This window comes from Thioalkalivibrio sp. ALE10 (genome assembly GCF_000381385.1).
In the GTDB taxonomy this organism is placed as follows: Bacteria; Pseudomonadota; Gammaproteobacteria; order Ectothiorhodospirales; family Ectothiorhodospiraceae; genus Thioalkalivibrio.
On the sequence record NZ_KB906450.1, the window covers coordinates 139,867 to 195,342 of the forward strand.

The 55,476-nt window shown below is 68.0% G+C and carries 55 protein-coding genes and 1 riboswitch (2 of these 56 cut by a window edge); of the genes, 23 read left to right on the forward strand and 32 right to left on the reverse strand.

The features are described 5' to 3' along the window. From hslU to ubiB, 5 genes are all read left to right on the forward strand, one after another. Positions 1–667: the 3' portion of an ATP-dependent protease ATPase subunit HslU gene (hslU, locus tag F788_RS0100705; RefSeq protein ID WP_019022578.1), read on the forward strand. The gene continues 665 nt to the left of window position 1, outside the view; the window shows 667 of its 1,332 coding nt (coding positions 666–1,332); the start codon falls outside the window, past its left edge; the stop codon is at positions 665–667. A gap of 149 nt (positions 668–816) precedes the next feature. Beyond that, entirely contained in the window at positions 817–1,182 is a 366-nt protein-coding gene (locus F788_RS0100710) for a gamma-butyrobetaine hydroxylase-like domain-containing protein (RefSeq protein WP_018868852.1), read from the forward strand. Between the two features lie 13 nt (positions 1,183–1,195). Then, entirely contained in the window at positions 1,196–1,948 is a 753-nt protein-coding gene (ubiE, locus tag F788_RS0100715) for a bifunctional demethylmenaquinone methyltransferase/2-methoxy-6-polyprenyl-1,4-benzoquinol methylase UbiE (RefSeq protein WP_018868851.1), read from the forward strand. Between the two features lie 19 nt (positions 1,949–1,967). Beyond that, positions 1,968–2,567: an SCP2 domain-containing protein gene (locus F788_RS0100720; protein WP_019022580.1), complete on the forward strand. Its 600-nt coding sequence runs from the start codon at positions 1,968–1,970 to the stop codon at positions 2,565–2,567. 5 nt (positions 2,568–2,572) lie between these two features. Then, positions 2,573–4,249: a ubiquinone biosynthesis regulatory protein kinase UbiB gene (ubiB, locus tag F788_RS0100725; RefSeq protein ID WP_019022581.1), complete on the forward strand. Its 1,677-nt coding sequence runs from the start codon at positions 2,573–2,575 to the stop codon at positions 4,247–4,249. Positions 4,250–4,283: 34 nt separating this feature from the next. Here the strand turns inward: ubiB and F788_RS0100730 are convergent, their stop codons facing one another. Together F788_RS0100730 and F788_RS0100735 are read right to left on the reverse strand one after the other, a co-directional pair. Further along, on the reverse strand, positions 4,284–5,540 hold the full coding sequence (locus F788_RS0100730; protein ID WP_019588940.1) for an inorganic phosphate transporter: 1,257 nt from the start codon (positions 5,538–5,540) through the stop codon (positions 4,284–4,286). A 33-nt stretch (positions 5,541–5,573) separates the two neighbouring features. Beyond that, the gene (locus tag F788_RS0100735; RefSeq protein WP_019022583.1) at positions 5,574–6,254 is read right to left on the reverse strand and encodes a TIGR00153 family protein; all 681 of its coding nucleotides are present in this window, start codon (positions 6,252–6,254) and stop codon (positions 5,574–5,576) included. A gap of 82 nt (positions 6,255–6,336) precedes the next feature. Next, a riboswitch (TPP riboswitch) is annotated at positions 6,337–6,445 on the forward strand. A gap of 80 nt (positions 6,446–6,525) precedes the next feature. Here F788_RS0100735 and thiC point away from each other — a divergent pair. Then, positions 6,526–8,415 carry a phosphomethylpyrimidine synthase ThiC gene (gene thiC / locus F788_RS0100740; RefSeq protein ID WP_019588941.1) on the forward strand — a complete coding sequence of 630 codons (1,890 nt, stop codon included), beginning with the start codon at positions 6,526–6,528 and terminating at the stop codon, positions 8,413–8,415. Between the two features lie 9 nt (positions 8,416–8,424). Here the strand turns inward: thiC and F788_RS0100745 are convergent, their stop codons facing one another. Beyond that, positions 8,425–9,522: a diguanylate cyclase gene (locus F788_RS0100745; RefSeq protein ID WP_019588942.1), complete on the reverse strand. Its 1,098-nt coding sequence runs from the start codon at positions 9,520–9,522 to the stop codon at positions 8,425–8,427. 222 nt (positions 9,523–9,744) lie between these two features. Here F788_RS0100745 and F788_RS0100750 point away from each other — a divergent pair, with 222 nt between their 5' ends. Genes F788_RS0100750 through F788_RS0100760 form a run of 3 tightly spaced genes read left to right on the forward strand, consistent with a single transcriptional unit; the run spans position 9,745 to position 13,322 of the window. Next, complete coding sequence (locus F788_RS0100750) at positions 9,745–10,242, forward strand: SH3 domain-containing protein (RefSeq protein ID WP_231364934.1); 498 nt, start codon at positions 9,745–9,747, stop codon at positions 10,240–10,242. Beyond that, positions 10,242–11,147 carry a M48 family metalloprotease gene (locus F788_RS0100755; RefSeq protein ID WP_019588943.1) on the forward strand — a complete coding sequence of 302 codons (906 nt, stop codon included), beginning with the start codon at positions 10,242–10,244 and terminating at the stop codon, positions 11,145–11,147. Before F788_RS0100750 ends, F788_RS0100755 begins: the two co-directional genes overlap by 1 nt. Before the next feature lie 57 nt (positions 11,148–11,204). Continuing rightward, the gene (locus F788_RS0100760) at positions 11,205–13,322 is read left to right on the forward strand and encodes a CHASE2 domain-containing protein (protein WP_019588944.1); all 2,118 of its coding nucleotides are present in this window, start codon (positions 11,205–11,207) and stop codon (positions 13,320–13,322) included. 11 nt (positions 13,323–13,333) lie between these two features. Here the strand turns inward: F788_RS0100760 and F788_RS0100765 are convergent, their stop codons facing one another. Next, positions 13,334–14,020 (reverse strand): hypothetical protein, encoded by a 687-nt coding sequence (locus tag F788_RS0100765; RefSeq protein ID WP_019588945.1) that lies wholly within the window; start codon positions 14,018–14,020, stop codon positions 13,334–13,336. Positions 14,021–14,220: 200 nt separating this feature from the next. Between F788_RS0100765 and F788_RS0100770 the strand changes: the two genes are divergently transcribed. From F788_RS0100770 to F788_RS0100780, 3 genes are all read left to right on the forward strand, one after another. After that, entirely contained in the window at positions 14,221–14,592 is a 372-nt protein-coding gene (locus F788_RS0100770; RefSeq protein ID WP_018868833.1) for a DUF5362 family protein, read from the forward strand. A gap of 96 nt (positions 14,593–14,688) precedes the next feature. Continuing rightward, entirely contained in the window at positions 14,689–15,255 is a 567-nt protein-coding gene (locus tag F788_RS0100775; RefSeq protein ID WP_019588946.1) for a hypothetical protein, read from the forward strand. 60 nt (positions 15,256–15,315) lie between these two features. Continuing rightward, positions 15,316–16,755 carry a DUF945 family protein gene (locus tag F788_RS0100780; RefSeq protein WP_019588947.1) on the forward strand — a complete coding sequence of 480 codons (1,440 nt, stop codon included), beginning with the start codon at positions 15,316–15,318 and terminating at the stop codon, positions 16,753–16,755. A 3-nt stretch (positions 16,756–16,758) separates the two neighbouring features. On the opposite strand, the gene F788_RS0100785 is transcribed toward F788_RS0100780, so the two are convergent. Further along, positions 16,759–17,724 (reverse strand): sigma-54-dependent Fis family transcriptional regulator, encoded by a 966-nt coding sequence (locus F788_RS0100785; protein WP_019592824.1) that lies wholly within the window; start codon positions 17,722–17,724, stop codon positions 16,759–16,761. Positions 17,725–18,056: 332 nt separating this feature from the next. On the opposite strand from F788_RS0100785, the gene F788_RS0100790 reads away from it, so the two are divergent. The 4 genes from F788_RS0100790 to F788_RS0100805 all read left to right on the forward strand — a co-directional run bounded on the left by F788_RS0100790 (position 18,057) and on the right by F788_RS0100805 (position 22,940). Further along, complete coding sequence (locus F788_RS0100790; RefSeq protein WP_019588949.1) at positions 18,057–20,042, forward strand: TonB-dependent copper receptor; 1,986 nt, start codon at positions 18,057–18,059, stop codon at positions 20,040–20,042. Between the two features lie 26 nt (positions 20,043–20,068). Next, the gene (locus F788_RS0100795) at positions 20,069–20,617 is read left to right on the forward strand and encodes a copper chaperone PCu(A)C (protein ID WP_018868828.1); all 549 of its coding nucleotides are present in this window, start codon (positions 20,069–20,071) and stop codon (positions 20,615–20,617) included. A gap of 76 nt (positions 20,618–20,693) precedes the next feature. Then, a complete protein-coding gene (locus tag F788_RS0100800; RefSeq protein WP_018868827.1) occupies positions 20,694–21,236 on the forward strand; it encodes an FHA domain-containing protein in 543 nt (180 codons plus the stop codon). 3 nt (positions 21,237–21,239) lie between these two features. Continuing rightward, entirely contained in the window at positions 21,240–22,940 is a 1,701-nt protein-coding gene (locus F788_RS0100805; protein WP_019588950.1) for a serine/threonine-protein kinase, read from the forward strand. Between the two features lie 19 nt (positions 22,941–22,959). Here the strand turns inward: F788_RS0100805 and F788_RS0100810 are convergent, their stop codons facing one another. The 10 genes from F788_RS0100810 to F788_RS0100855 all read right to left on the reverse strand — a co-directional run bounded on the left by F788_RS0100810 (position 22,960) and on the right by F788_RS0100855 (position 32,013). Continuing rightward, the gene (locus F788_RS0100810) at positions 22,960–24,003 is read right to left on the reverse strand and encodes a LysM peptidoglycan-binding domain-containing protein (RefSeq protein WP_019588951.1); all 1,044 of its coding nucleotides are present in this window, start codon (positions 24,001–24,003) and stop codon (positions 22,960–22,962) included. 63 nt (positions 24,004–24,066) lie between these two features. Further along, positions 24,067–24,909, reverse strand: a complete 843-nt coding sequence (locus tag F788_RS0100815; protein WP_019588952.1) for a PP2C family serine/threonine-protein phosphatase — start codon at positions 24,907–24,909, stop codon at positions 24,067–24,069. Between the two features lie 147 nt (positions 24,910–25,056). Next, positions 25,057–25,617 (reverse strand): rhodanese-like domain-containing protein, encoded by a 561-nt coding sequence (locus tag F788_RS0100820; protein ID WP_019022597.1) that lies wholly within the window; start codon positions 25,615–25,617, stop codon positions 25,057–25,059. A gap of 99 nt (positions 25,618–25,716) precedes the next feature. Beyond that, entirely contained in the window at positions 25,717–26,667 is a 951-nt protein-coding gene (locus F788_RS0100825; RefSeq protein ID WP_018868822.1) for a PDC sensor domain-containing protein, read from the reverse strand. 115 nt (positions 26,668–26,782) lie between these two features. Further along, the gene (locus F788_RS0100830) at positions 26,783–27,001 is read right to left on the reverse strand and encodes a hypothetical protein (RefSeq protein ID WP_019588953.1); all 219 of its coding nucleotides are present in this window, start codon (positions 26,999–27,001) and stop codon (positions 26,783–26,785) included. Between the two features lie 58 nt (positions 27,002–27,059). Beyond that, complete coding sequence (hypE, locus tag F788_RS0100835; protein WP_019588954.1) at positions 27,060–28,064, reverse strand: hydrogenase expression/formation protein HypE; 1,005 nt, start codon at positions 28,062–28,064, stop codon at positions 27,060–27,062. Continuing rightward, positions 28,061–29,149 carry a hydrogenase formation protein HypD gene (hypD, locus tag F788_RS0100840; protein WP_019588955.1) on the reverse strand — a complete coding sequence of 363 codons (1,089 nt, stop codon included), beginning with the start codon at positions 29,147–29,149 and terminating at the stop codon, positions 28,061–28,063. Before hypD ends, hypE begins: the two co-directional genes overlap by 4 nt. Beyond that, positions 29,146–29,403 carry a HypC/HybG/HupF family hydrogenase formation chaperone gene (locus F788_RS0100845; protein WP_019588956.1) on the reverse strand — a complete coding sequence of 86 codons (258 nt, stop codon included), beginning with the start codon at positions 29,401–29,403 and terminating at the stop codon, positions 29,146–29,148. The genes hypD and F788_RS0100845 overlap by 4 nt, the downstream gene beginning before the upstream one ends. A gap of 4 nt (positions 29,404–29,407) precedes the next feature. Beyond that, positions 29,408–31,756: a carbamoyltransferase HypF gene (hypF, locus tag F788_RS0100850; protein ID WP_019588957.1), complete on the reverse strand. Its 2,349-nt coding sequence runs from the start codon at positions 31,754–31,756 to the stop codon at positions 29,408–29,410. Then, a complete protein-coding gene (locus F788_RS0100855) occupies positions 31,753–32,013 on the reverse strand; it encodes a hydrogenase maturation nickel metallochaperone HypA (protein WP_019588958.1) in 261 nt (86 codons plus the stop codon). The genes hypF and F788_RS0100855 overlap by 4 nt, the downstream gene beginning before the upstream one ends. Positions 32,014–32,086: 73 nt before the next feature. Between F788_RS0100855 and F788_RS14235 the strand changes: the two genes are divergently transcribed. The 5 genes from F788_RS14235 (at position 32,087) to F788_RS0100880 (ending at position 35,233) form a co-directional block, all read left to right on the forward strand. Beyond that, positions 32,087–32,209 carry a hypothetical protein gene (locus tag F788_RS14235; RefSeq protein WP_019588959.1) on the forward strand — a complete coding sequence of 41 codons (123 nt, stop codon included), beginning with the start codon at positions 32,087–32,089 and terminating at the stop codon, positions 32,207–32,209. Positions 32,210–32,225: 16 nt separating this feature from the next. After that, complete coding sequence (locus F788_RS0100865; RefSeq protein ID WP_018868813.1) at positions 32,226–32,543, forward strand: hypothetical protein; 318 nt, start codon at positions 32,226–32,228, stop codon at positions 32,541–32,543. Positions 32,544–32,631: 88 nt separating this feature from the next. Continuing rightward, complete coding sequence (locus F788_RS0100870; protein ID WP_019588960.1) at positions 32,632–34,008, forward strand: nicotinate phosphoribosyltransferase; 1,377 nt, start codon at positions 32,632–32,634, stop codon at positions 34,006–34,008. A 24-nt stretch (positions 34,009–34,032) separates the two neighbouring features. Next, positions 34,033–34,611 (forward strand): nicotinamidase, encoded by a 579-nt coding sequence (locus F788_RS0100875; RefSeq protein WP_019588961.1) that lies wholly within the window; start codon positions 34,033–34,035, stop codon positions 34,609–34,611. After that, positions 34,604–35,233, forward strand: coding sequence for a phosphoribosyltransferase (locus F788_RS0100880; protein ID WP_019588962.1), 630 nt, complete (start codon positions 34,604–34,606; stop codon positions 35,231–35,233). The genes F788_RS0100875 and F788_RS0100880 overlap by 8 nt, the downstream gene beginning before the upstream one ends. Before the next feature lie 36 nt (positions 35,234–35,269). Here F788_RS0100880 and F788_RS0100885 read toward each other — a convergent pair whose 3' ends face one another. The 17 genes from F788_RS0100885 to F788_RS0100965 form a co-directional block, all read right to left on the reverse strand. Continuing rightward, a complete protein-coding gene (locus F788_RS0100885) occupies positions 35,270–36,403 on the reverse strand; it encodes an acyl-CoA desaturase (RefSeq protein WP_019588963.1) in 1,134 nt (377 codons plus the stop codon). Between the two features lie 178 nt (positions 36,404–36,581). Next, positions 36,582–37,115, reverse strand: coding sequence for a DUF4411 family protein (locus F788_RS0100890; RefSeq protein ID WP_019588964.1), 534 nt, complete (start codon positions 37,113–37,115; stop codon positions 36,582–36,584). After that, positions 37,112–38,251 (reverse strand): ImmA/IrrE family metallo-endopeptidase, encoded by a 1,140-nt coding sequence (locus F788_RS0100895; protein ID WP_019588965.1) that lies wholly within the window; start codon positions 38,249–38,251, stop codon positions 37,112–37,114. Before F788_RS0100895 ends, F788_RS0100890 begins: the two co-directional genes overlap by 4 nt. A 205-nt stretch (positions 38,252–38,456) precedes the next feature. Continuing rightward, positions 38,457–39,938 (reverse strand): class I SAM-dependent DNA methyltransferase, encoded by a 1,482-nt coding sequence (locus F788_RS0100900; protein ID WP_019588966.1) that lies wholly within the window; start codon positions 39,936–39,938, stop codon positions 38,457–38,459. Further along, a complete protein-coding gene (locus tag F788_RS0100905; protein WP_019588967.1) occupies positions 39,935–40,675 on the reverse strand; it encodes a hypothetical protein in 741 nt (246 codons plus the stop codon). Before F788_RS0100905 ends, F788_RS0100900 begins: the two co-directional genes overlap by 4 nt. Positions 40,676–40,739: 64 nt before the next feature. After that, entirely contained in the window at positions 40,740–41,180 is a 441-nt protein-coding gene (locus F788_RS0100910) for a hypothetical protein (protein ID WP_019588968.1), read from the reverse strand. Beyond that, entirely contained in the window at positions 41,181–42,347 is a 1,167-nt protein-coding gene (locus tag F788_RS0100915) for an AAA family ATPase (protein ID WP_019588969.1), read from the reverse strand. A gap of 184 nt (positions 42,348–42,531) precedes the next feature. Beyond that, positions 42,532–43,992 (reverse strand): restriction endonuclease subunit S, encoded by a 1,461-nt coding sequence (locus F788_RS14025; RefSeq protein ID WP_232196737.1) that lies wholly within the window; start codon positions 43,990–43,992, stop codon positions 42,532–42,534. Between the two features lie 104 nt (positions 43,993–44,096). Beyond that, on the reverse strand, positions 44,097–46,880 hold the full coding sequence (locus F788_RS0100925) for a DEAD/DEAH box helicase family protein (protein WP_026332668.1): 2,784 nt from the start codon (positions 46,878–46,880) through the stop codon (positions 44,097–44,099). 131 nt (positions 46,881–47,011) lie between these two features. Then, on the reverse strand, positions 47,012–47,482 hold the full coding sequence (locus tag F788_RS0100930; RefSeq protein WP_019588973.1) for a hydrogenase maturation protease: 471 nt from the start codon (positions 47,480–47,482) through the stop codon (positions 47,012–47,014). A 210-nt stretch (positions 47,483–47,692) separates the two neighbouring features. Next, the gene (gene brnA / locus F788_RS0100935; RefSeq protein ID WP_019022609.1) at positions 47,693–47,902 is read right to left on the reverse strand and encodes a type II toxin-antitoxin system BrnA family antitoxin; all 210 of its coding nucleotides are present in this window, start codon (positions 47,900–47,902) and stop codon (positions 47,693–47,695) included. Between the two features lie 25 nt (positions 47,903–47,927). Continuing rightward, positions 47,928–48,200 (reverse strand): BrnT family toxin, encoded by a 273-nt coding sequence (locus F788_RS0100940; RefSeq protein WP_018878197.1) that lies wholly within the window; start codon positions 48,198–48,200, stop codon positions 47,928–47,930. 68 nt (positions 48,201–48,268) lie between these two features. Continuing rightward, positions 48,269–49,567, reverse strand: a complete 1,299-nt coding sequence (locus tag F788_RS0100945; RefSeq protein WP_019588974.1) for a Ni/Fe hydrogenase subunit alpha — start codon at positions 49,565–49,567, stop codon at positions 48,269–48,271. Beyond that, entirely contained in the window at positions 49,564–50,352 is a 789-nt protein-coding gene (locus F788_RS0100950; RefSeq protein WP_019588975.1) for an oxidoreductase, read from the reverse strand. The genes F788_RS0100945 and F788_RS0100950 overlap by 4 nt, the downstream gene beginning before the upstream one ends. Next, positions 50,349–51,224, reverse strand: coding sequence for an FAD/NAD(P)-binding protein (locus tag F788_RS0100955; RefSeq protein ID WP_019588976.1), 876 nt, complete (start codon positions 51,222–51,224; stop codon positions 50,349–50,351). The genes F788_RS0100950 and F788_RS0100955 overlap by 4 nt, the downstream gene beginning before the upstream one ends. Beyond that, on the reverse strand, positions 51,214–51,687 hold the full coding sequence (locus tag F788_RS0100960) for a cyclic nucleotide-binding domain-containing protein (RefSeq protein WP_019588977.1): 474 nt from the start codon (positions 51,685–51,687) through the stop codon (positions 51,214–51,216). Before F788_RS0100960 ends, F788_RS0100955 begins: the two co-directional genes overlap by 11 nt. After that, positions 51,684–52,796, reverse strand: coding sequence for a sulfite reductase subunit A (locus F788_RS0100965; protein WP_019588978.1), 1,113 nt, complete (start codon positions 52,794–52,796; stop codon positions 51,684–51,686). Before F788_RS0100965 ends, F788_RS0100960 begins: the two co-directional genes overlap by 4 nt. Before the next feature lie 157 nt (positions 52,797–52,953). Between F788_RS0100965 and F788_RS0100970 the strand changes: the two genes are divergently transcribed. Both F788_RS0100970 and F788_RS0100975 read left to right on the forward strand, forming a co-directional pair. Then, the gene (locus F788_RS0100970; protein WP_019588979.1) at positions 52,954–53,961 is read left to right on the forward strand and encodes a 2-hydroxyacid dehydrogenase; all 1,008 of its coding nucleotides are present in this window, start codon (positions 52,954–52,956) and stop codon (positions 53,959–53,961) included. 94 nt (positions 53,962–54,055) lie between these two features. Next, positions 54,056–55,476, forward strand: the 5' portion of a protein-coding gene (locus tag F788_RS0100975; RefSeq protein ID WP_019588980.1) for a CocE/NonD family hydrolase. 589 nt of this gene lie beyond the right edge of the window; 1,421 of the gene's 2,010 nt are visible here — the first part of the coding sequence; its start codon is at positions 54,056–54,058; its stop codon lies beyond the right edge, outside the window.

Here is a 55,476-nt window from a genome sequence, read left to right on the forward strand (position 1 = left end):
CCGGCGTCTGCTGGTGGACGAGGAGGCCGCGCGCCTGGTCAACGAGGAAGAACTCAAGGTCAAGGCGATCGAGCGGGTCGAGCAGAGCGGCATCGTGTTCCTCGACGAGATCGACAAGGTCGCCAAGGGCAGCGAGAAGAGCGGCTCGGATGTCTCCCGCGAGGGCGTGCAGCGCGACCTGCTGCCGCTGATCGAGGGCACCACCGTGTCCACCAAGCTGGGCATGGTGCGCACCGACCACATCCTGTTCATCGCCTCCGGCGCGTTCCACCTGAGCAAGCCGTCGGACATGGTCCCCGAGCTCCAGGGCCGGCTGCCGATCCGGGTGGAACTGGAACCGCTGTCGGTGGAGGCCTTCGTGCGCATCCTGACCGAGCCCACCGCGTCGCTGACCGAGCAGTACGTCGAGCTGATGAAGACCGAAGGCGTCAGCGTGGAATTCCGCGACGAGGGCGTGCAGCGCCTCGCCGAGATCGCCCACGACGTCAATGCGCGCACCGAGAACATCGGCGCGCGGCGGCTGCACACCGTGCTCGAACGCCTGCTGCAGGACGTCGCCTTCCGCGCCCCCGATATCCCGGAACCGGTCGTGATCGACCGCGCGTTCGTCGACGAACGCCTGAGCGACCTGGCCGAGGACGAGGACCTGTCGCGCTACATCCTGTAGCGCGCCAACCCCGGAGCCCGTGCCGGGGTATGCCCGCCGGGGCGCGCGGGCTGGTATCCTCGCCGGCGGCAGTGATTCCGGAACCGCCCTGGCGGTTCCGGGCGTTCCCATCGTCCCGGGCAATCCGGGCGCCGCACGTCGGAGGCCGCATGAGCAGTACGCAACGACCCACGGACATCCAGCTGCACCAGAAGTCGCGCATCCTCGAGCTGCGCTATGCCGACGGCTCGCATTTCGAGCTGCCCTGCGAGTTCCTGCGGGTGTATTCGCCGTCGGCCGAGGTGCGCGGACACGGCCCCGGACAGGAGGTCCTGCAGGTCGGCAAGGAGGACGTGAACATCACCGCGATCGAGCCGGTCGGCAACTACGCGGTCAAGCTGGTGTTCTCCGACGGCCACGATACGGGCATCTACGACTGGGATTACCTCTACAAGCTGGGTACGGAACAGGAGCGTCTGTGGCAGGATTACCTGGAACGGCTGCATCAGGCCGGTCACGAACGCCGAACCCACTGACGCAAGAAGACTCATGAACGACGACGACCCCGGCAAGACCCACTTCGGTTATCAGACCGTTTCCGAATCCGAGAAGACCGAGCGGGTCGGACAGGTGTTCCACTCCGTGGCTTCCCGCTACGACGTGATGAACGACCTGATGTCCATGGGCATCCACCGCGTGTGGAAGCGCTACACCGTGGAGCGCGCCGGGGTGCGCCCCGGCATGCGCATCCTCGACCTTGCTGGCGGGACCGGCGATCTGGCCAGTGCGTTCGCGCCGCGGGTCGGGCCGAAGGGGCAGGTCGTGGTCTGCGATATCAACGCCTCCATGCTGGAGGCCGGGCGCGACCGGCTGATCGACGAGGGTCGGGTTGGCAACATCGAATACGTGCAGGCGGATGCCGAAGTCCTGCCGTATCCCGACGAGTCATTCGACCGCATCACCATGGCCTTCGGCCTGCGCAACGTGACCCGCAAGGAAAACGCGCTGGCGGAGATGCGCCGGGTGCTCAAGCCCGGCGGTCGGGTGCTGATCCTGGAGTTTTCGCAGCCGGTGGCGCCATTGCGGCCGGCCTACGATGTCTATTCCTTCAAGCTCCTGCCGCTGATGGGCCGTCTGGTCGCCAATGATGCCGACTCCTATCGCTATCTGGCCGAATCCATCCGCATGCACCCGGATCAGGAGACCCTCGCCGGGCTGATGCGCGATGCCGGCCTGGAACGCGTCGAATACGACAACCTGACGGGCGGCATCGTCGCCCTGCACCGCGCTACCCGCCTGTAACAGCCGGAGAAGAATCGCGATGGCCGAGCCCGCCGCCCTGCCGAGCCCCGTCACCGCTCTGGTCGAGACCCTGCTGAACGAGCTCCTGGAGGCCGCCCCGCCCCACGCGCGCGAACGCCTGGCCGGACGCGCGGTGGCCATCGTGGTCGAGCCGCCCGGGGTCGCGTTCAGTCTGGTGGGTGCCGCTGACCGCCTGCAGGTGATCGGGGGCGTGGAAGAACCCGTGGATGCCCGCGTGGCCGGCTCGCCATTGTCGCTGGGGGCGGCCATGGCCCGCGACGACCGCAGCGGCCTGCAGATCGAGGGGGATGCCACCGCGCTGTCCGATCTGCAGCGCGCGCTGGGCGAGGCCGAGCATGACTGGGCGGCCCTGTTCGAACGGGTCGCCGGCGCCGGGTCCGCGGGTCCGCTGCAGGACCTGTTCCGGCGTGCGACCGGCGGCCTGCGTCATGCGGCCACGCGCTCCGCCGAGGACCTGGCCGATTATGCCCGCGACGAGGCGGGCTGGCTGCCGCCGTCCGGGGCCTTCGAGGCCTTCAGCGAGGACGTGGCCCGCCTGCGTGACGATACCGCCCGGCTGGAGGCGCGCCTGCGCCGTCTCGAATCCGGAGACGCCTGACCCCCATGCGACGCAGCTTCTACCAGGGTCTGCGGCTGTGGACCATCGCCCGGGTCCTGGTGCGCTACCGCCTGGACGTCATCCTGTTCACCCTCAAGCCGCTGCGCCCGCTGAGCTTCCTGCTCTATCTCGCGCCATGGAACTGGTTCCGCCGCACCCGGGGCACGCGGGGCGAACGCATCCGCCGCGCGCTGGAGGACCTGGGCCCGATCTTCATCAAGTTCGGGCAGATGCTGTCGACCCGCCGCGACCTCCTCCCGGACGACATCGCGGTGGAGCTGGCGCGCCTGCAGGATCGCGTCCCGCCGTTCCCCGCCGACCGAGCGCGCGCGGTGATCGAGGCCGAGCTGGAACGCCCGGTGGACATCGCCTTTGCCGAGTTTTCCGATACCCCGCTGGCCTCGGCCTCCATCGCCCAGGTGCACGAGGCGCGGCTGCAGGACGGCCGCGAGGTGGTGGTGAAGGTCGTGCGGCCCGGCATCCTGAAGACCATCCGTGCGGACCTCGAGGTGATGCATACCATCGCCGCGCTGGCGGATCGCTACTGGAGCGAGGCCCGCCGGCTGCGCCCGCGCGAGGTGGTGGACGAGTACGAAAAGACCGTCACCGATGAGCTGGACCTGATCCGCGAGGGCGCCAACGCGGCGGCCATCCATCGCAATTTCGCGGACAGCCACCTGCTCTACATCCCGGAGATCATCTGGGACTACACGCGCCAGAGCGTGCTGGTGATGGAACGCATCGAGGGCATTCCGGTGGCCGACGTGGCCGCCCTGCGTGAACGCGGGGTGGACCTGCGGCTGCTGGCGGAGCGCGGCGTGGAGATCTTCTTCACCCAGGTGTTCAAGCACAACTTCTTCCACGCCGACATGCACCCGGGCAATATCTTCGTCGATGCCACCCATCCGGACGACCCGACGTACCGCGCGGTCGATTTCGGCATCGTCGGCTCGCTGCTGGACTCCGATCAGCGCTACCTCGCGGAGAACTTCTACGCCTTCTTCAACCGTGACTACCGGCGCGTGGCCGAGTTGCACGTGGAGTCCGGCTGGGTGCCGAAGGACACCCGGGTCGACGAGTTCGAGGCGGCGATCCGGTCGGTGTGCGAGCCGATCTTTCAGAAGCCGCTGGACGAGATCTCCTTCGGCCAGGTGCTGATGCGGCTGTTCCAGACCGCGCGGCGCTTCGACATGGAGGTCCAGCCGCAGCTGGTGCTGCTGCAGAAGACCCTGCTGAACATCGAGGGCCTGGGGCGCCAGCTGTACCCGCAGCTGGACCTGTGGACGACGGCCAAGCCGTTCATCGAGCAGTGGATGCACGAGCGCATGGGGACGCGAGCCTTCTTCCGCAGCGCGCGCGAACACCTGCCGCGGCTGCTGGCCCATCTGCCGGAGCTGCCGCTGCATGTGGAGAAGGCGCTGACGGTGGAGGAGCAGCGGGCCGAACGCGATGCCGCGCTGCGCCAGCAGATCCGCGAGCTGGAGGACGGTCTCGGCCGGCAGGACCGGCGCCGGCGCGAGGGCCTGGCCGCGCTGGGGCTGCTGGTGGTGGCGGGCCTGACTTTCCAGCTCGACGTGCCGCAATGGCTGGGGATCGCCTGGCCGGCGTGGCCCGCCGGGGTCCTGGGCCTGGGTCTGCTGTTGTTCAGCCTGCGGCCGCTGCCGCCGCGGCCGCAGAACTGACCCGGCCGGCTCCGTTCCTGGCCCGGCCCGGGCCTCAGCCGAGCAGGCCGCGCAGCACGTAGAAGAACAGGATCGCCAGGATCGCCCCGGCCGGCAGGGTCACGATCCACGACATGAAGATCATGCGTACCAGGCGCAGGTCGATCGCCGCGATCCCGCGGGCCAGGCCCACGCCGAGGATCGCGCCCACCAGGGTGTGGGTGGTGGAGATCGGCAGGCCGGTGCCCGAGGCCAGCACCACGGTGGCGGCCGCAGCCGCCGTCGCGGAATAGCCGCGGCTGGGGGTCAGCTGGGTGATGCCGGTGCCCACCGTGGCGATCACCTTGTGGCCGTAGGTGAACAGGCCGAACACGATCCCGAAGCCGCCCAGCAGCAGCACCCACATCGGCACCAGCGTCTCCGGGTCCACCTCGCCGGTCTGGATCACGTCCACCACCGCGGCCAGCGGGCCTACCGCATTGGCCACGTCGTTGGAGCCCAGGGCAAAGGCCATGGCGCAGCCCGTGACCACCATCAGCACGCCGAAGACCTTCTCGACGTCACTGAAGTGCGAGCCGTTTTCGTCCGCCGGGATCTCCTCGAACCGCAGCCGGCGGATGGCCAGCATGCCGAACGCCACCACGATCAGGCTGATCAGGATCGCAAGGCCGTAACTCTGTACGGTGGTGAGATTGAGGCCGACATGGGTCAGCCCCTTGAACATGGTGACCAGCGCGGTCACGAAGGCGGTGAGGAAGATGTACAGCGGGGCCCAGCGCTTTGCGTTTTTCAGCGGGTCGACCGTGTCCAGGATCAGGAGCTGCACGCTGCGGAACAGGGCGAACGCGATCGCGCCGCCGATCATCGGCGAAAGAACCCAGGATGCCGCGATGGTGCCGACCCGCTCCCAGCGCACCACCTCGAACCCGAGCCCGACCACCGCGAAGCCGATGATGGCGCCGATGATGGAATGCGTGGTGGAGACCGGCCAGCCGAAATAGGACGCGACCATCAGCCAGGTCCCGGCCGCCGCCAGGGCCGCCAGCATCCCGAACACCAGCAGGTCCGGACTGTCCGCCAGTAGCTCGGAATCGACCATCCCGCTGCGGATGGTCTGGGTCACCTCGCCCCCGGCCAGCCAGGCACCGGCGAACACGAAGACCCCGGCCACCACCACCGCCTGGCGGATGGTCAGGGCACGTGACCCAACCGAGGTGCCCATGGCATTGGCCACGTCGTTGGCGCCGATGCCCCAGGCCATGAACAGACCGAAGATGACCGCAAGGGCGAGCAGCACAATGCCGTATTCCATGCCGTCTCCCGAGCCTCGTCTTGTATCGGGTGGTTACTTGGCCAGCATCAGCTGCAGGCGGCTGCCCACGCGCTGTGCCAGGTCGGCGAGATCGCCAATGGAGTCGATCACGCGATACATGAACATCACGTTCACCGGCGGCAGCTCCGTCTCCCGGGCAAACAGCATCTCGCGGACCTCGCGCTGGGCGTCATCGGCCTCGTGCTCGAGGCTGTCGAGCTTCTGCAGGATGCGGTTGACGACCTCGACCTCGTGGCCGCGGAAACCGGCTTCCACCAGTTCGTCCAGTTCGTTGACCGCGCGGCCGGCCTGGTCGACGGTGTCCACGCTGCGCTGCAGGAACCGCTGTACCGGTTCCTGCATGTCGTCGGGGAAACGCATCTGGCGGCCCAGCATGAGCCCGGCGATGTCCTTGGCCTTGTTGGCGATCTGGTCCTGGATGAGGAGGGTGTCGAGGACGTCGCGGCGCGACATGGCGAGCATCAGCCCCTTGGGAAGGTGCAGACGCAGATCCTTCTTCAGGCGGTCGGCGTCGTGTTCGAGCTCGACGATGCGCTCCTGATGGGTGCGGGCCGCATCCCAGTCTTCGCGATCCACCGCCTGAATGAACAGCGGCAGTTCCGCGATACAGGAACGGACCTTGTCCATGTGCGCCTGCAGCGGGCGCACCGGGGACCGGCCGAACAGCTCGAAGACAAAGTTCTTGGGGCTCATGGCGGCGCGAAGAGTGTCACAGACCTTTAATCTAGCGCAAACGACCCCGCCGTGCTTACCGGGCGGCTCTGCGTTACACTCGGCTGTGAGCTGGGGGTGCCCCCCGTTGTCGCGAGCGACGAGGGGGCTGAGAGAGTCCCCTTGAACCTGAACCGGTTAACACCGGCGGAGGGAAGCTCGGTCAACGGTCCGCTGCACCCGGGGTTCCTGCCCCCGCGATCGCCCTGCCCGCGCTCCCTTCGCCCCGTGCGACAGCAGCAGAGGTCCGATCATGAGCGCCATCCCCGAGTCGTTTGCCCGCAAGACCGCCGAGGTCTCCGCCGAAGTCACCCGCCCGTTCCCGAACTCCGGGAAGCGTTACGTCCAGGGTTCGCGTGTGGACATCCGCGTGCCGTATCGCGAGGTCGCGCAGACGCCGACGATGACCTCCGGCACCCCCGAGGAGAACCCGCCGATCCCGGTCTACGACACCTCCGGCCCCTACACCGACCCCGAGGCGACCATCGACCTGCACCGGGGCCTGGCGGATCTGCGTGGTGGCTGGATCGACGAACGCGCGGACACCGAGTGGCTGGACGGCCCGAGCTCGGAGTACGGCCGTGCTCGCGCCGCCGACCCGGAACTGGCCAGCCTGCGCTTCGAGCACATCCGCCCGCCGCGCCGCGCGCAGGCCGGGGCGAACGTCTCGCAGATGCACTACGCCCGCCAGGGCCTCATCACCCCGGAGATGGAGTTCGTCGCCATCCGCGAGAACAACCGCCTCGAGGCGCTGCGCGCCGACCCGCGCTACCAGAAGTTGCTGCGAAGCCACGCCGGCGAGTCGTTCGGGGCCTCGATCCCCGAGGAGATCACGCCCGAGTTCGTGCGCGACGAGATCGCCCGCGGCCGCGCGATCATCCCCGCGAACATCAACCACCCGGAGCTCGAGCCGATGATCATCGGCCGCAACTTCCGGGTGAAGGTCAACACCAACATCGGCAACTCGGCGGTCTCCTCGTCGATCGAGGAAGAGGTCGAGAAGCTGGTGTGGTCCGCGCGCTGGGGCGGCGACACCCTGATGGACCTGTCTACCGGCAAGAACATCCACGAGACCCGCGAGTGGATCCTGCGCAACTCGCCGGTGCCGATCGGCACCGTGCCGATCTACCAGGCGCTGGAGAAGGTCGACGGCAAGCCGGAGGACCTGACCTGGGAGCTGTTCCGCGACACCCTGATCGAGCAGGCGGAACAGGGCGTGGACTACTTCACCATCCACGCCGGCGTGCGCTTGCAGTACGTGCCGCTGACCGCCGACCGCGTGACCGGCATCGTCTCGCGCGGCGGCTCGATCATGGCCAAGTGGTGCCTGGCGCATCACGAGGAGAGCTTCCTCTACACCCGCTTCGACGAGATCTGCGAGATCATGCAGGCCTTCGATGTCTCGTTCTCGCTGGGTGACGGCCTGCGCCCCGGCTGCCTGGCGGACGCCAACGACGCCGCGCAGTTCGGCGAGCTGGAGACCCTGGGCGAGCTGACGCAGAAGGCCTGGGCGCACGACGTGCAGGTGATGATCGAGGGCCCCGGCCACGTGCCGCTGCAGAAGGTGAAGGAGAACGTCGACAAGGAGCTGGAGGACTGCTTCGAGGCGCCCTTCTACACCCTCGGCCCGCTGGTGACCGACATCGCCCCGGCCTACGACCACATCACCTCCGGCATCGGCGCGGCCAACATCGGCTGGTACGGCACCGCGATGCTCTGCTACGTGACACCGAAGGAACATCTGGGCCTGCCGAACAAGCAGGACGTGCGCGACGGCATCATCACCTACAAGATCGCCGCCCACGCCGCCGATCTGGCCAAGGGCTTCCCCGGCGCGCAGCTGCAGGACAACGCACTCAGCAAGGCGCGCTTCGAATTCCGCTGGGAGGACCAGTTCAACCTGGCGCTGGACCCGGAGCGCGCACGCGAATTCCACGACGAGACCCTGCCGAAGGAAGCGCACAAGGTCGCCCACTTCTGTTCCATGTGCGGCCCGAACTTCTGCTCGATGAAGATCACCCAGGACGTGCGCGACTACGCCGCGGCCCAGGGGCTTTCGGAACAGGAGGCGCTGGAAAAGGGCATGCAGGAGAAGGCGGTGGAGTTCGTCGAGAAGGGCGCGCAGATCTACCGCGAGGTGTGAGCCGCCGCGTTAGCGTACTTCGATGCGGTCGCGGCCATTCTTCTTGGCCGCGTACAGGGCCCGGTCGGCACGGTCGAAGGTGTCGACCCGGTCCTCGCCGGGTCGGTATTCGGTCACCCCGAAGCTCGCGGTGAGCGGCCCGACCGTCTCGAAGTCGAAGGCATTGATGCGGGCCTGCAGGTCGCGGGCGGCGGCCACGCCCTGGTCGGCCCGGGTCTGCCGCAGCAGCACGAAGAATTCCTCCCCGCCGATCCGCCCCGCGGCGTCCGCCTTGCGCAGGTGTTGGCGCAACAGTTCGGCGAACTGCTGCAGCACCGCGTCGCCGACGCTGTGGCCCCAGGTGTCGTTCACCGCCTTGAAGTGGTCGATATCCATCAGGATCACCGAGAACGGCTGGCCGTAGCGCTCGGCGCGGGCGCGCTCCTCCTCGAACCGCTGTTCGATGTGCGCGCGGTTCCACAGCGAGGTCAGCGAATCGATCTGCGCGGAATGCGCCAGCTCGCACTGCTGCAGGAACGTGGCCTTGAGCGCGCGTTCCAGGATGAAGGCGGCCAGCAACCCGAACGAGAAGGCCGCCAGTATCCAGAACAGATGCAGCTGCACCAGTCCGGTCGGCATCGGCAGCTGGATCGTCGCGGCAATCACCAGGGCGACGATCGCTCCGGCCGAAATCGAGGCCTGACGCAGCGTCAGTCCCGATACCGTGAAGGTCCAGATGATGCTCAGGTAGATCTCGGGGGCGAACACCAGGAACTGCGGCGAGCCCGCGTTCAGGTGCAGATTGGCGGCGTTCGCGACCACCGGCGCGATCATCAGCAATGCCCACATCCAGCGCTGCAGGGAGGCCCGCAGGCTCATCGCCGCCACCGCCAGCAGCATCCCCGGGACCAGCAGGGCATGGGCGAAGACGCGCAGGCCGGCCGCATCGGCGTCCACCGTCTGTTCGATGCCGGCGTACAGCAGATACATCGCGGCGGTCAGAAGCGCGATGTAGCGAACCTGCGGGATGCGCGTGGCCCGCAGCCAGGCCGAGAACGCGTGGCGGGTCGCCTCGTCTTCGCCGTGCAGCGGATCCAGTCGGGCCCGCAGTGGTCGTTCCGTCTCCAAATTGACCCCCCGTTGCGAGACCGGCCTCCGCCGCCGGTGTGCCACCGGGGCACCATGGGCCCGCCACCATCATGATGCGGGTATTCACCGGAAAATGTCAGCCCGGCAGGAGCGATGGCCTCGCCTGGCGGGTTGACGCTGTGGGCCCGCTTCGGTAGGAAGAATGTCCATTGTCCGTCGGGTTTTCCGTCGCGGGCAATCACTCACGGTCGAGGTCCTTCCATGTTGCGAATCCGAACCCTCCCGGTGCTGTTTCTCGTGCTGGCCGTCGCCGGTCCCGGCTCCGTGGCGCTGGCCTTCGAGCGCGGCGATCCCGGGGACGTGGCCGTGCGTTCGGCCGAGCTGCGCGAGGCGCCCGGTCATCTGAGCGCGATCCGTGGTCATCTCGATTACGGCACCCGAGTCGAGGTCAGGGACCATAGCCAGGGATTTCTGCGGGTGCGCAGCGAGGCCGGCGAGGAGGGCTGGCTGCACCCGTCCGCGCTGAGCCGGGATCCGGTGATCCTGACGGAGGACGGAGACGACGTTGAACGGGACGCGGACCGCGACGAGATCGCGCTGGCCGGGCGCGGCTTCAACGAGGAGGTGGAAGAGCGCTATCGCCGTGAGCGCGGCCTGTCCTTTGCCCCGGTCGACCGGATGGAAGCCGGGGGAGCGGATCCCGAGGATCTGAGGGCATTCATCGAGCAGGGCGAGCTGCATCTGCCGGGGGGTGAGTGATGCGGGTCTGCAACGGATCATCCCTGCTGCCGTTGGTGTTCCTGGTACTGTCGCTGGCGCTGCTGGCGGGTTGCCGCACGGTCGCTTCGGTGGGTGCCGAGCTGGGGACCCGGACCGGCGTGCTGGATGCGCGGCAGGCCGAAAGCCTGCGCCAGACCGGTGAGCTGGCGGAGCGCAGCATGGAGGACTTCACCCCGGAGCAGGAATATTTCATCGGCCGCGCCGTGGCGGCCCGGGTGCTGGAGGACTACGCGGTCCTCGATGATCCGGCCGCACAGGCGTACCTCAACAACCTGGGCGGGGTCCTGGCCCTGCACTCGGAGCGCCCGAGCCTCTATCAGGGGTATTCCTTCCGCCTGCTGGATTCCGACGAGCTCAATGCCTTTGCCACCCCGGGCGGGCATATCTTCATCACCCGCGGCATGGCCCGGCTGGCGGAAACCGAGGACGAACTGGCGGCCATCCTCGCGCACGAGATCGCGCACGTGCAGGAGCGCCACGGCCTGCAGGCGATCCGCAGCTCGCGCGTGACCGCGGCGCTTACCAGTGCGGCGCTGACCGGGGCGCAGCTGGCGGGGGACGATGATCTGCGCGAGCTGACGGACATCTTCGAGGACTCCATCGACGACATCACCCGGACCCTGTTCGTGAATGGCTATTCGCGCGAGTTCGAGCGCGAGGCCGATGCCGGCGCGGTGGCCATCCTCGAGCGCACGGGCTATCGCCCCGAGGCGCTGACTCGCGTGCTGGAGCGCATGGATGACGAATGGGACCCGCAGGGCCCGGGATTCGCCCGCACCCATCCATCGCCCTCCAGGCGCATCGCGGAGCTGGGGCTGGAGCCGGCGGACTCGCGCAGCGAGGCCCGGGCCGAGCGTTTCTCGCGGTTCCGCGCGGCCCTCTGACGGCGACTCCGGATGTCCGCCAGCTCCCGCTCCGGAGGCCGTTTCCGGCGGGCCCTGATGACCGGGCTGCTGGCGGTCCTGCTGGCCCTGGTGGCGGAGCAGTCGGGCTGGGTCGACGGTCCGGAGCGGGCGGCCTACGACCTGCAGGCGCGCCTGCTGGCCGGGCTGATGCCTCCGGACCAGGACGACGAGGTCGTGCTGATCCTGGTCGACGAGCAGAGCCTCGAGTGGGCGCTGGATACCCAGGGCCAGGGCTGGCCATGGCCGCGCGAGTACCCGGCGGTGATCGCCGATTTCGCCCGTCGTGCGGGGGCCGCCTCGCTGACCTTTGATGTGCTCTACACCGACGATTCCCGTTTCGGCGTGCATGATGATCGCCGTTTTGCGCGGGCCGCCGAGGATTTCGGTCCGACGGTCTTCGCCGCGCTGTACGGCGAGGAGGCCGCCCGCCACGACCGGTTCCCGCAGGACGCGCCCGTCTCGTCCGCGACGGTGGAGGTGGAAGGGGCCGGCGGCGACGATTTCCCCGCGTTTTCCCGCGCGACCTTTCCGGTGCCCGAGCTTGCGCAATCGGCGGCGCGCATGGGCAACGTGCACATCACCCCGGATCCCGACGGGGTCTACCGCCGGGTTCCGCCGGTGACCCGCTTCGACGGGGAACTGGTGCCGGGTCTGGGGCTGGCGGCCTTTCTTGCGGGAGCGGGGGAGTCGCCCGGTCTGCGGCTGGAGGACGACGGGCGGGCGCTGCGGGTGGGTGACCGGCGTCTGCCGCTGGACCCGGAGGGTCGCCTGATCCTGCGCTTTGACCGGTCGGGCGCGGAGCGCACGCGGCTGCGGGCGGCCGCGGTCATCCAGAGCGAACTGCGGCTGGCGGCTGACGCCGAGGCCGAACCCGGGGCCGCTACCCCGGTCGACCCCGCGGAACTCGAAGGGCGGCACGTGATGGTGGGGCTGTCAGCGGCCGGGCTGTTCGACCTGCGACCGCTGCCGCTGGATCCGCGTGCGCCCGGCGTGGAGTTCCACGCGACCATGCTGGAGAACCTGACCGCGGGGCGTTTCATGCGCGAGGTCGACGCCACCCGGGCGCAGGTGCTGGTGGGCCTGCTGGCCTTTCTGCCGGCCTTCCTCGCCGGGCTGGGGCGCAGCAGCGCGAGCACGGCCCTGGCGATTGCGTTCGCCCTGGTGGCGCCGGTGCTGCTGTCCGGCTTTGCGCATGCCGGCGGGGTCTGGCTGCCCCTGGTCGTGCCGCTGGTGGCCGGGCTGACGGGGACCGTGGGGGCCGCGGTCTATAACTATGCCCGCGAGGGCCGTGAACGGCGCTTCATCAAGGCGGCCTTCGCGCAGTATCTCAGCCCGCAGGTGATCGAGCGCCTGCTGGAGGAGCCCGATCGCCTGAAGCTGGGCGGCGAGCGCCGCGAACTCACCATCTTCTTCAGTGACCTGGAGGGGTTTACCAGCCTCAGCGAACGGCTGTCACCGGATGATCTCACGCGGCTGCTCAACGAGTACCTGACCGAGATGACCGACATCCTCACGGCCTACGGTGCCACCATCGACAAGTACGAGGGGGATGCGATCATCGCCTTCTGGAACGCGCCGGTGGATGTCCCCGATCATCCGCGCCGGGCGGTGGAGGCGGCGCTCGAATGTCAGCGCCGGCTGGCGGCCATGGCGCCGCGCCTGCGCGGGCGGGCCGGACGCGATCTCGCGATGCGTATCGGCGTGAACACCGGCGAGGCGGTGGTCGGCAACATGGGTTCGCGTACCCGTTTCGACTACACCATGCTCGGTGACGCGGTGAATCTGGCCGCGCGGCTGGAAGGGGCGAACAAGGTCTTCGGCACGTACACCCTGATCGCGGAGAGCACCGTACGGAAGCTCCCCGAAACGTTGTATTGCCGCGAGCTGGGCGAGATCCGCGTGGTCGGACGGGCGCGCCCGGTGCGGGTCTACGAGCCGGTCGCGCGGCTGGCCCTGGATGCGGCTCCCGAGCGCTACGAGGTCTTCGCCCGGGCGCTGCAGACCCTGAGGCAGGGCCGGGTGGAGGAGGCGCGAGCGCTGTTCGCGACCATTGCCGATCAGGACCCGCCCGCGGCACGCTACGTCGAACGCTGCACGCGACTGCTGGAACAGGGCGAGGCCGGCGACGGCGTCTGGGAGCTCGACGCGAAGTAGCCGCGCCGCGTTCAGAGCCCCTGGCGCAGGGTGCCCAGCAGCTGGCTCATGCTCGCGTCGATGTCCATCTCGACGATCGTGGTGATGGATACAAAGTTCTGCATGGCATTGATGTTGGCGTCGCGCCGCGATGCCAGGCGTATCCGCTCCATCAGGGCACGGTTGACCGTGTTCAGCTCCCGGTGCAGTTCCTGCAGCCCCTCCATGTCCCAGTCCGGCGATGCTTCGCCCTCCCGGCGGTCGAGGTACTGACGGACCAGATACGTCCCCGCCATGCGGTACAGCGTTTCCTCGAGGGTGGCGAACGGCAGGTGGAATTCCGCCAGCGGGCGCAGCCGCGACAGGATCGGGCAGGCGCCCGAGGCCATGATCAGCCCGAACAGCGAGCGCAGGAATTCCTGGACGTCGCATTCTTTCAGATAGCTGCGTGCGGGGGTGTCCACGCGGCCCCGGATGCGTTCCACCGACGGGCTGTCGGCGAAATGCCGGGCGATATCGGCGAACTCGATGGCCGCCGGGCAGTATTCCACGGTGCGCGCGTCCAGCGGACAGTTTTCGCACTGTCGGCATTCCAGGCGGGTCCAGTCCGGATGGGCCTCGTCATTGTGGCGCGCCGGGTCCCGCGAGCGGTGGATATCCACCTGGTAGCACCACTCGCTGCCGTCACTGCGTTCCAGGCGATAGGTGATTTCGCTCATTGCTTTCTCTTCCCGCCGCTTTCACCGTGTTTTTGTGAAGCCTATCACGCCTCGCCGGGCCTGCCGTTCTCCGCCCTCGCGGGCCCCGGCTCGTGCCCCCTGCAAACATGCAGGTAAGTTCGCGCGGTCCGGCTGCTACACTTCGGGAAGGCGTCGGCGGCTGCGGGCGTCCTGCCACCGAGGGAGAGAAAAGGGGAATCATGAACGAGACAACCAGTACGACCGGCGTGCGCGAACTCATCGAGCCGGTTTATCGCGGCAAATTCTGGATGCAGTTGATCGGGGTCATGCTGATCCTGTCCGGGGTGCTCACGGCCCTGTCGATCATCGGCATCATCGTGGCCTGGATCCCGATCTGGGCCGGCGTGGTGCTGATGCAGGCCGCCGGCAGTTTCGCCCGCGCCTACGAGCGCGATGACGAGCTGGAGGCGAAGAATGCCATGGGCCGGCTGCGCACCCACTTCACCATCATGGGCGTGCTCCTGCTGGTCTACATCCTGCTGATGGTGCTGGGTTTCCTGTTCGGCATCGGCGCGGGGATGATGGGCATGAGCGAGCTTCAGGGCATGTAACCCGGGCAGTCGGGTCGCCAGCCGTGGCCCATTGCCTTTTGCGGTCCGTCGTCATAGCTTCTCCGGTATGTCCATCGTCCAGACCGGAGGTTCGTGATGACCCGCTCGCCAGCCGTGCTGTTCGCCGCGTCGCTTCTGCTTCCCGCTTCCGTGCTGGCCGGGCCGGATGCCGGTGAAGCGGAAGCCGATGCCTTCACGCGTGCCTACGCGGATTCCTGTCTGAGCGGAGTGAGCGATCTGGAGGCACTGCGGGCCGAACAGGAGGAAGACGATCTGCTGCGTCCGGAGCTGGCCGCGCCGTTTCTGGGCGGCCAGGAAGGCGAAGCCTGGCGTCTGGAGTCCGAGGCCGGGCGTTTCGTGCTGGCCCTTCCCGAGGGTGACACGTTCTGTGCGGTGCACGCGCGTCGCGCCGATGTCGAGCATGCGCACGAGGCGTTCGTGCGTCTGATCTCGGAGGCCCCCGACCCGATCGAGGCCCGTGAGGTCCGCGATGACACCCGGGATGTGCCGGGGCGCGGCCCGACGCGTACCGTATCCTGGGAATGGGCGGTGCCCGAAGCCCCTCTCAAGCAGCTGTTCACCCTGAGCCTGGCACCGGCCGACGATGACGGCCGGGGCCAGCTGATGGGGTCGGCGGCCCTGGTGACCGCGGACGACGACTGAGCCCCCGGGCGTTGCTCGCCCGGGGCACACTGGCAACACCCACTAAAGAAGGGAGTCATTATGGCAAGTGGACTGGCGAAGGCCGGCGTGGCCGTCGGTGTCGTGGTGCTGGGCGGAGCGGCCTGGGCGGGCGGTGACCGTCTGGTTCAGGCGCAGGCGCAGGACAGCCTGCAGGAGGCGCTCGACCGCTTCGAGGCGGATGCCGCGGCGGTGGACGAGTTCGACGTGATCCGGCTCGCTTATGACCGGGATGCCGGGACGGTCGATTATCGCTTCCGCTACCGCCCGGAGTCCGACAACCCGCTGCACGAGCCGCTGGCGGAACTGCAGGGCACGCCGGAGCCGAGCGTGAGTGCCAGTGGGCGCATGGAGGTCGAGGATTACGGCCTCGCCCGCTGGGTCAGCGGCCAGCCGTTCCGCGCCGCCGGCACGCTGCCGTGGGCCGAGGCGGTGGCGGCCGACCTGCCCGCACTGGAGCAGGATCACTGGGCCACGCTGGAGGTCGCCCATCGCCCCGGGGGCGACACCCGCATCCATCTGCAGGGCACCGGTTATGACGGCGATCTGCTGATGGCCGGCCAGCATCGCATTGGCGAGCTGTCGTGGGACGCCTGGGAGGCCTCCGCACAGATCGCGGGCGAGGCCGGTCTGCAGGCGCTGCACGCCGAGCTGCCCCGGGCCTGGATCGGCGTGCCGGGCGAGGTGGATCTGCGGATCGACGGCCTGCGCATGCGCGGCGACAACCTCGTCATCGTCGACTCGCTGCTGGTGGAAGGCGATTCCGAACTCGCGCTGGACGGGATCGAGGGTGAGTTCGACGACGGGTCTTTCCGCATGCGCGACCTGCGTCTGGCGGGGGTGACCCGCGAGACCGACGGCCGTTCGCGCAGTGACCTGAGTCTGGAGCTGGGCGAGACCCGGGCGGAAGGCCTGACCGGTCTGCAGCAGTTCCGCGCCGAGCTGCATCTGGACCTCGATGCCGCCGCCGTCCGCGAGGCCGGGCGTCTGGGCCGCGAGGTCGAAGCCGGCGTGCACGCGCTGGAGGATGTGGACGCCCTGTATCAGCAGTGGCTGATGGATACCGCCTCGCACGGGGCCGCTCTGGAGCTGCGGGAACTGCGGGTGGTGGACGCCCGGGGCGATGCCCTGGACGGCAGCCTGACGCTGCGGGCCGGCGAGATCCCGCCAGCCGCCTGGCAGGGCCCGGGATTGCTGGAGTATCTGTCGGGTTCGTTGCAGGCGGGCGTGGACCGGGGGCTGATCCGCACCTCGGTGCGCGAGGACATGGCCCTGCGTGAGCCGCATCGGCCGGCGGCGGAGGTGGATCGCGAGGCCGAGGAAATCGTGGCCATGCTGATGCAGGGCGCGCGCGAGTTCCCGCTGTTCACGGTGGAGGATGACCGGGTCCGGCTGGACGTCGAGGTCGCCGAGGGCATGATCGTGGTCGATGGCGAGCCGATGATGGCGGTCACCGACCTGATGATGCTGCTGCAGGGATAGCGATCAGGCGATCTGGTATTTCTTCATGCGGTAGAGCAGGGTGTCGCGGGTCAGCCCCAGCAGGCGGGCGGCCCGCGACCGGTTGCCGGCGGTCTGTTCCAGGGCCTGGCGGATCAGGTCCATCTCCAGGCGCTCCAGGCTGAGCCCTCCCGGCGGGATCACGAACGGCCCGCCGGCCTGGTCCTGCGGGGTCTGCAGCCAGGCATCGGGCAGATCGCCCGGGTTGACCTCGGCACCGCTCATGAAGATTACGCAGCGCTCGACCAGGTTCTTCAGCTCGCGCACGTTGCCGGGCCAGGGCCACTGGCCGAGCCAGCGCAGCAGTGCGGGCGTGAACCGCGGCGGTTCCACGCCGTGGTGTTCCGCCAGTGTGACGCGAAAGTGTTCGGCCAGACGGCGCACGTCTCCCTGGCGGCTGCGCAGCGGCGGCATCTCCAGCGGCACCACCTGCAGGCGATAGTACAGGTCGGCGCGGAAACGCCCGTCGGCCACGCGCTGCTGCAGATCCTGGTGGGTCGCGGCGATCACGCGAACGTCGATCTGTTCCGCCTCGGCCGCGCCCAGCGGCTGGCATTCCCCGTTTTCCAGAAAGCGCAGCAGCTTGGCCTGGGCCCCGGCCGGGAGTTCGGCGATCTCGTCGAGCAGCAGCGTGCCGCCATGTGCCTGGCGCACCAGCCCCGGTTGATGGTCGTTCGCGCCGGTGAAGGCCCCGCGGCGGTGGCCGAACAGTTCGGACTCGACCAGTTCTTCGGGCAGGGCCGCGCAGTTCACCGTGACCAGCGGTCCGTCCGGGCGCCGACTGCGGGCATGGATGTGGCGCGCCAGGTGTTCCTTGCCGGTTCCGCTCTCGCCCAGCACCAGCACCGTGGCATCGGTGGCCGCCACCATGCTGGCCTGACGCAGCACGGCCTGCAGCTCGGGCGAGCTCCCAACGAAATGTTCGGCGGTATTTTCTGATTCGACCAACATCTCCTCCCGGCCGCCAGGCGCTTGCGGCATGACTGCATAGCCTGCCCCAGAGTCCGTGCCCGGGCAAGGGAATCCGTCCGCGTCCGGTTCGCAACTGCGGCGTTTCTCCCATCCGCTGTGGCAAATCCCGCACCGGCCCCGGGGGCTGCCGTGTATGCGTGGCGGTTCCGGCCACCTCCGGTGGTGCTCCCAATGGTGCTTCGGGCGCCGCAGTCCGCCATTCCGGTTTCCCGATCCTTGTTGGTGCCCGTACCTGGCCCCTACCTGGCCCGGTGCTTGCTGGCGAGTCGGTCGCACGACACCAATGACAAGAACAAGGACGGAGAGAAATCATGAAGCATTTGCATGGATTCCGGTGCCGCTGGATCCCCCTGGCGATCGCCGGTGCCGCGGCCGCGCCCGTGGCGGCCGAAGGGCCTTCTGCGCCGCAGGCCGGGGATCCGGCGCGGCTGGCCCCGGTGGTGGTAACGGTTCCCGCCATGGAGGGGCCCGGGCGGGTCAGTACCGATCCACGCCAGCCCCGGCTTCCGTTGCCGGCGCATGATGGCGGGGCGTATCTGGCCTCCATCCCCGGATTCGTGACCAGCCGCAAGGGCGGTACCAGTGGCGATCCGGCCCTGCGAGGCCTGGGAGGCTCGCGACTGTCGCTGCTGCTGGACGACGATCCGGTGCTGGGCGGCTGCGGCGGGCGCATGGACCCGCCCACGGCGTATGCCTATCCGCAGGCCTTTGACCGCATCGAGGTGAGCAAGGGTCCGCAGAGCGTGCGGCACGGTGCCGTGTCGGGCGGTACGGTGCGTTTCGAGCGGGACGCGCCGGTGTTCACGGAGGCCGGGGAGGTCACCGGATTCGCGGGCCTGACCGTCGGGCGTTTCGATCGCACCGACCTGGTGGCGGACGTGGCGACCGGGTCCTCCGCGGGCTATCTGCGTGCCATCGGCACCTTCTCGGATCAGGACGATTACCGCGACGGCGATGGCAACGAGGTCCACTCGCGGTATTCCCGCTGGAGTGGCACCGGGATCGCCGGCTGGCGCCCTGACGAGCAGACCCTCATTGAGTTCACGTATGACCGTTCCGACGCCGAGGCCGCTTACGACGACCGTGGCATGGACGGCGTGCGCTTCGACCGCACCGGCTACAGCCTTGCGCTTACCCGCGATGATCTCGCGCCCTGGTTCGAGACCCTGGAGGCGCGGGTCTTCCGCAACGAGATCGACCATGTGATGGACAACTACACCCTGCGGGAGCCTCCGGGCATGCCCATGGTCAGCTACCCCGAACGCATCACCGAAGGGGCGCGGGTGGCCGGGGATTTCCGGCTGCCGCGGGACATGGCCCTGCACGCCGGGTTCGATTACAGCCGCAACCGCCACAGCGGGAACCGCCTGATGGGGCCGGACGCCTTCGGGTGGCGCGATGTCGCCCGCGAGGATACCGCGCGATTCCGCGACGCAGGGGTGTTCGGCGAACTCGAGATCCCGCTGGATGCGCGGCGCCGCGTGGTGAGCGGCCTGCGGGTTGACCGGACCCGGGCCGAGGCGCAGCGCGACGGCTTTGGTGGCGCCAGCGACGGCGACCGCGAGCGTGCGACCGCCACCAGCGGTTTCCTGCGCTACGAACAGGAGCAGGCGCAGCGGTCGCTGGCCTGGCACGTCGGGATCGGACGTTCGGAGCGTGCGGCGGATTTCTGGGAACGCCGGCGGGTATTCGATCTGGATACCGAGGTCCTGACCCAGCTGGATGCGGGCATTGCCTGGAACGGGCCGCGCCTACGTGCCTCGCTGTCCGGTTTCTACGGCGAGTTCGACGACTACATCCTGGTGGCGCAGCCCGGGGATCGCACGCGCAACGTGGATGCGCGGACCTGGGGCTTCGAAGTGGACGGCGCCTGGGAACTGACGTCGGCGTGGACCGTGAACGCGAGTGCCGCCTGGGTGCGCTCGGAGAACACCACGGACGACGTGCCCCTGGCGCAGACCCCGCCGGCGGAAGCGACGCTGGGTGCGGAGTATGCGTCGGGGACGTATTTCGGCGGGCTGCAGGTCCGCGGCGTGATGCGTCAGGACCGCATCCACGAGGATCACGGTACGATCTACAGCCTGGACACCGGAGAGACCTCGGGCTTTGCCACCGTCGCGCTGTACGGCGGGGTGGAGCTGTTCGGGAACTCGCAGCTGACCGTGGGCGTGGACAACCTGTTCGATCGCACCTATAGCGAGCACATCCAGCGCGGCAGTGCCGAACTGGGAGCGGCCACCCGGCCGGTCAACGAGCCCGGGCGGACCGTCTGGGCCCAGTGGAATGTTGAATTCTGAAAAATGAAAGAGTGGAGGAGCATCGCATGATCCATTGGCTGCAGTGTTTTCGCCCGGGCCGTGCGGCCCTGACCGGTGCCGCATTCCTGGCACTGGTCGCCACCGGCGCCACGGCCGGAGAACCGGCTCACGGCACGGACGAGGCCTTCGCCTGCGACTGTCCGGAGGGCCTGGAAATCGTGTCCGAGCCCTGGGTGCGCATGATGCCGCCGGGCATGGGCTCGACCGCGGCGTATCTGACCCTTGCCAACCATACCGACGAGGACATCGAGCTGGTCCGGGGCGAATCGCCGGTCGCCGGGGTCACCGAGCTGCACGACCACGTGCAGGATGACGCAGGCGTGATGCGCATGCGCGAGGTCGAGGCCATCACCATCCCGGCCGGCGGGAAGACCGCGCTGGAGCCGGGTGGCCTGCACGTGATGCTGATCGATCTGCATGAACCGCTGGAGCGGGATCAGCGTGTGTCGGTCACCCTGGAGACGGCCGCGGGCGAAACCGCGCGCTTCGAGGCCACGGTACGCGATGGTGACGGGTCGCGCCATGGCCACGGGTCCGGTCACCACGGGCACTGAGGATTGATCCAGATCGTTGTGACCCTCCCGGGGGTGCGGGCATACTCCATCCCGTATGTCCATTCACGGGGGGAGCATGAACGAGCATTCCGAGGGACGGGGCGAGGGCCGCGACCGTAACGGCCCGCAGGGCACCATGCTGTTTCAGCGCGGCGAACTGCCCGAGGCCCCGCCGGAGCCCGCCGGCACCGAGGTCGAGGAGAGTGACCTTCCGGTGCTGGTGGGGGTCGCCGAGCCGTTCAAGCAGCAACGCCTGCTCATGCGCCCCGGCCGCCATTCGCTGGGGCGTCAGTCCGACAACGACATCGTCCTGCAGGAGCCGAGCGTGTCCTCCCAGCACGCCTGGGTCATCAACGAGGACGGCGAATGCCGGGTGATGAACCTGCTCTCCACCAATGGCACCTGGGTCAACGGCGAGCGGGTGCACGAGGCCACGCTCCGTGAGGGCGACCGCGTGCGCTTCGGCGGGGCCGAATTCGTGTTTCATCACCGGGATCATGCCGGGGCCGGTCTGCCCCTGGCCGGCCGCCGTCCGCGCTGGCGAGCCTGGCTGGCGGGCGGTGCCGCGGTGCTGGTGGTGGCGGTGCTGGTACGGATCGGGCTGGAGGTCCTGGCCTGATTCATGCGCCGCTTCGGCCGGTACGAAGTAGGGGAGGAGCTGGGCCGCGGCGCGATGGCGACGGTCCATCAGGGGTATGACCCGCAGATCCGTCGGACTCTGGCCATCAAGATCCTGCATGACGACTACGCCTGCGATCCGGAATACCGCCAGCGCTTCCTGACCGAGGCCCGTGCCGCGGGTACGCTGACCCACCCGGGTATTGTCACGGTCTTCGACGTGGGCGAAGCCGAGGGCCGTCCGTTCATCGCCATGGAGCTGGTGGAGGGGCAGACGCTGGATGCCTACGCCGAACAGTTCCGTCCACTGCTGCTGCGCAACTTTCTCAAGGTGGCGCAGCAGCTGGCCGAGGCGCTGGATTATGCGCACCGGCACGGGGTCATCCATCGCGACATCAAGCCGGAAAACATCCTCGTCACCAGTGCCACGGTCAACATCAAGGTGATGGATTTCGGCATTGCCGAGACTTTGTTCGACCCCGAATGGCGCGCCGAGGACCACACCGCGTCGGCCGGGACCCCCCATTACATGGCCCCCGAGCTGATCCGCGGCGGTGATGCCGACGGTCGCAGCGATCTGTGGTCGATGGGCGTGGTGCTGTACGAACTGCTCACCGGGCATCGGCCGTTTCTCGATGGCGAGGCCGGTCGGGTCCTGCAGCGGGTCCTGGAAGAGCCGGTGCCGGAACCCCGGCCGATCATCCGCGACTGCCCGGAAGACCTGGTCGCGTTGGTGCGCCGGCTGCTGGAACGCGACCCGTCCCGGCGGTATCAGTCGGCCGCCGAGCTGCTGGTGGACCTGCAGCGCATCGAGGACGAGCGCGCCGAACGCGAACGCGCCGGAGCCGGGCGCCGCATCGTGCCTCTGCGCCTGCGCTGGACCGCGGTGATGGGGGCTCTGGTCGCGGTCACGCTGGCGGTGGGTGCCTTCCTGGTGCAGCAGAAACAGAACGAGGTGATGACCGACCTCGCTTTCGATTACGGCTCCACGCTCGCGGGCACCATCGCGGTGGAGAGCGCCGAGGATCTGCTGCTGGAGGATTCCATCGCGATGCAGGCGCGCCTGCGCGACATGCAGGCCAATCGCGAGATCGAACTGCTGTCCGTCAGCGATCGGCACGGACGTATCGTCGCCAGCTCCGATCCGGAGGCGCTGGGCGAGCCGCGCAACGAGCCGCCAGCCGAGGATCTTCTGCTCTCGCGCGACGGGCGCACGGTATGGTCCACCGCCGGTCCGGACGGCAACGACGTGTTCCTGTTCGAGGCGCCGGTGCGGTTCCAGGATTTCGAACTCGGGCATCTGCAGGTCGCGCTCAGTACCTCTTCGCTGCAGGAAGCGGGGCGCACCACCATGATGGCGCTGCTCATGCTGACGGTGGTGACCGTGCTGGCGGTGCTGCTGGGCGTCTATGTCTTTGCCCGGCGCCTGCAGGTGCCGATGGAAACCCTGCGCGGCGCGCTGGACCAGATCGCTCAGGGGCGGCTGGATACCCGTATCCGGGTGCGGCGGCGGGACGACTTCGAACGCGTATTCTCCGCCTACAACGCCATGGCGGATTCGCTGGAAGCGCGGGTCAAGCGGGCGGCTGCGGACCCGGCGCCGTCGGGGCACAAGGACGATGCCTCCGCCACGCGGACCATGCCAGTGGCTCCACCGGAACGGCCGCCCGGCGCGGACCCGGGCGGCGACGAACGCAGCGGATAGTCCGCCGCGGTCCGGCCGGTTACTCCATGTTCTCCAGGCGCCGCTGCAGCTCGCGGGCGCGCAGGCGATAGCCTTCCGCCGCGTCGAAGTCGGGATCGAGCTCGAGCGCGGCATCCCACAGCTCAATGGCCCGCTCGAGTTCCTGGTTGCGGTAGTGGACGATCGCGGCGGAGTGCAGGGTCTCCGCTTCCGCGCGCCGCAGACGCGCCAGTTCGGTTCGTGCCGGTTCGCGCCCGGGTTCCGCCTCGAGTGCGCGTTCCAGCCAGTCCCTGGCCGCGTCCGCGTCGTCCCGGTCTCGCGCATCCAGGCCGCGCCGTTCGTAATGGGCCGCCGCGGCCTCCCGTTCCAGCGGGTCGAGCCAGTCGTCCCAGGCCTCCCCGGGGGCGGCTTCCCGGGCGGCCCGTGCGGTCTCGTAGGCCGCTTCGTGGCGCCCGGCGTCGAGGTCGGCGCGGATGGTCATGCGGTAGGACTCCCCGCGTTCGCCCGAGCCGTCTTCCGCGCCTGCGTCCAGGGCCTGCAGCTGCTCGTCGAGATCGGGGGTGACACCGGGCTCGCCGGCGTCCTGCGGGTCGGCGGGCGAGGGAACCCGCAGCTGCTGACCGACGGTCAGGTGTTCCGGCCGCCGGATGTCGTTGAGCCGAGCCAGGATCACGAACTGCGTGGCGTCGCCGGTGTAGCGCCTGGCGATCAGACCCAGGGTCTCCCCCGCCTCCACGGTATGCCGGGTCTCGCCGTCGGCGAGCAGCGTTTCCGGGTCCTCCTTGAGTTGACGTTGCAGCGAGCGCGCGGTGGGGTCCTCGGGGCGGGATTCCCGGAACTGCTCCAGCATGGCCTCCGCCCGGTCCCATTCGCCTGCCTGCAGCCGGTTCAGGATGCCCGCAAGGGTCGGCGGCGAGGCGCGTTCTTCGTCCGACCGGGCTGCTTCCGGCGGTTCATCCGTCGCTTGCGGGTCCCGGGTCGGTTCCGGGTCTGCGTCCGGTTCCTGTTCCAGCAGTGCACAGCCGCCCGTCAGGGACAGCAGGGACAGCAGCAACAGCGCGCGGACGAAACGGGAGGGGGGCATCGGGCGATCCATTATGTGAACGGCTTCACTTTTTCTGCAGTATGCGGGTTTGGTGATTTCCGCTCATCCGCCGCCGACCGGCCAGAACAGGATCGCCAGCACCGCCAGCAGGATGATCCCGCCCAGCAGCGTCGACGGGACCAGCGACCCGCCCCGATGGCGCAGGCGATCGAAGCCCCGGGGGGCGCTACTGCGCCAGGCGGCCACGGCGATGTTGTCGCCGCGCGGGCCCCCGCGCCTGGCGGCTACCCGCACCGCCTCGTCGAGCCCGCGGGACAGGTCATCGGACACCAGCAGGCCCGCCATCTCCGCCGGCTCGATCTGTTCCCAGAAACCGTCGGTGCACAGCAGGAACGCGGAGTCCGGATGGCGTTTCGCGTGTCCGTGGTCCAGGCGCAGGCCTCCGGGCATGCCCAGCGCCGCGAGCAGGTGGTTCTGATCCGGGTGGGTGGCCATCTCCTGCTCGCGGATCATTCCGGCCTCGAACAGCTCCTGCACCCGCGAGTGGTCGCGGGTGCGTTCGATCAGGCGCGTGCCACGGAAATGCAGCAGGCGGCTGTCCCCGCAGTGCACCCACCACGCACCGGACTCATCGACGAACAGCACCACCAGGGTACTCCCGGGCGGGGCGGTGTCGTCGGTGATTTCCGCGCGCAGGGCGTCGTGGGCCGCGCGGGCAACGGTTTCCAGCCAGCGGGCCGGACGCGTGGGCATGCCGTTGCACTGCTCCCAGTGCGCCTCGATGGTGGCGATGGCGGTATGCGAGGCCCAGGCCCCGGCCGCGTGGCCGCCCATGCCGTCGGCGACGGCCAGCAGTGCGCGGCGACCGTCGTCGGAGACCCGGACGGTGACGGCATCCTGCTGTTCGGGGCGCGCCCCGATGTCGCTGGCGGAGGCGGTTTCCATGTCCGAGTCCGGCGGGAGGGATGAAGACCCTGCCATGATGCCGGTTTCGGGGATTGCGGGACACCCCCGGGCGGGAGAGTACGAAACGGGTGACACGGCCCCGGTGGCATCCGGGGCCGCGGAGGATCCGGACGGATCCGGGTAGGGTCAGTCGCTGCGGTGGATCTTGTCGGCGTTCATCTCGCGGCTCCACGGCAGGCCGGAGTTCTGCCAGCCGTTCTTCAGGCGGAAGCCGGCGCGTTCGCCTTCGCTGATGGCGTCGCCCTGGAAGCCGTTGACCACGTAACGGGCGTTGGGAAAGCCGTTCTCGCGCAGGAATGCCGCGCTGGGCTCTCCGCGTTCGCTGCCGGAGCGGCACATGGTGATGATCGTGGCGTCGCGGTTCAGACCGCGCTCTTCCAGCGCCGCGTCGATCTGGTCGACGAAGTCGGGGTTACGCGAGGGGTTGAAGCGGTTCTTCTCGTCATCCCAGTCGTGGCGGTCCACCAGCAGGAAGGGGATGTTGAGATCGACCTCGTCGGTGAAGCCCACGAACATGATCTCGACCGGGTCGCGGACATCGATGAACAGGACGTCATCGCCGTCTTCCTGCACCAGGTTGTAGGTCGCCTGCGGCGAGATCCCGAATTCGTGGACGTCGTCGGCCACGGCGGTGGCGGGCAGGGCGAGGGCCAGGCCCAGAGTCAGGGCGGCGAGGGTACGCTGCATGCTTCTCTCCAGTATTTATTAGGGAATCCTAATATACATGCAGCGCCGTGATCCCGGGAAAATGACCCGGCCCCCGAGGGGGTATGAGGCCGGGGCGGATCAGCCGGTCGCCCCCAGCCAGAATTCGATGGAACGCCCGAGGAATTCCTCGGAGGTCATGTAGTGCGAGCCGTCGCAGGAGAAGGTCAGGCTGACCATGCCGTTGAACAGGTTGAGCGACGCGGAACGCAGATACACGGTGTCGTCGGCGAAACGCAGGGTCCGCAGGCCGTCCAGCACCCGGCCGATGTCCCGTTGCGGGATCAGTGCCTCCTCCGGGTAGGGCTCGTGGGGGAAGGCCAGACAGACATCCGGGTCGGCCAGCGACTCGTGGGTCAGGATGCGGTAGCGATACGGATCCTCGGTGGTCCACAGGGTCGCGCGCGAGCTGGAGAAGTGGAACACGCCCTGGAACACGCCCCGCTCGGTGAACAGCTCCTCCAGGATGGCCAGCGCGGTGTCCATGTTGCGGTCCATCAGGCTTTCGGTGCGGCTCTGCTGGAACAGCGTGCCGCGGATCGACGGGTCGCCCTTGATCTGACGCCACTCGCTGGATTCCTCGTACAGGTCCTCCGACAGGTCCGGCAGGTTGCGCAGGTCGAAGTCCGCGCCGAGGAAACCCAGGGCCCGGCCGTTGTCGTCGCGGACGAGCTGCAGGGCGGTCAGCGACGGGCGCCGCCCCAGCAGGCTGATATAGGCCTCGGACAGCAGGAAACCGTCGGCCGGCACGGCCTCCTTCATGTATGGCCGCTGCGAGCGGTCGCGGCCGAAGTGCTCGGGCAGCACGCCGCTGCGGGAGATGTTATCGGACAGCTGGATCCCGCGGGTGTTGAGCGCGTACATGAATGTGGCCTCGGGGATCCGCCGGATCCCGTCCTCCAGGATCGAGTCCAGTTCCTCGCGCCGGGGCCAGGCCGGCACCAGGCGCGCCGCGATCCCGCTCAGCGGCTCATGCAGCCGCTCTTCCAGGTACTCCCGCTGGTGCTCGATGGCCTGTTTCAGTTCGTTCATGGTGCGTTTCCGATTCCTTTTGGTGCGCGCGCATTATCCCCGAACCGGGTTTTCACTGTCGTGACCGGCCCTCCCGAGCATTCAGCGGTTTTGTCAGCAGGATTCGTGCCCGCCGTCAGCTCCGCAGGTCTTTCCGTCGGCGCGAGCGCCGCCACAGCCATGCGCCGCCGATCACGGCGGCCAGCAGCAGGGCCGCGGCCGCGGGCCAGACATGCTCCGGCGAGCTCAGATAATGCAGCAGGGAATGGCCGTCGCCGTGCCCATGTCCGGGGTGCGCGAGCGCCGGACTGGAGGCCAGGGCCAGCGGGGCGAGAGCGAGGGGGCGAAGGGTCATGGTCGGTCTCCGGTGGTGTGGCGGGCCCGACCAACGATAGCGCGTGCCGGCGCGGTTTTCAGCAGATGCGCGGGAGCTGTTCTCCGGCCGGCAGGACCAGCCGGCGTTCCACGCCGGTGGCCAGGCGCCGGATCACCGCGGGGTCGCCGGCCGCGGCCCGGCCGATGGCGACCGTGTCCCGGGTCTCGGGAACGGATCGCAGGATCGCCAGTGCCTGCTCGGCATGGTCCGCCGGGACGGCCGCGAGGAACCGCCCCTCACAGGCCGAGTGCAGCGGGTCCAGCCCGAGGATCTCGCAGGCCCCGCGCACGTCTTCGCGTACGGGGATGGCCGCATCGTCCAGCACCAGGCGGCAGCCGGAGACCTCGGCCAGCTCCTGCAGCGCGGCCAGCGTGCCGCCGCGGGTGGGGTCGCGCAGTGCATGTACCGGCACACCGGCGTCCAGCAGGGCCGCCACGCCCGCGGCCACCGACGTGCTGTCGCTGGGAACCGGCGGCTCGAGGCCGAGGTTCTCGCGGGCGGCGAGAATGGCCACGCCATGGCGCCCGAGATCGCCGCTGGCCAGCAGCACGTCGCCCGGCCGGATCGCGCTCGGTTCGATGCCAACCCCGTCCGGGACCACGCCCGCGCCGCTCGTGTTGATGTAGACCCCGTCACCATGCCCGGCCTCGACCACCTTGGTGTCGCCGGCCACCACCTGCACACCACATTCTTCGGCGGCCGCGCTTACGGAGGCGAGGACGCGGCGCAGGTCCTCCAGCGGGAGCCCCTCCTCGAGGATCAGCCCCAGCGTCAGCCACAGCGGACGCGCCCCGGCCATCGCCAGGTCGTTGACCGTGCCGTGCACCGCGAGGCGGCCGATGTCGCCGCCGGGAAAGAACAGCGGCCGCACCACGAAGCTGTCGGTGGTCATGGCCAGGCGCCCGCCTGGCGCATCGAGTACGGCGGCATCGGGGGCGCCGCAGGCGCGGGCGCCCAGGGCCGGCAGGATCACCTCGTCCAGCAGCTTCGCCTGCAGCCGGCCCCCGCCACCATGCGCCAGCCGCACGACCTCGGCGGTCATGTTTCGCCCCGGTAGTGGAGGTAGGCCGCGCAGGCCCCCTCGGAGGAGACCATCGGCGCTCCCAAGGGGTGATCCGGGGTGCATTCGCGGCCGAAGGCCGGACAGTCGGTGGGTCGGCTCAGCCCGCGCAGCACCTGGCCGGCGATACAGGGACCGTCTCCTCCGGATCCGGTCCCGGCCAGGTCAAAGCGCTTCAGGGCATCGAAGCGCGCGAATTCCGGGCGCAGGGCCAGGCCGCTGGCGGGCAGGCGGCCCATGCCGCGCCACTCGCGTTCCATCGGCTCGAAAACGCGGCTGACCGCATCGCGCGCGGCGGCGTTGCCGTCATCGCGGGCGGCGCGGTCGTAGCGGTTCTCCACCCGCGCTTCGCCGCGTTCCAGCTGCTCCACGCAGGCCCGAATCCCGGCCAGCAGGTCCACCGGCTCGAAGCCCGTCACCACGATGGGAACCCCGAAGTGTTCGGCGATCGTCCGGTAGGCGGTCGCGCCCTCCACGGTGCAGACGTGTCCGGCGGCCAGAAAGCCCTGGATGCGACTGGCCGGATCGGTGAGCAGAGCCTCCATCGCCGGCGGTACCAGCGAGTGCGAGACCAGCAGCGACAGGTTGGTCAGGCCCAGGGCCTCGGCCTGCAGCACCGCGATGGCGGCGGCCGGGGCGGTGGTCTCGAAGCCCACCGCCAGCAGCACCACCTCGCGCTGCGGGTGTTCGCGCGCCAGCGCCACCGCATCCAGCGGCGAGTAGATCACGCGCACCTCCCCGCCGGCCGCGCGCGCGGCGTTCAGATCGCCCAGCGCTCCGGGCACGCGCAGCATGTCGCCGAAGGTGCACAACATCACCTCCGGGCGGCGGGTCAGCAGCACGGCCCGGTCCAGGGTCTCGGCGGGGGTCACGCAGACCGGGCAGCCGGGCCCGTGGAGCGGCTCGACCGTATCCGCCAGCAGCTCGTCCAGCCCGTGGCGCAGGATCGCGTGGGTCTGGCCGCCGCAGACCTCCATCAGCGTCCAGCGTCGGCTGCAGGCCGCACGGATCGCCTCGACCTGCTGCAGGATGAGCGCTGGGTCGCGGTATTCGTCGAGGTGCTTCACGGACCCTCCGGAGCGGACGGATCGTGCCCGGGGATCTCGCGCAGGGCGGCCAGGGTGCGTTCGGCGGCCGCCTCGTCGACGGTGGCGATCGCGATGCCGGCGTGCACCAGCACGTAGTCGCCGGGCCCGGCCTCCGGCGTACAGGCCAGCGACACCGTGCGGGTGACCCCGCCGAAGGCCACGCGGGCCTGGCGGAACAGCGGATCGTCCGCTTCCTCCACATGGTCGATGCGGCCGGGGATGGCCAGGCACATGGTCTCAGTCTCCGTCGGTGGTTCGCACGGGCGAGGTCGCCCGTCTTGCAATCACGGCCTGGCCGGTCGCCAGCCCGCCGTCGCCGGGCGGGATGCGCTGCGGCCAGAGCGGGCGGAAACCGGCCGCCCGCAGGGCGTCCACGCATTGTTGCAGCAAATGCCGATTCTGGAAGCATCCGCCGGTCAATGCCACGGTTTCCCGGTTATTGGCGCGGGCCGCCGCGACCGCGAATCCTGCGAGCGCGCGGTGCAGCTGCGTGGCCATGCGTGCGTGTGCGTCCAGCGGCCGCGCCGCGCGTTCCGCGAGCAGGGCATCGACCAGCGGGGCCCAGTCGCCCTGCCAGGGTGCAAGGTCGGTATCCAGCGGGATCGCGTCTGTATCGCCGTACTGTGCACCATTGTCTGCGGGCCCGGTTGCCTCCGCGGCTTCCTGCACGCGCAGCGCGGCCTGGCCTTCGTAGCCGGCGGCGATGCGCAGGCCGCTGAGTGCCGCGACCGCATCGAACAGCCTTCCCGCACTGGAGGTCACCGGGGCGTTGATCCCCCGGTCCAGGCAGGCGAGCAGCGGCTGCCATTCCGCTGCGGTGAACAGGGCGCGCGCGGGACTGGCCTCGAGGGTCGCGCGATCGCCGTGGTACCGGGCATGCAGCAGACCCAGCAGCGCGCGCCGCGGTTCGCGCATCGCGGCCTCGCCTCCGGGCAGGCGGAACGGTCGCAGATGCCCGCTGCGGCGCCAGCTACCGTCACGGTCGAGACTCAGGCACTCGCCGCCCCACAGCGTACCGTCGTCGCCCAGCCCGGCCCCGTCCCACACCAGGGCCAGCGCCGGTTCGCGCACGCCGTGCTCCGCGAGGGCCGCCACCGCATGGGCGTGATGATGCTGTACCCGCGTGAGCGGCAGGTCCCGGGTTTCGGCCAGGCGTGTGGACGCGTAATCCGGGTGTCGGTCGCAGGCGATCCGTTCGATGTCCACCCCGCAGAGTTCCCCCAGCGCCCGGGCCTCGCCGTTCAGCCGCTGCAATGCCGCATCGCTTTCCAGGTCGCCGACATGGGCGCCGACCACCACTTCGTTCGCGAGCGCCAGGGCGGGCGCTGCCTTGAGCTGTCCGCCCAGCGCCAGGGTGACCGGCGCGGGCGCAACCGCGGGCTCCCCCGCAGGCAGTGGCACACGCGTCGGCATGCAGCCGCGCCCCAGTCGCAGGCACTGGGGTTCGCCGGCGGCGACCTGGAACACGGAGTCGTCCAGCGCCCGTGCGACCGGCCGGTCGTGATCCAGGATCGCGTCCGCGATATCGCCCAGCCGGGCAACCGCCTCGTCGCCTTCCACGCACAGGGGCTCGCCGCTGCGGTTCCCGGAAGTGCAGACCACCGGTTCGCCGAAGTCGTCCAGGAGCAGGAGGTGCAGCGGGGTGGACGGGCGCATCAGTCCGCGACGCCCGAGACCCGGGGCGACCTCCTCGGCCAGCGGCGCCTCCGGCCGGCCCTCGACCAGCACGATGGGGGCCTCGGGGGATTCCAGCAGCGCCTGCTCGAGCTCGTCGATGCGGGCGAGCGATGCCGGTTCGGCCCGGCCCGGCAGCATGACCGCCAGCGGCTTTTCCGGCCGCTGCTTGCGCCGGCGCAGCCGCGCGACCGCATCCGGTCGGGTGGCATCCACCAGCAGCTGGAAGCCGCCCGTGCCCTTGAGGGCCAGAATGCCCCCTTCGCGCAGGATGTCCACCCCCGCGCGCAGGGCGGCGTCGCCGGTGCTCCGCGCGTCCCCGTCCGGCGTGCGCAGCGTGAGTTGCGGGCCGCACTCCGGACAGGCCATGGCCTCCGCGTGGAAGCGCCGGTCCTCCGGGTCCTCGAATTCGCGGAGACACGCCGGACACAGGGCAAACCCGGCGAGCGTGGTCCGCGCCCGCTCCCAGGGCAGGCCGGTCGTGATGCTCCAGCGCGGTCCGCAGTCGGCACAGGCGGTGAACGGATAGCGGAACCGCCGCGCAGCCGAATCACGGATTTCGGCCCGACACGCCGGGCAGGGCGCGCGGTCGGGGGCCAGTGCGGGAGCGCCCCCGCCGGCGGCATGATGGGTGCGGACGTAAAAATCCGCATCCCCGAGCGGCGGAATCGTGGTGGCGGTGATCAGGTCCACGCGTGCGGCCGGCGGGCCGTCCTCGTCCAGGGAACGGCGGAACGACTTCAGTGCCGTCTGCGGCCCTTCGATCTCGATCACGACCCCTTCCGCGGTGTTCGCGACCGCCCCCGTCAGCCCCAGCCGACGCGCCTGACGGGCGACGAACGGCCGGAAACCGACGCCCTGTACCCGGCCTGCGACGATCAGGCGCCAGCGCGCACGAGCGCGGTCGTTCACACCACGTCCAGGTTCCGCAGCAGGATCTGCTGGGCTTCGGGGTGGGTGTCGTCGTCCGAGGTCTCCACCTCCAGTTCGGCGCCCTCGGCCCCTGTGCCGCGGGTGCCGTCCTCGAAATGCTCGCGGAAATGCTCCGGCGTGATATGCGACAGCGCCCCCAGCCACACCCGGACCCGGGTCACGCGCTCGGCATTGTTGTCGGCCGCCACCTGCTCGATCTTGCGCAGCAAGTCGGCCATAAGCGAATGTTCGTGCATGGTTCAGTGTCTCCCCGTCCCGGTTTCCTTAAGGTAGACTGGTTCCTTCCTATAATGGCTGCAGGGAGGCGGCATGGAAAAGAACGAAACCTGGAAACCGTCGATGTTTCTGCTTGGTCTCGACGTCCTCTCCATCCCGTTCGCCGCGGATGTCATCCGGCATGTTCGACGGGTACGGGCGGCGGACACCCACTGAACGGAGCCCGACATCCATGCAGATCCACATCGACACCCCCGACCTGATGACCCGCGTGCGCCTCGAATCGCGCTGGCGCGCGGCCGGTGCCGAAGTGACCGGCAGCGGCGAGCCCGCAGCCCCCGACCTGATCGTGATCGACCTGGGTGCACGGGACGTCGGGAGTGTGTCGACCTGGCGTGAACGCTGCCCGGATGCCGCCATCCTCGCCTTTGGCCCGCATGTGGAAGGGAGCATGCTCAAGGCCGCGCGTGAGGCCGGAGCCGACGAGGTGGTGGTGCGCGGCAAGGTCGCCGATCGCGTGGCGAAAAAGATCGCCGACGACACGGCATAGTGCGACGGGGGCGGCGGGCGCGAGGTTTACGTTCCCGGCGGGCGGGCCTACGCTCGAAAGACCCGCATCCGCGTAGCGAGGTGACGTGATGGCTCCGGACGAGCAGGCAGCCCCCGACGTCGAGGATCGACTGGCACTGTTCACCGATCTCTACGAGCTCAGCATGCTGCAGGCCTATTTCGAGGAAGGCCTGCACGATTCCGCCGTGTTCACGCTGTTCGTGCGCCGGGTGCCCGAACGGCGCAACTACCTCCTCGCCTGCGGCCTGGATACGGTCCTGGAACAGCTGGAGGGGCTGCGCTTCTCCCGGGCGGACCTCGACTACCTCGCCGGTCTCGACCGGTTTTCCGATTGCTTTCTGCAGTGGCTGGAGTCCTTCCGCTTTACCGGCGAGGTCCGCGCCGTGCAGGAAGGGACGCCGGTCTTTGCCAACGAGCCGATCCTCGAGGTCCGCGCGCCATTGCCCGAGGCCCAGCTGGTGGAAACCCTGATCATGAATCAGATCCACCTGCAGACGGTACAGGCGACCAAGGCCGTGCGCCTGGTGACCGCGGCGCAGGGCCGCGACGTGGTGGATTTCGGCGCGCGCCGCATGCACGGGCTGGATGCCGCGGTGAAGGGGGCACGTGCCTTCCACATCGCCGGGGTGGCCAGCACCTCCAACGTCCTCGCCGGCAAACGCTACGGGATCCCGGTCAGCGGCACCATGGCCCACAGCTACATCCAGGCGCATGACGACGAGGCCGCCGCCTTCGCCGCCTTCGCAGGACTGTATCCGGAGACCGTGCTGCTGGTGGACACCTACGACACCGTCGCGGGGGTGCGCCAGGTGATCGATCTGGCTCGCCGGCTCGGCGACCGCTTTCGGGTCCGGGCCATCCGTCTGGACTCGGGTGATCTGGGCCAGCTGGCACGCGATGCGCGTGCGATGCTGGACGCGGCGGGCCTGGAACGGGTCGGGATCTTCGCCAGCGGCGGGCTGGATGAACACGTGGTCGCCGGGTTGCTGGCCGCGGGTGCCCCCATCGATGCGTTCGGCGTCGGCACCAGCATGGGCATCTCCACCGACGTGCCGGATCTCGACATCGCCTACAAGCTGGCGGAATACGCCGGCGAGGGGCGGCTCAAGCTCTCCAGCGGCAAGCCCATTCTGCCGGGCGGCAAGCAGATCTTCCGTCGCCGGGACGGGGCGCATTTCAGCGGCGACACCATCGCCCGCGAGGACGAGTCGCTCCCCGGCGAACCGCTGCTGCAGCCGGTGATGCGCGAGGGCCGGCGTCTGTCCGGGCATGTACGGGATCTCGCTGCCCTGCGGGAACACGCGCGCCAGCAGCTGCAGTCCCTGCCCCCGGAAATCCGGGGGATCGAACCGGCGGCCGGGCCTTACCCGGTCGCCGTGAGTGACGCACTGCAGTCGCATCAGGCCGCGGTGACGCGTGCCATCCGGGCGCGCCGCGCGGAGTGAAGCCATGAACGTTCGGAGTTCGCCATGAACCTTGATCCCGGAACCCTGCTGCAGCCCGGCGATGCCCTCCTGGTCGTGGACGTGCAGAACGACTTCTGTCCCGGCGGGGCGCTCGCCATCGACGATGGTGACGCCGTGGTCCCGGTGCTCAACCGCTGGCTGAAAGCGGCCGGCGAACTCGGCCTTCCGGTCTACGCTTCGCGCGACTGGCATCCGCGAGAACATCCGAGTTTCGAGGCGCAGGGCGGCCCGTGGCCGCCGCACTGCCTGCAGGATTCCCCCGGAGCCCGGTTCCACCCCGCTCTGGCCCTGCCTCCGGATGCCATACGGGTGACCAAGGGCGTGCGTTTCGACCAGGACCAGTACTCCGCCTTTGACCAGACCGGCCTCGCGGTCGCGCTGCGCAACCGGGGAGTGGGTCGCATCTGGGTCGGCGGTCTGGCCCAGGACGTGTGTGTGGCCGCCACTGCGCTGGATGCCCGCAAGGAGGGCTTCGCCGTGCAACTGATCCCCGATGCGACCCGCCCGGTGACGGCCGAAGGCGGCCGCGAGGCCCTGCAACGCATGGCCGAAGCCGGCGTGGAGATCCCGGACCATGAGTGAGACCGAACCGCGGCAGATGCCGGTCGAGCTGATCCCGCTGGAGGCCTCGGTGCGTCTTGCGGACGAACTCGCCCGGGAGATCCGCACGAGCGGGTTCCGGCCGGATACCGTCGTTGCCATCGCCCGCGGCGGCTTCCTGCCGGCGCGCTTTCTGTGCGATTTCCTGCACGTGCACAGGCTGTTCAGCGTGAAGGTGGAGCACTACACCGCAGGCGCCCGCGAGCAGCAGCAGGCCGCCGTGACCGCGCCGCTGTCGGGCGACATCGCCGGCCACCGGGTCCTGCTGGTGGACGACGTGAACGACAGCGGCGATACCCTGGAGGCCGCGCGTGCGCACGTCGCCGAGGGTGCGCCGGAGGCGGTGCGCATCGCCGTGCTGCACGAAAAGGACACTACCGGCTGCGCGGCCGATTTTGTCGGCCAGCGGGTGGAGCGGTGGCGCTGGATCCTCTACTCGTGGGCGGTGATCGAGGACGCCGGCCAGTTCGCGCGCCAGATGGAGCCGGCCCCGGCAACGGCCGCGGAGCTGGATGCGCGTCTGCGCCAGGACTACGGGCTGGCCCTGGACGCCACCGAGCTGGACCGGGTCATTCGCTTCAACGAGCTTCCGGTGTCCTCCTGAAGGCGGATTGTCCCGCGAGCGCCGTGGTGTCCGCGGTCAGGCCGGGGCCACGCCGCGAGAGGCCGACAGCGCGCGCAGGCGGCGACGCTGCATCTTGAGGCGATACTCCAGTTCCTTGAATCGAGTACGCAGTTCCGTGCGCAGCCAGCGGTCGTTCAGGGCCTCGCGTCCGGCCCGCATGTTGTCCGCCTGCACCTGCTGCCACTGGTTCACCGTATCGCGGAAGTGCTGGTATTCGCGTTCCACGGTCTCGCGCCAGGTGTCGTGCACCGGCCCGGCCGCATCGGAGTTCAGCAGGCGGCGGAATTCGGTGTGCAGCCGCGCGCGCAGGATCTTGAAGCGCGGCGTCCAGCGCCGGTCATGCACCAGCCCCGTCCAGGCCAGCAGGTTGATCAGCCACTTCGACGGGTCGTACTGCCACCAGCGCACCCCGTTGCGATAGTCCGCCTGAAAGGCATGGTGGAAGTTGTGATACCCCTCGCCCCAGGTCAGCAGGGCGACCAGGCCGTTGTCCACGGCGGTGTTCTCGTCGCTGTAGGGGCGCCGGCCCCACCAGTGCGCCAGGGAGTTGATGAAGAACGTGAAGTGGTGCCCGAGCACCAGCCGCAGAACGCCCGCCAGCAGCAGCATGCCGATCACGTCCCCGAACACCAGCCCCAGCAGCAAGGGCAGCCCCAGGTTCAGCCCCCAAACCAGGGTCCAGTAATGGCGGTGCTGCCACATCACCACCGGGTCCTTCGTCAGGTCCTTCGCGCGCGAATAATCGGCCTCGCTGGTCGGCCAGTGGCGCAGCATCCAGCCCATGTGGGCGTGCCAGAAACCGCGCCGGATGGAGTGCGGGTCACGGTCCACGTCATCCACGTAGCCATGATGCACGCGGTGCCGCGCGCTCCAGTTGTAGATGCTGTTCTGCAGTGCCAGCGCCCCGCAAAGCGCCAGAATCACGCGCAGCGGGCCGCGCGCCTTGAAGCTGCGATGCGCCCACAGCCGGTGATAGCCCACGGTAATCCCCAGGCCGCCGAGCACCATGAAGATTCCGAAAAAGGCCCAGGCCGCGCCACTGAAGCCCTGCGTCAGGCCCCACCACGGGACCAGCGTGAGGGCGGCCAGATTGCTCAACAGAAAGAAGATCGCCGTGGTCCGGGCAATCGGCGGGGTCGGTTCGGACATCGAAAGATACCTGCTGACGATCGGGGCAAGCGCCACTGTTCGCCCCTTCACGTCCGTTCGGACCAGATTGCGGCCGAAAAATGCCCGGCCGCCGGAAAAAACGCCGGCTCCTGTCGCAGAGGGTCGGGAGGCCGGTTCTGGATCCCCCCCGGTGGCGTCTTTTCGGGAGTGAAGGCAATCAGCCCGACTTGCCCTCGATTTGTCCGGGCGCCTCGGGGTCAAGGACCAGTCTGGCGGATAGTTTGCCCATCAGGTCGAACGTGCTGAAATAAGGCACAGCGAACTCTTCGCATACGTTAGGGATCTTTACCCGCTTACTGCTGGCAGGGACGCGGGCTTCGTGGGTGATCACGCTGGCCCCGGTGGCTGCGGCACTGGCGATCAGCCAGGGGTCTGCCCCGGCGAGGAATAAGGAGGTATGCGGCTCTTCGTACACAGGGTGACTCATGACGTGATTGGCGACGTCGGCGAAAAATTCCTGCGTGCGTTCGTCGTCCACCGTCACGACACGTTTCTTGCGGTCGGCAGCCCAGTCCGCCAAGTGGTCTGTTCCGTCGGTCAGTTCGTCGAAGACCATGTCGATGGTACCAACCTCGTTCTGTCCCATCTGGAGGTCCAGCCAGTCCCAGAACCCGGGGACGATTTCCATCCGGTAGTGGAAATTCTTCGCCTGAATGTAGGCGTTGGCGTCCAGCAAGTAGCGAAAACTCACGATGCCAGCTCCTTTCGGGCGAACTCGGCGATTTTGGCCGGTTTGATCCCGATCAGACGATGGGCATCTCTCAGCAGCAGGCGGCCGCTCAGCGCTTCGCTTGCCACCGCCTCGGCAAATCGCTTGCTGACACGCACCTTCTGGACCCGGGGGAACGGTACCGCACCGCCGTCCTTTGCGCGCCGGAATTCCTCCAGACGGCGCCGCAGATAGAGGGCGTATTCGTCATCGGCGATCAGTCCCAGCTCGTTCGCCCGCCGTGCGATCACCCACTGGCTCACATGGAAGTGCGCTTCCAGCGCCGGGAGGTTCTCCTCCCAGGCCGTGTCCTGGTCCCACAGCGGTTCGAATTCCTCCGCCGGTACCAGAAACTCCGCAGCGACCCGGTTGCAGAAGCGCTCCACCGAGTGCGGGCTCTTTGGATCAGCATCCGAGATTGCCGACTTTCCGATCCAGATGTGGGTCAATTCGTGAATCAGCGTGAACAGACGTGCACCCGGCACATCGGCCGTATTGATGAAGATCACCGGGGCCCACGAGTCCGCGATGGCGAAACCGCGAAACTCCTCCACCCGCAGGGGGCGATGGGTATCCGAGCCAACGAGGCTGTTCCGCATCACCAGGACACCCAGGCCCTCCACCTTGTTGACTAGTTCCCGGAGGTAATCGTCCGCGCTTCCCCGTTCCGGGTGCGGCCCCACGCCCAGGTGAGCGCGCATTTCGGCGACGACTGCGTCCACGTCCATCGGAATCGACGCCGCGCCCACCACCGGCACCGGGTCCGCGTCGCGTTCCTGCTGGTACTCCCGGTACCACAGCTGCCGCCGCAACACCTCCCTTACGGTGTCCTTCAGCGCCAGACTCGGCCCGCCGTGACTTTTGTCGCCAACGGTCCGCAGGTCCGGCAACGGCAGCTCATCGGCCGGAGCCTCGCGGAGAAAAAGGTAGCCGAACGGTACATGGGTATGGTGTGCAATCTGTCGGGCCTGACGGAACGTTGGCAGGTTCTCGCCGGATTCCCAGTCACGGATTCTTTCCTCGCGAACCGCCAGCTTTTTCGCCAGCACAGAGACCTCCAGGCCCGCACGTTCGCGCGCCCAGACCAGCATCTCCGTATTAATGTGTGCCTGCGCCATTCAGGTAACTGTGCTCACGGCCTGGCTTTCCAGCCCCGGTGCGGGGCCCTCACGCGAACCCGGCACGCCGCCGGACTTTTTCGATTGTGGCCCGCGGGCCCCGTGCCAGCAACAATGGGCCACCTTCAGACGGGAAGGGGCTGCGGCCAGCCTGCCCCCGGCGAGCCTACGATCTCGCGGCACCCGGACATACCTTCTCTAACCTCTACGACCGCAGTTCGGACAGGACGCTGCGGAAACTCTCCAGCCCGGACTCCAGATTCTCGATGATCTCCTCGGCGATCTCGTCGGGCTCCGGCAGGTTGTCGAGATCACCCAGGGACTCGTCGCGCAGCCAGAAGATGTCGAGGCTGGTCTTGTCGCGCTTGAGGATCTCCTCGCGGCTGAAGCGGCGCCAGCGGCCCGTCGGGTTGTCCTCGCTCCAGGTCTCCCGGCGCCGGTGGCGCTCGCCGGGCTTGTAGCATTCCACGAATTCGCGCAGGTGCTCGTCGCGCAGCGGCTTCTTCTTCAGGGTGTGGTGGATGTTGGTGCGGTAGTCGTAGAACCAGACGTCCTCGGTCCACGGCTCCGGGCGACCGGGGCGGCCATCGAAGAACAGCACGTTGGCCTTGACCCCGTGGGCGTAGAAGATGCCCGTCGGCAGGCGCAGGATGGTGTGCAGCTCGGTGGTCTCCAGCAACTTGCGGCGCACCGTCTCGCCGGCGCCGCCCTCGAACAGCACGTTGTCCGGCACCACCACGGCGGCCTGACCGTTCTCCTTGAGCAGCGTGCGGATGTGCTGGACGAAGTTGAGTTGCTTGTTTGAGGTGGTCGCCCAGAAGTCCTGGCGGTTGTACTCGAACTCCTCGCGCTCCTGCTCGCTCCCCTCGTTGGTGATGGTCAGCGTGCTCTTCTTGCCGAACGGCGGATTGGCCAGCACGTAGTCGTGCCGCCGGGGCTGCTCCTCCAGCAGGGCGTCGGTGGGCGAGACGGTCGGCTCGTCACCGAGATCCCCGATGTTGTGCAGGAACAGGTTCATCAGGCACATGCGGCGCGCGCTGGGGACGATCTCGTTGCCGTGAAAGGTCGAGTGCTTGAGCGCCCGCTTCTGCTCGGCGGTCATCTCCGTCAGGTGGTGTTCCCTGATGTAGTCGTAGGCTGCGAGGAAGAAGCCGCCGGTGCCGCAGGACGGGTCGCAGATGGTCCTGCCCGGCTGCGGCTGCACGCACTCCACCATGGCCCGGATCAGCGGGCGCGGGGTGAAGTACTGGCCGGCGCCCGACTTGGTGTCCTGAGCGTTGCGCTCCAGCAGGCCCTCGTACAGATCGCCCTTCACCTCGGCGTCGAGCATCACCCAGCTCTCGTCGTCGATCAGCTTGATCAGGCGTGCCAGCTTTGCCGGGTCCTGAATCTTGTTCTGCGCTTTGGTGAAAATCTGGCCCAGCATGCCGCGCCCCAGGCCCAACTCGCGCAGCAGCTCGATGTAGTGGCCTTCCAGGTCCGCACCCGTGCGCGTCCTGAGGCTCTGCCAGTCATATCCCTCGGGGATGCCCACATCCCGGTTCCACGGTGGCTGGCTGTACTCGTCAGCCATCTTCAGGAAGATGAGGTAGGTGAGCTGCTCCAGGTAATCGCCGTAGCTCACGCCGTCGTCGCGGAGCATGTGGCAGAAGTTCCAGACCCTGGAGACGAGGTTTTCGGCGTTCATTCCTGCTCCTCGGTGGCGATATAGGCTTGATCCGGACGGTTCGGCTCGTCCGGGTATTTTCTGTGCAACTGTCTCTTCTCCAGGAGCCGCGCGACATAGTGGGTTCTTAGATAGTTCGGATTCCGCCCCGTAATGATGGCCAGCTCCTGCAGGGAATAGGGCCGCAGAGCACAAAGAACGAGGATGGCTGATTCGAGTCGGGCCGGATCGCGGCTCCTCCGGCCCAGGGTCTGAACTGTCTGGCGTAGCGAGTCGGGGAGCTCGCCCAGGAGGGACTCCCTAGATAAGCTTTCGGACTCCGTAGATAAGCCCTCGGACTCCTGTGATAAGGCCCCGGACTCCGTAGACAAGCTGGAGAACAGGTCACCCTCGTCACCGTTTGACGGGCTACCCAAGTCGTCACTGGGAACATAGTAAGTCGCCGCCCCACGGGGAACCTGATCGATAAGACCCAGATCCCGCAGGTGGGTCAGGCGCTGGCTGGCAGTCAGGGTGTCGGCCCGGTTCAAGTCGCGATAATCGGAGTTGGTGATGCGTCCGGTCTCGCGAACGAAGATCAGCGCTCGCTGCTCGTCCTCGCCCAGCCCGAGATGGCTGAACTGCCCGAGCCAGGCAACATCCTCCTCGCTCAGGAAGTGGTGGAAGAGGTAGGTGGCCGAGAACTGGTCGTTGTAGCGGTCCGACTCATCAAGCTGCCGAGGCTGTTCAAGGATGGCTCGTGCCGTAACCTGGCTCATGCCAAGGCCTCCGCTTCTGTTCGCTCATGCTTATCTCCAAAACTGCTCCCGTCGCCACGGGACATCAAAGCTGCAAGTACTTCTTCGGCTTCAGCCTCATCCGCGCGGCCTGGCGCATTTGCCTGCTGTTCGGGAGGATGGCGATCTTCCCGGAGGCGACCCAGTGAAATTCGCTCGAACCCGGACGTTCCAGCGCCTTCCCATCAAGCCAACCCTTCAGCCACTCCAGCTTCCGCCGCATCTCCTCGACCGCCGAAGTGTGCGCCGGGTGAACCTCGATGAAGTGCAACGTCTCGTCGTAGGCGACCACATAATCCCACCGGGGGTCGTTGGGCCGGCTCGCCACAAGGGCGGCATCGATGTTGGCGCTGCCGTGGCAGTCTCTGGACCGACTCAACCCAACTCGGTCTCGGCCCGCTTTTTCCAGGGCCTGAAGGCCGATTCGGTAGACCCCCTCACCCAGATCGTTGGCTACATCACTCGGAAACTCATCCCTGAGACTCATCTACTCGCTCCCTTTGAAGACCTCGCTCACCACCTCGGAAGCCCGACTGCTGAACTGTGTCAGCCCACCCCAGTCCGCGATTGCCGCCTCACCGGCCAGCGGATCGAGGCTGGAGATATCCCGCGTACGGACCTTTCCGGAGCTCGCGGGCTGGAAGTAGTGGCTCTGGATGGCCTTGTTCCTCAGCACACTCTCGAAGACATCACGCATCCCCGGTGAGCTGGGGATATCGAAAAGGGAAAAGAGCTGCTCCGCGTTCGCGTGATTTTCCTTCAACGTGCGGATCGCCCAGGCCGCCTCCAGCAACAGCGGGGAATGGGTCGAGATGATCACCTTGTAGCCCCGGTGCATCAACTCCAGGCAGATGAGCAGCACCGACTGGATCGCCTGCGGGTGCAGCCCCATCTCGGGCTCCTCGATGACCACCCAGTTCACCCCCTTGCGCCGCGACGCGCCCCCCGAGGGCATCAACCAGTAGAGGCCGAACAGCAGCGGCATGAACTCCCGCTGGCCGGCCGACCACGCCATGTACGGCAGGGTGTCCTCGCCGACATTGATGACGATCCGCTTTTTCAGATCGTGGACCTGCTCGGCGACCCGCGCCCCGTGAAAGATGCTTTCATCGATCCGGTCGCGCAGCACCTCCTTGAAACGCCCCTCAATGGGGAAGAGCTGGTTGTCCGCGCCCCCGAGCCCCTGCTCCATCAGCTTGCGCAGGTTCTCGCTGAAACTCTTGACCACGAAGGGGTCCAGCGCCTCGAAGCTCTCGTAGCTGCGGGGGCGGCCCTGCTCCAGGGTCAGCACCCGCTGGGCCGGGATGAAGAAGACCGACTCCTTCTCCTGACCGTTGCTCTCCTTGAGTTGCGCCAGCGTCGACGGCTGGCCGTCCAGGGCGATGCGGGTATCGTCGCCCCAGATGTGGCCCATGCCCTCGCCGAAGATCAGCGTCAGCAGCGGATCCCCCGCCCTGGATGCCTGCTCGGTATCGTAGGTGTAGCCGTAGCGCTTCAGGGTCCGCGTAATCGCTTTCTGGTCCTGCAACAGCTTGAACAGCTGCAGGAAGACGCTCTTGCCGCTGGCCTGGGGGCCAACCAGCAGCGTCAGATCGCCGAAGGTGACATCGGCGTGTTCGAGCTGGGCGAAGTGGTCCACGGTCAGGCGTGTCATGTCTTGCTCTCCTTCCCTCTGAAGTCTGCCGGACCCACGGACAATGGTCCTGCGATAACCCGGCTCACGCCGGGGCCTCCGCCGACCTGCTCAGAAAACGCGATTTTTGAGCAGGTCGGGCGAGAGCTGCTCAAAACCCGACATGCGTGAGCAGTGGTGTGCCGAACCTTTGCGCTGAGGAAGTTCATGACGTGGCCCCGGCGTTGCGCTTGCCCCGCTTGGTCCCTACGGCGTCCGCCTGTTCCTGGCGGATGCGCTCCAGCAGGACACTGGCGGGCTCGTCGTCGGGGTCCTGGGGGACGAGTTTGCCTTCGAAGGCGCGTTTGAGGATGGATTGGCGGAGCAGTTCTGCTCTCCGAAAAGAAGCCTCGAGCTCTTCTTCCAGCTGCGACAACCTGGAAACCCCTGATTCAATTTGGTTCACGATCTGCTCTTGCTCATCCAGCGAGCAAAGCGGGAACTCTGTCTTTTCGACTATACCCAGGTTCAAATTTGGTTGGACACCGCCAGACGATGACTGCCTTATGCTCTCGTAGTTATAAACCAGAAACCATTTCAAGTAAGGTTTAACACTCGCGGCCAGCCCCTCGGTTACGACAGCTGCTAGAGCTTGGTTGGTAGTGGCTTCAATTGCCAACTCGGACGCCTTTCCACGCGTCTTACCCTCACCATACATTGCAACAAGCAATGTTCCTCTCGGGTACAACCGCAGGTTTGTCTCTTCGAGTGCGGTCTCGGTCACCCAGCCAGAAGGTTCTTGGACATAGAGGTCATTTACAGCTCCACTTGTCACCCATGGTATCTTCCCACCCTCGTAATAGCCTTGTCGCTTTTTCAGAGGTGTCACTCCGGTCCCGACAAAGGCGATGTCTATTATCCTGGCATTGGCCCAACCACCCGGCAGGCTTCCTGAGCGATTCGCTGCATCACCCACATCCAGCTTCGGTCTGTATGGTTTGCGAGGCTTTGTCCCTAACTTCCCGCCCGTTTCCCATTCTTTTACAGCGGCCTTCCACTCTTCCAACTTCTGCTGGTAGCGCGCTTCTCGCTCCTCCTGAATGCGCTCAAGGAGCTGGTCGGCAGTTTCAAGTTTATCGGCGTTGTCGCGGCGCCATTGTTCGGTGAGCCGACCTTCGAAGGCGGCCTTGAGCAGGGACTGGCGGTAGGTCTTGAGCTGGGCGCGGGCGGTTTTCAGGCTTTCCACGCCCTTGTCCAGTTCGGAGAAGAGCTCTTCGATCTTGGCGACGATGCGGCGTTGTTCGTTGAGCGGTGGAACAGCGATCGCGATTCGCCGCATGGCGCGCTGATTCAGCTTCAACCTGGTCGTACCGGTTACAACCGTGGAATAATCCACAGAGTTCAGATAGTAGCAAAAGAATTCTGGAAAGATTTTCGGCTTGAGGACATGGGCATGATTGTTCACCCATATTTTTCCCTCTACGAGGTATGCCTTCGACTTTCCGGGTTCCAGGAACGGAGCGCCATCTTCTCCCAGGAGAACGTACTTCCCATCCAGTTTGAAATCGTCGATGTAGCCGACTTGCCCCGTAGCCCCGTAATAGGGAAATAATTCCGATTCCTCTTTTCCAGACATCCGTTCCTGACGTTCCTTGTTGTTGACGGGTTCCCGATAGGCATCCAGCACCAAAGCCACATCTCCCAACGACGCGACTTCCCACGACTCGGGTGCCAAATACCTTTGGCCAAGCAAATCCGAGCCAGCTGTTCGCCCACTATTGGAAGCCACCATCACGCCGCCAACTCATCATTCATCTGATCCAACACCCGCTCCATATCCTCCCCGAACAGCTGCCACATGCGCCCGCGCCCGCCCTCGGCGTCAAACGGGGCGTAGTCCAGGTCCTCCACGGTGATGTGGAAGCTGGCGACGATATGGTCGCGGATCTTTTCGAGCCAGGCCATCTGTTCCTCGTTGAACTTGGGCTGGTTGCCGGAGTGGCGGCCGAAGACCCAGCGCTTGAAGTTGGCGCGCACGGTGTCGGCGTAGGGGGTGAGCTGGTCGTCCCAGCCGCTGACCCGGCGCACCAGGGCGATGATCTGGGCCAGCTCGCTCTCCGGTCGGCGCGCCTGCACCTCGTCCAGCCGGGCGTAGGCGTCCCAGACGCGGGCCGGAGCCAGTTGCGGCTTCTCGCGCTTGAGCGCTTCGAGCAGGTCGCGGATGGCCCGGGCGGTGATCTCGCGCCGCCGGTACGGCTGCTGATAGTAGATGGTCAGGGCGTCGATGTCGTCCCGGTGGTTCTCCAGCCATTCGCTGAATTCCTGGCGCAGCTGCTCGCGCTGGGTCTCGGCGTCGGTCTCCCAGCCGCTGACCTCCAGCTCGTCCGGGTTCACGTCGTCCACCACCTGTTCCTGGCGCTGGCGCACGTCCTCGAGGAAGGTGGTCAGCGGGCCGGTGATGGCGGCGGTGGCGGCCTTCGCCCGCTCCTCGCGGACCGCTTCGAGCTGCTCCGGGCTCGGCTCGGCGCTTTCGGGCAGTTGGTGGGTCTCGCGGGCGGCGCGGCGCAGGGCGTCGGGATCGTCGGTGGCCAGCAGTTCCGAGGCGATGGTGTTGAGGTCGGGGCCGCCGGTGAGCTGGCGTACCTCCCGCTGCTGCTCGTCGTTGAGCCGCTTGCTGAAGCGGGCCAGCCGGCCAGCCAGGCTGCTCAGGCTGTCCGGGTCGCGCACGCCCATGGTCACGGACTGCATCAGCTCCTTCATCGGCACGCTCGGCTGGCGCTCCAGGCTGCCGGTCTCCATCTTCTTCGATTCGCTGACACCCACGGCGTCGACCAGCACGAAGTGCGCCTTGGGGCCGCGGGCGGTGCGGTTGACCTGGCGCAGGCCGTCGGCGTCCAGGCTGCGGGTGCCGCGCCCGACCATCTGCATGTAGTAGTTGCGGCTCTTCACGTCGCGCATGAACAGCAGGCACTCGATGGGCTTCACGTCGGTGCCGGTGGCGATCATGTCGACAGTGACGGCGATGCGCGGGTTGTAGTCGTTGCGGAAGCTGTTGAGCAGGCCCTGGGGATCGCCGTCGATGCGGTAGGTGATCTTGCGGCAGAAGTCGTTGCCGGCGGCGAACTCCTCGCGGACGATGTTGATGATGTCGTCGGCGTGGCTGTCGGTCTTGGCGAAGATCAGTGTCTTCGGCACCTCGAACCCGCCCTCGCCTTCCGGCAGGTGGCGGTCGGGGAACATGCGCGGCAGGGCGTCGCGGAAGGCGCGGATGACGGTGTGGATCTGGCTCGGGTTGACCACGCTGCGATCCAGCTGGCTGCCGGCGTATTCCAGGTCCTCGTCGAGCTGCTGCCAGCGCTGCTCGCGGGTCAGGCGGTCACGGTGCTCGACGGTCTCCTCGGCCTCGATCTTCCCGCCCTCCCGGGTCAGGCGGGTGTCGATGCGCCAGACGAAGTGGTCGACGTTGACGCCGTCGACCACCGACTGCTCCAGCGGGTACTCACTGACCACATTCTGGTTGAAGAAGGCGTAGGTGCGGTTGTCCGGCGTCGCGGTCAGCCCGACCAGGAAGCTGTCGAAGTACTCGATCACCTGCCGCCAGAGGTTGTAGATGGAGCGGTGGCACTCGTCGATGACGATGACATCGAAGAACTCCGGCGGCACCTTCGGGTTGTAGACCACCGGCAGCGGCTCCTTGCCCAGGGCGCCGGCGCCGCCCGGCTCGTCCTCGGCCTGCTCGTCCAGCGGCTCGCCCTTGAGGATGGAGTAGAGCCGCTGGATGGTGCTGATACACACTTGGCCGTCGGTGGGCACGTGGGGCGAACGCAGGCGCTGGACGGTGTAGAGCTCGGTGAACTTGCGGTTGTCGTCCTGCGGCAGGTACTGGTGGAACTCGTTTTCCGCCTGCACGCCGAGGTTGCGGGTATCGACCAGGAAGAGGATGCGCTTGGCCCCGGCGTGCTTGAGCAGGCGGTAGATGCTGGTGATGGCGGTGAAGGTCTTGCCGGCGCCGGTGGCCATCTGGATCAGCGCCCGGGGGCGGTTCTCACGGAACGAGGCCTCCAGATTGTTGATGGCGTGGAACTGGCAGTCGCGCAGGCCGTCGGGGCCCAGCGTGGGCAGGTTCTGCAGGCGCGCGCGGAACGAGGCCGATTGCGACCGCCATTCGGCCAGGGTCTCCGGGCGATGGAACTCGAATACGTCCCGCGCGCGGGGTACCGGATCAGCGCGATCCGTAAAGCGTGTGAGCGTACCGGTGGCCTCGTAGATGAAGCGCAGCTCGGCCTTGCCCACGTGCTTCAGCTTTGCTCTGGCATAGCGGGCCGACTGCTCCTCCACCTTGCTGATGCGGTGGCCTTCCTCTTCCCGCTTGGCCTCGATCAGGCCCGCCGGTTCGCCGTCCACCATCAGGAGGTAGTCCATGGGTCCCGTATCCGTCGGGTACTCGCGCACCGCTACACCGCGTGCGGCCGACGGGTGCAGTTCCGCCAGGCTCTGCACCTCCCAGCCTGACGCCCGAAGCTGCTGATCAATTCGCCCGCGTGCGACTTGTTCCGGGGTTTGATTGTCGGGCATGGGTCATCCTGATGATTGCGTCTTCGGGGCACGGCTTTCTGGACGGCGCATCCGGACGCCGCGGGCTCAGAGTAACCATGGACCGATTGTGCCCAACGTGGCGCGTGTTGGCGATTGACTCGATGGCGTGTTCAGGATGTCTGGCGGGTGAAGTACTCGCCGGCCAGTTCCGCGCGGACGCATTCCGCGGTTACCGGGACAGCATCGGCAATTTCCGGTGACAGGCCGGCGCCGTCTTCGAGCCGGGCGGGCTCGATGCCGTGGACGATGAGGGTGTCCGGGAGTTCGCCGAGGGAGCGGGCGAGTTCCACGGCCTCGGCCAGGCCGATGCCGTGGGAGGAGTAACGGGCGCCGCGCGGCAGCGGCTCGCGGGCGTCCAGGCGGTGCAGGGTGCCGGGGGCGGCGCCGGTGACGATGGCATCGACGAGGATCACCGGGTCGTGGCCCTGCCACAGCTCCATGAGTTCGGCGGGCTCGCCGTGGCTTTTCGCGGTGGCGAGGCCCGGGGTGCCTTCGAGTGCATCGACTACCGCGTGGCCGATGCCGTCGTCGCCGCGCCAGGGGTTGCCGATGCCGATGACCAGCGCCTCTTTGTCGGTCATTGGCATGTCGGGAGCGGCAGCGGATGCCTCTTGCGGGTGTTCAGGTGCTACGGGGGTGTTTCTTGCCGCCTTGAGAGTTTCTTCGCGGTGTTCGTCGCTCAGGTCCGATCGCCGCCCGTCTGCCTCGGAAGCCGCAGGCAGCCGTTTTTCCCGTGGGGTCTGTCCGGATGGTCGTGCCACGGGGCGCTCCCAGTCGATACCTGGCGGTGACTAACGCGGCGCGCCCTCGCTTTTCCGGGCAGCAGCGGTCGTTTCCAGCCGCTCCGCCAGCCAGATCTTGATGATGGATTGACGGGTGACGCCCAATCGGCTGGCTTCTCGGTCCAGGGACTCGATCATCCAGTCCGGGAAGTCCACGTTTACCCGCCGTTGTTTGCGCAGCGGTCGTTGGGCCCCGGACAGGTCCAGGGCATCGGTCATCTCTTCTCCGCTGTCAAAGCGCTCGTCAAATGTCTTCGCTTTCATACAGCGCTACCTCTTCTTTGCGCGACCTGCGTACCGAAATGATACGGACGCAGGCCTCTCGGTGAGTGACAACGGCGGTCCAGTGCCTCCTTTCAATGCGACCGATCACCAGAAAGCGGGGTTCGTCCTCCGTGCGGCCGGGGATCTCCAGCAGATCGGGGTCACGCCAGAGGGCCTGGGCGGTCACGAAGTCGATGCCGTGTTTCTCCAGATTCGATCGACTCTTCCGTTCGTCGAACTCGAATGACTTCATGGTTTAGAAATTATACCAGAACGGTGGTTTTTGCTCTCGTAGAGTCAAGCGTTCCTTCGCGCAGGGCCTTACTGGCGGTCGACGGTGAGGTCGAGAAAGTGGGTGGCGCAGGAGATGCAGGGGTCGTAGTTGCGGATGGCCACCTCGCAGTGGTGGCGCAGTTCGTCGTCCGGCAGATGGAGATGGGTCTGCACCAGTTCGCGCAGGTCGGCCTCGATGGTGGGCTGGTTGACCGAGGTGGGCGGGACGATCCTGGCGTCGGTGATGATGCCCGCGTCGTCGATGCGGTAGCGGTGGTAGCAGATGCCGCGCGGGGCCTCGGTGGCGCCGAAGCCGGTGCCGGCGCGCGGGGTGACCGGCAGCGCGGGTTCGGCCGGTGCGGCCCGGTAGCCGTCGACCAGGCGCAGGGCCTCCTCGAAGGCGAGCACGATCTCGATCATGCGCACCTGGATGCTGCGGAACGGGTTGCGGCAGGCGGCGCCCAGCCCGGCGCGCTCGGCCAGTTCGGCGGCGCGCGGGGTGAGGCGTTCGCGGTTCAGGGCGAAGCGCGCCAGCGGACCCATGAAGACCGGTTCGCCGCTGTCGGAGCGGTGGCTGTGCAGGGCGTTGGAGTGGGCCACGTGCTCCTCGGTGAAGACGTCGTCGTAGTCGCGGATGGCGGCGTCCAGGCCGCTGCCGGAACCGAGCCGGCCGTGGGTGATCGGGTATTCGTCCGGGTGCACCAGCGACACGAACTCGTAGTCGCGCTCCAGGTTCGGGTAGTCGAGGGTGGCGAGGAATTCGGCGACCTCGCAGGACGCCTCCAGGCCCCAGGCCAGGTCCTCGCGCAGGCCGGCGACCTCGTCGGGCGTCGGCGTGCGGTAGAAGCCGCCGACCCGCAGATTGACCGGGTGGATCTCGCGCCCACCCAGCATGCGCAGGATGGAGTTGCCGATCTTCTTGATGCGCAGGCCGTTGCGCACCATGTCCGGGTGGTCCTTCGCGGCGGTGACCGCGTCGGGATAGCCGAGGAAGTCCGGCAGGTGGAGCATGAACACGTGCAGGGCGTGGCTCTCGATCCATTCGCCGCAGTAGGCCAGCCGGCGCAGGTCCTGCAGCACGCCGTCCACGGTCACGCCGCAGACGTCCTCCATCGCCAGCGAGGCGCCCATCTGATAGGCGATCGGGCAGATGCCGCAGATGCGCGCGGTGATGTCCGGCGCCTCGCGGAAGTCGCGCCCGCGCAGGAAGCCCTCGAAGAAGCGCGGGGCCTCGAAGATCGACAGCTTCACCTCCTCCACGCGGTCGCCCTCGGTGCGCACGTACATCGCGCCCTCGCCCTCCACGCGCGCGAGGTAGTCGACTTCGATGGTGCGGGTCTCGCTCATGGTCCGTTTCCTGATTCTTCGCGCTCGCTCTCCTCGCGGAAGGCGTCGGCGCCGGCATTGAAGGTGCGGTAGAAGCGCACGCGGGTGGCGCGCTCCATGCCGAGGGCCTCCAGCTGCCCGGACAGGCCGGGCGCATTGGGCGTCTCCTTGGGGCCGAAGCAGCCGTAGCAGCCACGGTGGCAGCCGGGGCACAGCGCGCCGCAGCCGGCGTGGGTGACCGGGCCCAGGCAGGGCGTGCCGTGGGCGACCATCACGCAGACCTGTCCCGCCCGTTTGCACTCCTCGCAGACGCTGGCGCTGGAGACCTGCGGACGCCGACCGTAGAGGAAGGCGCTGATGACCTCGATCAGCTGGTACTTGTCGATCGGGCAGCCGCGCAGCTCGAAGTCCACCGGCACGTGCTGGCTGATCGCATCCGAGGTGGCCAGGGTCTCGATGTATTCCGGGTGGGCGTAGACCTGACGGGTGAACGCCTCGACATCGGCGAAGTTGCGCAGGGCCTGGATGCCGCCGGCGGTGGCGCAGGCGCCGATGGTGACCAGGAACTTCGACGCGCGGCGGATCTCGCGGATCTCCTCCGCCGCCTGTGGCGTGGTGATCGAGCCCTCCACCAGCGTCAGGTCCCACGGCCCGTCGATGCGGGTGCGCGTGGCCTCGGGGAAATGGGCGATCCGGATCCGGTCGGTGACCGCAAGCAGCTCGTCCTCGCAGTCCAGCAGCGAGAGCTGGCAGCCGTCGCAGGAGGCGAACTTGAATACGGCAAGGGTCGGACGTTCGGCACTCATAGTTCGCGTATCCGGAAGGCCGGCTCCATCACCGGGTAGGGGAAGACCGGGCCGTCGCGGCAGACGAACTGCGAACCGATCTGGCAGTGCCCGCAAAAGCCCACCGCGCAGCGCATGTTGCGCTCCATGGAGACAAAGATGTCTTCCGGCTTGACGCCGCGTCGCTCCAGCGAGGACGCCGCGAAGCGCATCATCACCTCCGGGCCGCAGACCATCGCCAGCGTGTTGCGCCGGTCGAAGCCGCCGCGGTCGATCAGCTGGGTGACCACGCCGACATCGCCGCGCCACGCGGCCGTGCCGCGATCCACGGTGATGCGCAGGTCGAGATCGTCGCGCGCGCCCCAGGCGTCCAGCTCGTCACGAAAGATCATGTCGCCGGGCGAGCGTGCGCCGTAGCAGATCACCACATGGCCGAAGTCGTCGCGCCGTTCCAGCGCCGCATGGATCACCGGCCGCAGCGGGGCCAGACCGATGCCGCCGGCGACCAGCACCAGGTCGCGCCCGCGCGCCTGTTCCAGTGGCCAGGCCGTGCCGAACGGCCCGCGCAGGCCGACCACCGCGCCGGGTCCCAGCTCCTGCATCGTGCGGGTCACGCTGCCCACCGCGCGGGTGGTGTGCACGATGCCGCCATCGTCGGTGATCGCAGACACCGAGATCGGCACCTCGCCCACGCCGAACAGGTAGAGCATGTTGAACTGCCCGGGCGCTGGCGGCTGCCCCGGTTCGACCCCCGGCTCCGGGTACAGTGTCCAGCTGAACACCTCGTTGCTGGCGACGTCCGGGCGCACGGAATGGATGCGCCAGGGCTGCGGCGCCATCGCCTGTTCCGGCAGGGCGCTGTCGGCGCGGGGCTGCAGGGTCTCAGGTTCCATCCCCGGGGCCTCCGTGGCTGTAGATGTCCAGCGCCTGCAACCGCGCGGCCTGCAGCCGCTGCACGATCAGTGCGGAAAAATGTTTCATAAGCTTGTAGCCGAAGGCCGGGTCGGCCTCCATATGTTCGCGCAGCACGCCGGCATCGAAGTGCAGGGTTTGCAGATCGGTGATCGCCCGGGCGTCGTAACTGGCGCGATACGGCGGTAGCAGCCACGACCAGCCGAGGATGTCGCCGGGCCCCAGGGTCTGGAAGGTCACGCAGCCTTCGCGCAGCGGGCTCTCCAGCGCGACCTGGCCCTCTCGGATCAGCCAGAAGGTCTCCGTCGGCTCGTGGTCGCGCATCAGCCGCGTGTCCGCCGGGTAGCTGAGCTTCGCGGCGCAGGCCGCCAGCAGGCGCCGGTGTTCCGGCTCCATGTCGGCAAAGAACGGCTGGTCTTCGAGGATCGCCAGCAGCTCGTTCATGCCCGGCCCTCCGGGTCGCGGCGCACCGCCGTCACCTCCTCGGTGATGTCGATCCCCACCGGGCACCAGGTGATGCAGCGCCCGCAGCCGACACAGCCGGAGGTGTCGAACTGATCGTGCCAGGTCGCGAGCTTGTGGGTGATCCACTGGCGGTAGCGTGCGGCTACCGAGTCGCGGTGGGCGCCGCCGACCAGATGCGAGTGTTCCTGGTTGAAGCAGGAGTCCCAGCGCCGCACGCGTTCGGTGCGCTGGCCTTCCAGGTCCGGTACCTCCTCGATCTGCGAGCAGAAGCAGGTGGGGCAGACCAGCGTGCAGTTGGAGCAGGACAGACAGCGCTCGGCGGTCTCCTCCCAGCGCGGGTGCTCGAAGGCCCGGTTCAGTACCTCGCGGGCGTCGCCGGGCATCTCCCGGCCCATCTTTTCCGGGGCCTCGGCCCACACCCGTTCGGCGGCGGCCTGCTCGGCGTCCGTGCCCGGGCGCGGCTCCAGCCGGTCGAGCATCGCGCGCCCGGCCTCGCTCCCGGCCTCGGCGACCAGGAAGTGCTGCGTGGCGTCGATCACCTCGGTCAGGGCCAGGTCGAAGCCCTCGCGGGCGCGCGGTCCGGTATCCATAGAGGCACAGAAGCAGGTACCGCCGGGCTCGGCACAGTGGGCCGCGACCATGAACACGCCCCGGCGCCGCGACGCATAGCCGCGATCCTGCACCGCCTGTCCGAGGAACACCCGGTCCTGCACGCCGATCGCCGCCAGCTCGCAGGCACGCATGCCGATGAACGCACGCGGCGGCGCGTCGGATTCGCCCGGCTCGGTGGTGAAGCTGCCGTCCGCCTGGCGGGTCAGCCGGAACAGGGTCTCCTGCGGGGGGAACAGGTACTTCTTCCAGGAGTGCGGCCCGACCACGTAACCGAACAGGGCACCGTCCCCGCGCTCGCGCAGCCGGTAGTGGCCGGGGGCGTGTTCGTCGGTCCAGCCCGCCGGCAGATCGTCGAGTCCTTCCACGCGGTCGTAGACGATCGCCCCGTCGCGCCGTGTCGGACCCACCACCTCGTAGCCATCAGAGGCCAGCAGGCGGATCAGCGTATCTACGGCTTGGGGTGCGATCACTTCCACGGGCCACTCCCGTTCCCGATGGGACGCTTTCCATATTGCGCCAGAAGCCCCACCGGGCCAACCCCCGGTCGCCCCGACGCGCATCCGTGTCCCCGGTCGTGCGAAGCTGTAGGCCACCACCCAGGGCCCGACCCGGGCCAGCCACCGGAGGAAATGGATGAAGGTCGCCGTATTCAGTGCCCAGCAACACGATCAGGAGCATCTGGTGCCGATGCTGCGCGAGGCCGGCATGGAGCCGGTACTGGACGAGCGCCGCCTGACACCGGAGACGGTGGGCGACGCGGCCGGTGCGGATGCGGTCTGCGCCTTCACCAACGACGACCTGTGTGCGGCCACCCTGGACGGGCTGCAACGTCACGGCATCCATGTGGTGACCCTGCGCTGCTCGGGCCACAACAACCTGGATGACGAACATGCACGCCGCATCGGCATGCGCGTGGCCCGGGTCCCGGCGTACTCGCCGAATGCCATCGCCGAGCACGCGGTGGCGCTGCTGATGACCCTGAACCGCCACACCCACTTCGCCTGGAAGCGCACCCGGCGCGGCGATTTCCGGCTGAACAACCTGGTCGGCTTCGACGTCGCACAGCGCAGCGTCGGCGTGGTCGGCATCGGCAAGATCGGCGCGGCCTTCGCCCGCATCATGCTCGGCTTCGGGGCTCGCGTTCGCGCGATGGACCCGTACCCGGATCCGGAACTGCAGGCCGCCGGCGTCACCTACACTGAGCTGGATGAACTGCTGGCGGCCTCCGACGTGGTCTGCCTGATGTGCCCGCTGACGCGCGACAACCACCACATGATCAACGCCGACACGCTGGCACGCATGCCGCGCGGGGCCATTCTCATCAACACCGCGCGCGGGGCGCTGGTGGACACCGATGCGGTGGAGGCCGCGCTGGATTCGGGCCAGCTCGGGGCAGCGGGTCTGGATGTCTACGAAGATGAAGGCCCGGTGTTCTTCCGCGACTGGACCGGTACCCCGGACGGTGTCCCCGATGCCCGGCTGGTCCGCCTGACCCGCCGCGACAACGTCCTGGTCACCGGCCACCAGGCGTTTCTCACCCACGAAGGACTGACCGGCATCGCCGAGACCACCGTGCACAACCTGCAGGTGCTGGCGCGCGACCCGGAAGGCCACGAGGAACTGCCCGGCCGGCTGGTGTGATGACGGGCCTGGCGCTCGATCGAGGCGCTTGATTTTCCCTGCCCGGCACCATATATGTCCTGAACAGAGGCCATTCGGGCAGGGAGGACAGAAGATGAGCGAGGTCGACGGTGCAAGGGTCATCGAGAACACCTGGATCACCCTGAGCGACGGCTGCCATCTGGCCGCCCGCATCTGGCTGCCGGAGGACGCCGAGCACAACCCGGTGCCGGCGATCCTCGAGTACATCCCCTACCGCAAGAACGACCACAAGGCCCTGCGCGATGCGGAGGTGCACGGGTTCTTCGCCGCGCACGGCTACGCCGGGGTGCGCGTGGACCTGCGCGGCAGCGGCGACTCGGAGGGCGTGCTGCGCGACGAATACCTGCAGCAGGAACTCGACGATGGCCTCGAGGTGATCCGCTGGATCGCGCAGCAGCCGTGGTGTTCCGGCAGGGTCGGCCTGTTCGGCCTGTCCTGGGGCGGCTTCAACGGGCTGCAGCTGGCGGCCCTGCAGCCGCCGGAACTGGGGGCGGTGATCTCGGTTTGCTCGTCGGATGACCGCTATGCCGACGACGTGCACTACATGGGCGGCTGCCTGCTGACAGACAACCTCTCGTGGGCCTCGACCATGTTCGGTTTCAATTCCTGCCCGCCGGATCCGCAAGTGGTCGGCGAGGATCGCTGGCGCGACATGTGGCGCGAGCGGCTGGAGGGGTCCGGCCTGTGGATCCGCAACTGGCTGGAGCACCAGCGCCGCGACGACTACTGGAAGCACGCTTCGGTCTGCGAGGACTACAGCGCCATCCAGGTCCCGGTGATGGCGGTTAGCGGCTGGGCCGACGGCTACTCCAATACGGTGTTCCGCCTGCTCGAGCACCTGCAGGCACCGCGCGCCGGGCTGGTGGGGCCCTGGGGCCACAAGTATCCGCACATGGGCGGGCCGGGGCCGACCATCGACTTCCTCGGCGAATGCGTGCGCTGGTGGGACCACTGGCTCAAGGGCATCGACCGCGGCGTGGACGCCGATCCGATGGCACGGCTGTGGCTGCACGACGCGCGCAGCCCGCTGGTCCCGGAGATCACCGGTGAGTGGATCGCCGAGCAGCGCTGGCCCAGCCCCAACATCCACTACCACGAATTCGGTCTGGCCCGGGGGCGCCTGGTCGCCGGCGGCGAACGCACCGACGAAGCGGAAACCCTGACCATCCGCAGCCCGCTGAGCGTGGGGCTGTTCGCCGGCAAGTGGTGTTCCTACGCCGAGACCACCGACCTGCCTTCGGACCAGCGCCTGGAAGACGGCGGCGCACTGGTGTTCGAGACCGATCCGCTGGACGAAGACTTCGACCTGTTGGGCGATACCGAACTGGAACTGGAGATCGAGGCTGATCGTCCGGTGGCCCAGGTCGCCGCGCGCCTGTCCGATGTGGACCCGGAGGACCGGGCCACGCGCGTCACCTTCGGCATCCGCAATCTGACGCATCGCGACGGGCACGAGGACCCGCAGCCGCTGGAGCCCGGGCGGCGCTACCATGT

What these genes read in the sequence shown, in the direction of transcription:
- F788_RS0100820 (WP_019022597.1), bottom strand. Translation starts at nt 25,617, where the DNA reads ATGCAGCGTACCCTCGCCGCCCTGACTCTGGGCCTGGCCCTCGCCCTG.
- F788_RS0100765 (WP_019588945.1), bottom strand. Translation starts at nt 14,020, where the DNA reads ATGAGCGAAATCACCTATCGCCTGGAACGCAGTGACGGCAGCGAGTGG.
- F788_RS0100885 (WP_019588963.1), bottom strand. Translation starts at nt 36,403, where the DNA reads ATGTCCGAACCGACCCCGCCGATTGCCCGGACCACGGCGATCTTCTTT.
- F788_RS0100805 (WP_019588950.1), top strand. Translation starts at nt 21,240, where the DNA reads ATGCGCCGCTTCGGCCGGTACGAAGTAGGGGAGGAGCTGGGCCGCGGC.
- F788_RS14235 (WP_019588959.1), top strand. Translation starts at nt 32,087, where the DNA reads ATGGAAAAGAACGAAACCTGGAAACCGTCGATGTTTCTGCTTGGTCTC.
- F788_RS0100880 (WP_019588962.1), top strand. Translation starts at nt 34,604, where the DNA reads ATGAGTGAGACCGAACCGCGGCAGATGCCGGTCGAGCTGATCCCGCTG.
- F788_RS0100870 (WP_019588960.1), top strand. Translation starts at nt 32,632, where the DNA reads ATGGCTCCGGACGAGCAGGCAGCCCCCGACGTCGAGGATCGACTGGCA.
- F788_RS0100775 (WP_019588946.1), top strand. Translation starts at nt 14,689, where the DNA reads ATGACCCGCTCGCCAGCCGTGCTGTTCGCCGCGTCGCTTCTGCTTCCC.
- F788_RS0100800 (WP_018868827.1), top strand. Translation starts at nt 20,694, where the DNA reads ATGAACGAGCATTCCGAGGGACGGGGCGAGGGCCGCGACCGTAACGGC.
- F788_RS0100865 (WP_018868813.1), top strand. Translation starts at nt 32,226, where the DNA reads ATGCAGATCCACATCGACACCCCCGACCTGATGACCCGCGTGCGCCTC.
- F788_RS0100750 (WP_231364934.1), top strand. Translation starts at nt 9,745, where the DNA reads ATGTTGCGAATCCGAACCCTCCCGGTGCTGTTTCTCGTGCTGGCCGTC.
- F788_RS0100960 (WP_019588977.1), bottom strand. Translation starts at nt 51,687, where the DNA reads ATGAACGAGCTGCTGGCGATCCTCGAAGACCAGCCGTTCTTTGCCGAC.
- F788_RS0100855 (WP_019588958.1), bottom strand. Translation starts at nt 32,013, where the DNA reads ATGCACGAACATTCGCTTATGGCCGACTTGCTGCGCAAGATCGAGCAG.
- F788_RS0100940 (WP_018878197.1), bottom strand. Translation starts at nt 48,200, where the DNA reads ATGAAGTCATTCGAGTTCGACGAACGGAAGAGTCGATCGAATCTGGAG.
- hypE (WP_019588954.1), bottom strand. Translation starts at nt 28,064, where the DNA reads ATGACCGCCGAGGTCGTGCGGCTGGCGCATGGTGGCGGGGGCCGGCTG.
- F788_RS0100810 (WP_019588951.1), bottom strand. Translation starts at nt 24,003, where the DNA reads ATGCCCCCCTCCCGTTTCGTCCGCGCGCTGTTGCTGCTGTCCCTGCTG.
- F788_RS0100910 (WP_019588968.1), bottom strand. Translation starts at nt 41,180, where the DNA reads ATGAGTCTCAGGGATGAGTTTCCGAGTGATGTAGCCAACGATCTGGGT.
- F788_RS0100815 (WP_019588952.1), bottom strand. Translation starts at nt 24,909, where the DNA reads ATGGAAACCGCCTCCGCCAGCGACATCGGGGCGCGCCCCGAACAGCAG.
- F788_RS0100825 (WP_018868822.1), bottom strand. Translation starts at nt 26,667, where the DNA reads ATGAACGAACTGAAACAGGCCATCGAGCACCAGCGGGAGTACCTGGAA.
- F788_RS0100710 (WP_018868852.1), top strand. Translation starts at nt 817, where the DNA reads ATGAGCAGTACGCAACGACCCACGGACATCCAGCTGCACCAGAAGTCG.
- brnA (WP_019022609.1), bottom strand. Translation starts at nt 47,902, where the DNA reads ATGACCGATGCCCTGGACCTGTCCGGGGCCCAACGACCGCTGCGCAAA.
- F788_RS0100770 (WP_018868833.1), top strand. Translation starts at nt 14,221, where the DNA reads ATGAACGAGACAACCAGTACGACCGGCGTGCGCGAACTCATCGAGCCG.
- F788_RS0100755 (WP_019588943.1), top strand. Translation starts at nt 10,242, where the DNA reads ATGCGGGTCTGCAACGGATCATCCCTGCTGCCGTTGGTGTTCCTGGTA.
- F788_RS0100900 (WP_019588966.1), bottom strand. Translation starts at nt 39,938, where the DNA reads ATGAACGCCGAAAACCTCGTCTCCAGGGTCTGGAACTTCTGCCACATG.
- F788_RS0100780 (WP_019588947.1), top strand. Translation starts at nt 15,316, where the DNA reads ATGGCAAGTGGACTGGCGAAGGCCGGCGTGGCCGTCGGTGTCGTGGTG.
- F788_RS0100955 (WP_019588976.1), bottom strand. Translation starts at nt 51,224, where the DNA reads ATGGAACCTGAGACCCTGCAGCCCCGCGCCGACAGCGCCCTGCCGGAA.
- F788_RS0100730 (WP_019588940.1), bottom strand. Translation starts at nt 5,540, where the DNA reads ATGGAATACGGCATTGTGCTGCTCGCCCTTGCGGTCATCTTCGGTCTG.
- F788_RS0100845 (WP_019588956.1), bottom strand. Translation starts at nt 29,403, where the DNA reads ATGTGCCTGGCCATCCCCGGCCGCATCGACCATGTGGAGGAAGCGGAC.
- F788_RS0100925 (WP_026332668.1), bottom strand. Translation starts at nt 46,880, where the DNA reads ATGCCCGACAATCAAACCCCGGAACAAGTCGCACGCGGGCGAATTGAT.
- F788_RS0100905 (WP_019588967.1), bottom strand. Translation starts at nt 40,675, where the DNA reads ATGAGCCAGGTTACGGCACGAGCCATCCTTGAACAGCCTCGGCAGCTT.
- ubiE (WP_018868851.1), top strand. Translation starts at nt 1,196, where the DNA reads ATGAACGACGACGACCCCGGCAAGACCCACTTCGGTTATCAGACCGTT.
- F788_RS0100830 (WP_019588953.1), bottom strand. Translation starts at nt 27,001, where the DNA reads ATGACCCTTCGCCCCCTCGCTCTCGCCCCGCTGGCCCTGGCCTCCAGT.
- F788_RS0100735 (WP_019022583.1), bottom strand. Translation starts at nt 6,254, where the DNA reads ATGAGCCCCAAGAACTTTGTCTTCGAGCTGTTCGGCCGGTCCCCGGTG.
- F788_RS0100720 (WP_019022580.1), top strand. Translation starts at nt 1,968, where the DNA reads ATGGCCGAGCCCGCCGCCCTGCCGAGCCCCGTCACCGCTCTGGTCGAG.
- F788_RS0100930 (WP_019588973.1), bottom strand. Translation starts at nt 47,482, where the DNA reads ATGACCGACAAAGAGGCGCTGGTCATCGGCATCGGCAACCCCTGGCGC.
- F788_RS0100760 (WP_019588944.1), top strand. Translation starts at nt 11,205, where the DNA reads ATGACCGGGCTGCTGGCGGTCCTGCTGGCCCTGGTGGCGGAGCAGTCG.
- F788_RS0100875 (WP_019588961.1), top strand. Translation starts at nt 34,033, where the DNA reads ATGAACCTTGATCCCGGAACCCTGCTGCAGCCCGGCGATGCCCTCCTG.
- ubiB (WP_019022581.1), top strand. Translation starts at nt 2,573, where the DNA reads ATGCGACGCAGCTTCTACCAGGGTCTGCGGCTGTGGACCATCGCCCGG.
- F788_RS0100785 (WP_019592824.1), bottom strand. Translation starts at nt 17,724, where the DNA reads ATGTTGGTCGAATCAGAAAATACCGCCGAACATTTCGTTGGGAGCTCG.
- F788_RS0100950 (WP_019588975.1), bottom strand. Translation starts at nt 50,352, where the DNA reads ATGAGTGCCGAACGTCCGACCCTTGCCGTATTCAAGTTCGCCTCCTGC.
- thiC (WP_019588941.1), top strand. Translation starts at nt 6,526, where the DNA reads ATGAGCGCCATCCCCGAGTCGTTTGCCCGCAAGACCGCCGAGGTCTCC.
- F788_RS0100895 (WP_019588965.1), bottom strand. Translation starts at nt 38,251, where the DNA reads ATGGCGCAGGCACACATTAATACGGAGATGCTGGTCTGGGCGCGCGAA.
- F788_RS0100945 (WP_019588974.1), bottom strand. Translation starts at nt 49,567, where the DNA reads ATGAGCGAGACCCGCACCATCGAAGTCGACTACCTCGCGCGCGTGGAG.
- F788_RS0100915 (WP_019588969.1), bottom strand. Translation starts at nt 42,347, where the DNA reads ATGACACGCCTGACCGTGGACCACTTCGCCCAGCTCGAACACGCCGAT.
- F788_RS0100970 (WP_019588979.1), top strand. Translation starts at nt 52,954, where the DNA reads ATGAAGGTCGCCGTATTCAGTGCCCAGCAACACGATCAGGAGCATCTG.
- F788_RS0100790 (WP_019588949.1), top strand. Translation starts at nt 18,057, where the DNA reads ATGAAGCATTTGCATGGATTCCGGTGCCGCTGGATCCCCCTGGCGATC.
- F788_RS0100795 (WP_018868828.1), top strand. Translation starts at nt 20,069, where the DNA reads ATGATCCATTGGCTGCAGTGTTTTCGCCCGGGCCGTGCGGCCCTGACC.